This is a genomic window from [Actinomadura] parvosata subsp. kistnae, from assembly GCF_900323885.1.
In the GTDB taxonomy this organism is placed as follows: Bacteria; Actinomycetota; Actinomycetes; order Streptosporangiales; family Streptosporangiaceae; genus Nonomuraea; species Nonomuraea composti.
This window is the reverse complement of the sequence record NZ_OOHJ01000018.1, coordinates 2516694-2574364: the sequence shown is the minus strand read 5'-3', so window position 1 is coordinate 2574364 and position 57671 is coordinate 2516694. Positions and strand designations below refer to the sequence as shown.

Annotated in this window: 51 protein-coding genes (2 of these 51 cut by a window edge); 24 read left to right on the top strand and 27 right to left on the bottom strand. The window is 69.1% G+C overall.

Annotated features, from left to right (window positions below; translation table 11 throughout):
• From gyrA to dnaA, 7 genes are all read right to left on the bottom strand, one after another.
• Positions 1 to 2476, bottom strand: partial view of a DNA gyrase subunit A gene (gene gyrA, locus KIS93_RS31950; RefSeq protein ID WP_080044156.1) — the 5' portion only. It extends 23 nt beyond the left edge of the window; 2476 of the gene's 2499 nt are visible here — the first part of the coding sequence; its start codon is at positions 2474 to 2476; its stop codon lies beyond the left edge, outside the window.
• Between the two features lie 15 nt (positions 2477 to 2491).
• Complete coding sequence (gene gyrB, locus KIS93_RS31945; protein ID WP_418115098.1) at positions 2492 to 4414, bottom strand: DNA topoisomerase (ATP-hydrolyzing) subunit B; 1923 nt, start codon at positions 4412 to 4414, stop codon at positions 2492 to 2494.
• A 374-nt stretch (positions 4415 to 4788) separates the two neighbouring features.
• A complete protein-coding gene (locus tag KIS93_RS31940; protein WP_080044158.1) occupies positions 4789 to 5250 on the bottom strand; it encodes a DciA family protein in 462 nt (153 codons plus the stop codon).
• Between the two features lie 262 nt (positions 5251 to 5512).
• Positions 5513 to 6757, bottom strand: coding sequence for a DNA replication/repair protein RecF (gene recF / locus KIS93_RS31935; protein ID WP_080044159.1), 1245 nt, complete (start codon positions 6755 to 6757; stop codon positions 5513 to 5515).
• A 79-nt stretch (positions 6758 to 6836) separates the two neighbouring features.
• A complete protein-coding gene (gene gnd, locus KIS93_RS31930; RefSeq protein ID WP_080044160.1) occupies positions 6837 to 7781 on the bottom strand; it encodes a phosphogluconate dehydrogenase (NAD(+)-dependent, decarboxylating) in 945 nt (314 codons plus the stop codon).
• A 45-nt stretch (positions 7782 to 7826) separates the two neighbouring features.
• Positions 7827 to 8966: a DNA polymerase III subunit beta gene (gene dnaN / locus KIS93_RS31925; protein WP_080044161.1), complete on the bottom strand. Its 1140-nt coding sequence runs from the start codon at positions 8964 to 8966 to the stop codon at positions 7827 to 7829.
• A 542-nt stretch (positions 8967 to 9508) separates the two neighbouring features.
• Entirely contained in the window at positions 9509 to 11092 is a 1584-nt protein-coding gene (gene dnaA, locus KIS93_RS31920; RefSeq protein ID WP_080044162.1) for a chromosomal replication initiator protein DnaA, read from the bottom strand.
• A 444-nt stretch (positions 11093 to 11536) separates the two neighbouring features.
• On the opposite strand from dnaA, the gene rpmH reads away from it, so the two are divergent.
• The 8 genes from rpmH to KIS93_RS31880 all read left to right on the top strand — a co-directional run bounded on the left by rpmH (position 11537) and on the right by KIS93_RS31880 (position 18499).
• Positions 11537 to 11674 (top strand): 50S ribosomal protein L34, encoded by a 138-nt coding sequence (gene rpmH / locus KIS93_RS31915; protein WP_020547366.1) that lies wholly within the window; start codon positions 11537 to 11539, stop codon positions 11672 to 11674.
• 59 nt (positions 11675 to 11733) lie between these two features.
• Positions 11734 to 12096 (top strand): ribonuclease P protein component, encoded by a 363-nt coding sequence (gene rnpA, locus KIS93_RS31910; RefSeq protein ID WP_080044163.1) that lies wholly within the window; start codon positions 11734 to 11736, stop codon positions 12094 to 12096.
• Complete coding sequence (gene yidD / locus KIS93_RS31905) at positions 12093 to 12374, top strand: membrane protein insertion efficiency factor YidD (protein ID WP_080044164.1); 282 nt, start codon at positions 12093 to 12095, stop codon at positions 12372 to 12374. Before rnpA ends, yidD begins: the two co-directional genes overlap by 4 nt.
• Positions 12375 to 12378: 4 nt before the next feature.
• Positions 12379 to 13329, top strand: a complete 951-nt coding sequence (gene yidC / locus KIS93_RS31900) for a membrane protein insertase YidC (RefSeq protein WP_080044165.1) — start codon at positions 12379 to 12381, stop codon at positions 13327 to 13329.
• Between the two features lie 20 nt (positions 13330 to 13349).
• Complete coding sequence (locus tag KIS93_RS31895; RefSeq protein ID WP_080044166.1) at positions 13350 to 13838, top strand: Jag family protein; 489 nt, start codon at positions 13350 to 13352, stop codon at positions 13836 to 13838.
• A 382-nt stretch (positions 13839 to 14220) separates the two neighbouring features.
• Complete coding sequence (gene rsmG / locus KIS93_RS31890) at positions 14221 to 14895, top strand: 16S rRNA (guanine(527)-N(7))-methyltransferase RsmG (RefSeq protein WP_230465700.1); 675 nt, start codon at positions 14221 to 14223, stop codon at positions 14893 to 14895.
• Between the two features lie 206 nt (positions 14896 to 15101).
• A complete protein-coding gene (locus KIS93_RS31885; RefSeq protein ID WP_418113389.1) occupies positions 15102 to 15968 on the top strand; it encodes a ParA family protein in 867 nt (288 codons plus the stop codon).
• Positions 15969 to 17536: 1568 nt separating this feature from the next.
• The gene (locus KIS93_RS31880) at positions 17537 to 18499 is read left to right on the top strand and encodes a ParB/RepB/Spo0J family partition protein (protein ID WP_080044168.1); all 963 of its coding nucleotides are present in this window, start codon (positions 17537 to 17539) and stop codon (positions 18497 to 18499) included.
• 1126 nt (positions 18500 to 19625) lie between these two features.
• Here KIS93_RS31880 and KIS93_RS31875 read toward each other — a convergent pair.
• From KIS93_RS31875 to KIS93_RS31860, 4 genes are all read right to left on the bottom strand, one after another.
• Positions 19626 to 20672 (bottom strand): threonine aldolase family protein, encoded by a 1047-nt coding sequence (locus tag KIS93_RS31875; RefSeq protein ID WP_222107672.1) that lies wholly within the window; start codon positions 20670 to 20672, stop codon positions 19626 to 19628.
• 1518 nt (positions 20673 to 22190) lie between these two features.
• Complete coding sequence (locus KIS93_RS31870) at positions 22191 to 23147, bottom strand: D-alanine--D-alanine ligase family protein (protein WP_080044169.1); 957 nt, start codon at positions 23145 to 23147, stop codon at positions 22191 to 22193.
• Between the two features lies 1 nt (position 23148).
• Positions 23149 to 23301 carry a hypothetical protein gene (locus KIS93_RS31865; protein ID WP_155128849.1) on the bottom strand — a complete coding sequence of 51 codons (153 nt, stop codon included), beginning with the start codon at positions 23299 to 23301 and terminating at the stop codon, positions 23149 to 23151.
• Positions 23302 to 23463: 162 nt separating this feature from the next.
• Positions 23464 to 24810, bottom strand: coding sequence for an aminotransferase-like domain-containing protein (locus KIS93_RS31860; RefSeq protein ID WP_080044170.1), 1347 nt, complete (start codon positions 24808 to 24810; stop codon positions 23464 to 23466).
• Positions 24811 to 24965: 155 nt separating this feature from the next.
• Between KIS93_RS31860 and KIS93_RS31855 the strand changes: the two genes are divergently transcribed.
• Complete coding sequence (locus tag KIS93_RS31855; protein ID WP_080044171.1) at positions 24966 to 25583, top strand: GNAT family N-acetyltransferase; 618 nt, start codon at positions 24966 to 24968, stop codon at positions 25581 to 25583.
• 69 nt (positions 25584 to 25652) lie between these two features.
• Here KIS93_RS31855 and trxA read toward each other — a convergent pair whose 3' ends face one another.
• The 8 genes from trxA to KIS93_RS31815 form a co-directional block, all read right to left on the bottom strand.
• Positions 25653 to 25967 (bottom strand): thioredoxin, encoded by a 315-nt coding sequence (trxA, locus tag KIS93_RS31850; protein ID WP_080044172.1) that lies wholly within the window; start codon positions 25965 to 25967, stop codon positions 25653 to 25655.
• A gap of 10 nt (positions 25968 to 25977) precedes the next feature.
• Positions 25978 to 26910 carry a thioredoxin-disulfide reductase gene (trxB, locus tag KIS93_RS31845; protein ID WP_080044173.1) on the bottom strand — a complete coding sequence of 311 codons (933 nt, stop codon included), beginning with the start codon at positions 26908 to 26910 and terminating at the stop codon, positions 25978 to 25980.
• Between the two features lie 147 nt (positions 26911 to 27057).
• The gene (locus KIS93_RS31840) at positions 27058 to 28005 is read right to left on the bottom strand and encodes an anti-sigma factor family protein (protein WP_080044174.1); all 948 of its coding nucleotides are present in this window, start codon (positions 28003 to 28005) and stop codon (positions 27058 to 27060) included.
• Positions 27995 to 28630, bottom strand: coding sequence for an RNA polymerase sigma factor SigM (sigM, locus tag KIS93_RS31835; RefSeq protein WP_080044175.1), 636 nt, complete (start codon positions 28628 to 28630; stop codon positions 27995 to 27997). The genes KIS93_RS31840 and sigM overlap by 11 nt, the downstream gene beginning before the upstream one ends.
• Positions 28631 to 28645: 15 nt before the next feature.
• Positions 28646 to 30169: a protein kinase family protein gene (locus KIS93_RS31830; protein ID WP_080044176.1), complete on the bottom strand. Its 1524-nt coding sequence runs from the start codon at positions 30167 to 30169 to the stop codon at positions 28646 to 28648.
• A 166-nt stretch (positions 30170 to 30335) separates the two neighbouring features.
• Positions 30336 to 31940, bottom strand: coding sequence for a murein biosynthesis integral membrane protein MurJ (gene murJ, locus KIS93_RS31825; protein ID WP_230465701.1), 1605 nt, complete (start codon positions 31938 to 31940; stop codon positions 30336 to 30338).
• The gene (locus KIS93_RS31820; protein ID WP_080044178.1) at positions 31937 to 34051 is read right to left on the bottom strand and encodes a DUF6049 family protein; all 2115 of its coding nucleotides are present in this window, start codon (positions 34049 to 34051) and stop codon (positions 31937 to 31939) included. The genes murJ and KIS93_RS31820 overlap by 4 nt, the downstream gene beginning before the upstream one ends.
• Before the next feature lie 59 nt (positions 34052 to 34110).
• On the bottom strand, positions 34111 to 34626 hold the full coding sequence (locus KIS93_RS31815; protein WP_080044179.1) for an aminoacyl-tRNA deacylase: 516 nt from the start codon (positions 34624 to 34626) through the stop codon (positions 34111 to 34113).
• 151 nt (positions 34627 to 34777) lie between these two features.
• On the opposite strand from KIS93_RS31815, the gene KIS93_RS31810 reads away from it, so the two are divergent.
• Positions 34778 to 36178: a CCA tRNA nucleotidyltransferase gene (locus KIS93_RS31810; protein WP_080044180.1), complete on the top strand. Its 1401-nt coding sequence runs from the start codon at positions 34778 to 34780 to the stop codon at positions 36176 to 36178.
• On the opposite strand, the gene KIS93_RS31805 is transcribed toward KIS93_RS31810, so the two are convergent.
• A complete protein-coding gene (locus KIS93_RS31805; protein WP_080044181.1) occupies positions 36158 to 37444 on the bottom strand; it encodes an MFS transporter in 1287 nt (428 codons plus the stop codon). The genes KIS93_RS31810 and KIS93_RS31805 overlap by 21 nt on opposite strands.
• Positions 37445 to 37552: 108 nt before the next feature.
• Between KIS93_RS31805 and idi the strand changes: the two genes are divergently transcribed.
• Positions 37553 to 38692, top strand: a complete 1140-nt coding sequence (idi, locus tag KIS93_RS65850) for an isopentenyl-diphosphate Delta-isomerase (protein ID WP_246005386.1) — start codon at positions 37553 to 37555, stop codon at positions 38690 to 38692.
• Here the strand turns inward: idi and KIS93_RS31795 are convergent.
• Both KIS93_RS31795 and KIS93_RS31790 read right to left on the bottom strand, forming a co-directional pair.
• Positions 38667 to 39746 carry an inositol-3-phosphate synthase gene (locus tag KIS93_RS31795; protein ID WP_168010913.1) on the bottom strand — a complete coding sequence of 360 codons (1080 nt, stop codon included), beginning with the start codon at positions 39744 to 39746 and terminating at the stop codon, positions 38667 to 38669. The genes idi and KIS93_RS31795 overlap by 26 nt on opposite strands.
• 13 nt (positions 39747 to 39759) lie before the next feature.
• Positions 39760 to 40350 carry a PadR family transcriptional regulator gene (locus tag KIS93_RS31790; protein WP_080044183.1) on the bottom strand — a complete coding sequence of 197 codons (591 nt, stop codon included), beginning with the start codon at positions 40348 to 40350 and terminating at the stop codon, positions 39760 to 39762.
• Between the two features lie 79 nt (positions 40351 to 40429).
• Here KIS93_RS31790 and KIS93_RS31785 point away from each other — a divergent pair, with 79 nt between their 5' ends.
• From KIS93_RS31785 to KIS93_RS31770, 4 genes are all read left to right on the top strand, one after another.
• Entirely contained in the window at positions 40430 to 40870 is a 441-nt protein-coding gene (locus tag KIS93_RS31785) for a DUF5318 family protein (RefSeq protein ID WP_335673908.1), read from the top strand.
• Positions 40871 to 41101: 231 nt separating this feature from the next.
• Complete coding sequence (locus tag KIS93_RS31780; protein WP_080044185.1) at positions 41102 to 43687, top strand: transglycosylase domain-containing protein; 2586 nt, start codon at positions 41102 to 41104, stop codon at positions 43685 to 43687.
• Positions 43684 to 45006 carry a glycosyltransferase family 87 protein gene (locus tag KIS93_RS31775; protein ID WP_080044186.1) on the top strand — a complete coding sequence of 441 codons (1323 nt, stop codon included), beginning with the start codon at positions 43684 to 43686 and terminating at the stop codon, positions 45004 to 45006. The genes KIS93_RS31780 and KIS93_RS31775 overlap by 4 nt, the downstream gene beginning before the upstream one ends.
• Positions 45003 to 46067, top strand: a complete 1065-nt coding sequence (locus KIS93_RS31770; protein WP_080044187.1) for a mannosyltransferase family protein — start codon at positions 45003 to 45005, stop codon at positions 46065 to 46067. Before KIS93_RS31775 ends, KIS93_RS31770 begins: the two co-directional genes overlap by 4 nt.
• A 73-nt stretch (positions 46068 to 46140) precedes the next feature.
• Here the strand turns inward: KIS93_RS31770 and KIS93_RS31765 are convergent, their stop codons facing one another.
• Positions 46141 to 46884: a deoxyribonuclease IV gene (locus tag KIS93_RS31765; RefSeq protein ID WP_186404530.1), complete on the bottom strand. Its 744-nt coding sequence runs from the start codon at positions 46882 to 46884 to the stop codon at positions 46141 to 46143.
• A gap of 77 nt (positions 46885 to 46961) precedes the next feature.
• Between KIS93_RS31765 and KIS93_RS31760 the strand changes: the two genes are divergently transcribed.
• Positions 46962 to 47138, top strand: coding sequence for a hypothetical protein (locus tag KIS93_RS31760; protein ID WP_177240955.1), 177 nt, complete (start codon positions 46962 to 46964; stop codon positions 47136 to 47138).
• 57 nt (positions 47139 to 47195) lie between these two features.
• Here the strand turns inward: KIS93_RS31760 and KIS93_RS31755 are convergent, their stop codons facing one another.
• On the bottom strand, positions 47196 to 47513 hold the full coding sequence (locus KIS93_RS31755) for a hypothetical protein (RefSeq protein WP_230465703.1): 318 nt from the start codon (positions 47511 to 47513) through the stop codon (positions 47196 to 47198).
• A 193-nt stretch (positions 47514 to 47706) separates the two neighbouring features.
• Between KIS93_RS31755 and rpsF the strand changes: the two genes are divergently transcribed.
• From rpsF to KIS93_RS31720, 7 genes are all read left to right on the top strand, one after another.
• Positions 47707 to 47997 (top strand): 30S ribosomal protein S6, encoded by a 291-nt coding sequence (rpsF, locus tag KIS93_RS31750; RefSeq protein WP_080044189.1) that lies wholly within the window; start codon positions 47707 to 47709, stop codon positions 47995 to 47997.
• 78 nt (positions 47998 to 48075) lie between these two features.
• Positions 48076 to 48630 (top strand): single-stranded DNA-binding protein, encoded by a 555-nt coding sequence (locus KIS93_RS31745; protein ID WP_080044190.1) that lies wholly within the window; start codon positions 48076 to 48078, stop codon positions 48628 to 48630.
• A 64-nt stretch (positions 48631 to 48694) separates the two neighbouring features.
• Entirely contained in the window at positions 48695 to 48931 is a 237-nt protein-coding gene (rpsR, locus tag KIS93_RS31740) for a 30S ribosomal protein S18 (RefSeq protein ID WP_020543048.1), read from the top strand.
• A gap of 14 nt (positions 48932 to 48945) precedes the next feature.
• Positions 48946 to 49392, top strand: coding sequence for a 50S ribosomal protein L9 (rplI, locus tag KIS93_RS31735; RefSeq protein WP_080044191.1), 447 nt, complete (start codon positions 48946 to 48948; stop codon positions 49390 to 49392).
• A 252-nt stretch (positions 49393 to 49644) separates the two neighbouring features.
• Positions 49645 to 50502 carry an ABC transporter substrate-binding protein gene (locus KIS93_RS31730; RefSeq protein WP_080044192.1) on the top strand — a complete coding sequence of 286 codons (858 nt, stop codon included), beginning with the start codon at positions 49645 to 49647 and terminating at the stop codon, positions 50500 to 50502.
• Positions 50499 to 51338, top strand: a complete 840-nt coding sequence (locus tag KIS93_RS31725) for an amino acid ABC transporter permease (protein WP_080044193.1) — start codon at positions 50499 to 50501, stop codon at positions 51336 to 51338. The genes KIS93_RS31730 and KIS93_RS31725 overlap by 4 nt, the downstream gene beginning before the upstream one ends.
• Positions 51335 to 52078: an amino acid ABC transporter ATP-binding protein gene (locus KIS93_RS31720; RefSeq protein ID WP_080044194.1), complete on the top strand. Its 744-nt coding sequence runs from the start codon at positions 51335 to 51337 to the stop codon at positions 52076 to 52078. Before KIS93_RS31725 ends, KIS93_RS31720 begins: the two co-directional genes overlap by 4 nt.
• Here the strand turns inward: KIS93_RS31720 and KIS93_RS31715 are convergent.
• Together KIS93_RS31715 and KIS93_RS31710 are read right to left on the bottom strand one after the other, a co-directional pair.
• Positions 52075 to 53547 (bottom strand): APC family permease, encoded by a 1473-nt coding sequence (locus tag KIS93_RS31715; RefSeq protein ID WP_230465704.1) that lies wholly within the window; start codon positions 53545 to 53547, stop codon positions 52075 to 52077. The genes KIS93_RS31720 and KIS93_RS31715 overlap by 4 nt on opposite strands.
• Positions 53548 to 53614: 67 nt before the next feature.
• On the bottom strand, positions 53615 to 54916 hold the full coding sequence (locus KIS93_RS31710) for an MATE family efflux transporter (protein WP_080044195.1): 1302 nt from the start codon (positions 54914 to 54916) through the stop codon (positions 53615 to 53617).
• A gap of 283 nt (positions 54917 to 55199) precedes the next feature.
• Between KIS93_RS31710 and dnaB the strand changes: the two genes are divergently transcribed.
• Complete coding sequence (gene dnaB, locus KIS93_RS31705) at positions 55200 to 57527, top strand: replicative DNA helicase (RefSeq protein WP_080044196.1); 2328 nt, start codon at positions 55200 to 55202, stop codon at positions 57525 to 57527.
• 44 nt (positions 57528 to 57571) lie between these two features.
• Here dnaB and KIS93_RS31700 read toward each other — a convergent pair whose 3' ends face one another.
• Positions 57572 to 57671, bottom strand: the end of a protein-coding gene (locus tag KIS93_RS31700) for a GtrA family protein (RefSeq protein WP_230465705.1). The gene runs 413 nt beyond the window's last position; only the last 100 of its 513 coding nucleotides appear in the window; the start codon falls outside the window, past its right edge — the gene reads right to left on this strand; its stop codon occupies positions 57572 to 57574.

Sequence of the window (57671 nt, the reverse complement as noted above, 5' to 3'; positions counted from 1 at the left end):
CACTCTCCACCGAAGTCTCCATCGACTCGGCGTTGCGGGCGAGGGCCACGACGCTGTCGCCTTCAGCGAGATTCATCAATCGAACTCCCATGGTCTGGCGGCCGGACTGCTTGATCTCGCCGGCACTCGTCCGGATCACCCCGCCGGCGGACGTGATCGCGAAGACCTCGTCCTCTGGGTTGACCATGACGGCTCCGACCAGCTTGCCACGGGAAGATACGATCTTCGCAGTCAGCACGCCTCTACCGCCACGTCCTTGAACTGGATACTGCTCCACTGGCGTCCGTTTTGCGTACCCAGCCTTCGTGGCGATAAGCACATCTTGACCGTCTGCGATCCGGTTCATGGCGAGAAGTTCGTCACCTTCGAGGAACCTCATGCCGATGACACCGCTGGTCGCCCGCCCCATGGGACGGAGCGCCTCGTCGGAGGCGGTGAAGCGGATCGACTGCGCGCCCTTGGAGACGAGCAGCAGGTCGTCGGACTCGGAGACCAGCCGGGCTCCGATGACTTCGTCGTCCTCGCGCAGGTTGATCGCGATCAGACCACCGGACCTGGGGGAGTCGTACTCCGACAGGCGGGTCTTCTTCACGAGCCCGCTGCGCGTGGCAAGGACGAGATAGGGGGCGACGTTGTAGTCGCGTAGGTCGAGAACCTCCATGACTGTTTCGTCGGGCTGCATGGCAAGAAGGTTCGCGAGATGCATGCCCCGGGCGTCGCGGCCGGCGTCGGGCAGCTCGTACGCCTTGACGCGGTACACGCGGCCCTTGTTCGTGAAGAACAGCAGCCAGTGGTGCGTCGTGGTGACGAAGAAGTGGTCGACGATGTCGTCTTGACGCAGCTGAGCACCGCGCACGCCCTTGCCGCCGCGCTTCTGCGCCCGGTAGAGGTCGGTACGGGTGCGCTTGGCGTAGCCGCCCCGCGTGATCGTGACGACGATCTCGTCCTCGGCGATGAGGTCTTCGATCGACATGTCGCCGTCGTAGGCGATGATCTCGGTCTGCCGGTCGTCGCCGTAGCGGTGGACGATCTCGGCGAGCTCCTCGTTGATGATCTCGCGCTGGCGGCTCTCGCTGGCCAGGATCGCGTTGTACTCGGCGATCTGCGTCATCAGCGAGTCGTACTCGTCCTGGATGGACTGCCGCTCCAGGGCGGCCAGCTTGCGCAGCTGCATGTCGAGGATGGCCTGCGCCTGCACCTCGTCGATGTCCAGGAGCCCCATGAGGCCCTGCTGGGCGGCGGAGGCGGACTCGGAGGCCCGGATGAGGGCGATGACCTCGTCGAGGCGCTCAAGGGCCTTCAGCAGCGCGCGCAGGATGTGGGCGCGCTCCTCGGCCTTGCGCAGCAGGTAACGCGTCCGGCGGACGATGACCTCGATCTGGTGGGCCACGTAGTGCCGGATGAACTGGTCGAGCCGCAGCGTGCGCGGCACGCCGTCGACCAGCGCCAGCATGTTGGCGCCGAAGGTGTCCTGGAGCTGGGTGTGCTTGTACAGGTTGTTGAGGACGACCTTGGCGACCGCGTCGCGCTTGAGCACGATGACCAGGCGCTGCCCCACCCGCGAGGAGCTCTCGTCACGTACGTCGGCGATGCCGGTGAGCTTGCCCTCACGCACCAGCTCGGCGATCTTCAGCGCCAGGTTGTCGGGGTTGACCTGGTACGGCAGCTCGGTGACGACCAGCGCCTGCCGCCCCTTGTCCTCCTCGACCTCGACCACGGCCCGCATGGTGATCGAGCCGCGGCCGGTGCGGTAGGCGTCCTCGATGCCGCGGCGGCCCACGATGAGCGCCTTGGTGGGGAAATCGGGGCCCTTGACCAGCTTGATGGACGCTTCGAGCAGCTCCTCGTCGCTGGCCTCAGGGTTCTCCAGCGCCCACTTCACCGCCGAGGCGACCTCGCGCAGGTTGTGCGGCGGGATGTTGGTGGCCATGCCGACGGCGATGCCGCCCGAGCCGTTGACCAGCAGCTGCGGGAAGCGGGCCGGCAGGACGTCGGGCTCCTGCGACTTGCCGTCGTAGTTGGGGCGGAAGTCGACGGTCTCCTTGTCGATGTCCCGCAGCATCTCCATGGCGATGGGGGCGAGCTTGCACTCGGTGTAGCGCATCGCCGCCGCCGGGTCGTTGCCGGGCGAGCCGAAGTTGCCCTGGCCGTCGACCAGCGGGTATCGCAGCGACCACGGCTGCGCCAGGCGTACGAGCGCGTCGTAGATCGAGGTGTCGCCGTGGGGGTGGTAGGTGCCCATCACGTCACCGACGACGCGGGCGCACTTGAAGTAGCCGCGGTCGGGACGGTAGCCGCCGTCGTACATCGCGTAGAGCACGCGGCGGTGCACCGGCTTGAGGCCGTCGCGCACGTCCGGCAGCGCCCTGGACACGATGACGGACATCGCGTAGTCCATGTAACTGCGCTGCATCTCGGACTGGATGTCCACAGGCTCGATGCGGTCAGCCGGGGGAGTGGTGTTCACGTCCGTCACAGGTGTTGGTCCTTCTTAAACGTCGAGGAAGCGAACGTCGCGCGCGTTGCGGATGATGAAGTCGCGCCGCGCCTCCACGTCTTCCCCCATCAGCACGCTGAACAGGTCGTCGGCCTGGGCCGCGTCGTCGAGCGTGACCAGGCGCAGCAGCCGGGTCGCGGGGTTCATCGTGGTCTCCCAGAGCTGGCCGGCGTTCATCTCGCCCAGACCCTTGAAGCGCTGGACGTTGTCGCGCGGCCGCGGGTCGGGCTTGCCGTTGGCGATGCCCTCGGCGATCACCGCGTCGCGCTCGCTGTCGGAGTAGGCGTAGGAGGCGTCCTCGCCCTTCCGGTCCCACTTGATCTTGTACAGCGGCGGGCAGGACAGGTAGACGTGACCGGCCTCGATGAGCGGCCTCATGAACCTGAACAGCAGCGTCAGCAGCAGGGTGTTGATGTGCTGGCCGTCGACGTCGGCGTCGGCCATGAGGATGACCTTGTGGTAGCGCAGCTTGGCGATGTCGAACTCGTCGTGCACGCCGGTGCCCAGCGCCGTGATCAGCGCCTGGACCTCGTTGTTCTTCAGGACCTTGTCGATCCGCGCCTTCTCGACGTTGAGGATCTTGCCGCGGATGGGCAGGATCGCCTGGAAGCGCGAGTCACGGCCGCCCTTGGCGGAGCCGCCGGCCGAGTCGCCCTCGACGATGAACAGCTCGCACTTCTCCGGGTCGTTCCACTGGCAGTCGGCCAGCTTGCCCGGCAGCCCGCTGCCCGCCTCCAGCAGCGACTTGCGCCTGGTCAGGTCGCGCGCCTGGCGCGCGGCGATGCGGGCGCGCGAGGCCTGCAAGGACTTGTTGATGATGTCCTTGGCCTCGCCGGGGTTGCGCTCGAACCAGTCACGCAGGTGGTCGTTGCACGCCTTCTGGACGAACGACTTCGCCTCGGTGTTGCCGAGCTTCGTCTTCGTCTGGCCCTCGAACTGCGGGTCGGACAGCTTGACCGAGATGATCGCGGTCAGCCCCTCGCGGACGTCCTCGCCGCTGAGATTGTCGTCCTTGCCCTCCTTGAGGAACTTCTGCTCGCGCGCGTAGCGGTTGACGATGGACGTCAGCGCCGCGCGGAAGCCCTCCTCGTGGGTGCCGCCCTCCGCGGTGTTGATCACGTTGGCGAAGCTGTAGACCGACTCCGAGTAGGAGTTGTTCCACTGCATCGCGACCTCGACCGCGAGCCCGTCGCTCTCCTCCTCGAAGGCGATGATCGACGCGTGCGCCGGCTCCTTCTTCGCGTTGAGGTGCCGCACGAAGTCGGACAGACCGCCCTCGTAGTGGTAGGTGACGGTGTGCGGCTCGCCGTTGATGTGGTCGGGCCGCTCGTCGGTCAGCGTGATCGTCAGGCCCTTGTTGAGGAAGGCCATCTCCTGGAAGCGCCGCGAGAGCGTCTCGTAGTTCCACGTGGTGGTCTCGAAGACGTCGCCGTCGGGCCAGAACGTGATCGTGGTGCCGGTCTCGTCGGTCTCCTCGCCCTTGGCCAGCGGGGCCGTGGGCTTGGACATCTCGTAGCGCTGCCGCCAGTAGTGGCCGTTCTGCTTGACCTCCACCTCCATGGCGGTGGACAGCGCGTTGACGACGGCCGAGCCGACGCCGTGCAGGCCGCCGGAGACCGCGTACGACTGACTGTCGAACTTGCCGCCGGCGTGCAGGGTCGTCAGCACGACCTCGACGGCCGAGCGCTTCTCCACCGGGTGGATGCCGGTGGGGATGCCGCGCCCGTTGTCGACCACGCGCACGCCGTTGTCGGCGAGCAGCGTGACGTCGATGCGGTCGGCGAAACCCGCCAGGGCCTCGTCCACCGCGTTGTCGACGATCTCCTGGACGAGGTGGTGCAGGCCACGCTCGCCGGTGGAGCCGATATACATACCCGGGCGCTTGCGAACCGCCTCAAGCCCTTCGAGTACGGTGATTGAGCTAGCGTCGTAGGACAACTGCGAAATCCTCCTGCCGCGGACACGCGGCGGGGGAGGCCATCAACTTTCGAAGCTGCCCCTGCCGTGCCCGTCACCGTCGTGAGTGCCCCGATGCGCGGTCACCCAGGGGAGTCGGCTTGCTGCCGGGGTGACACGCAAGCGGACGTGTCCGGAATCCTTTTTCATTCTACCGCTTCCGGAGGGCCAAGGTGGCAATGAACGCGCCTGTGATGCCCCCTAGCTCGTTTGGCCCCCGGGCAAGCATCCCCCCTCCGGAAAGGGGGCTTATCGCGTCTGCGGCGGTCTGATCGCCCCGAGCGCCCTACCGGAGCTGCTCCGCACCGCTGCTCCGGACCGGCGCTCGACCGCGGTCATCCGTACGTGTCACGCGGGCCCCGCCTTCCGGTCACCCGCAATCCCCCCGATGGACGCGGCGCCGTCTGCGGGCCTCTGACCTTGACCTTTGTCACCGTGCCGTCGCCGAGCTCCTCGTTGAGCCTGCGTACGAGGGTGCGGGCGAGCAGCCGGACCTGCGTCGCCCACGCCGTCGAATCGGCCGCGATCAGCACCTCTCCGTCGTCGAACGACTCGGGCTTGGTGTGGGCGGCCAGGTCAGGGCCCACGATCTCGACCCAGCGGCCGAACACCGCGCCCACCTTCGCCGGCCGCTCCCAGCCGCGATCGGCCAGGAGATCGGCGATCGCGCGTCCGAAAAGCTGGGGGTCGCCGCTGTCCCGGCGCGGGCCGGCCGCCCTGCGCCTGGGCTCGCGGCGGGGGAGCTGGCCGCGCTTGGCGGCGTCGGCCTTGGCCTGGGCCAGCTTCTCCCGCGCCATGGCCACGCCTCTGGCCGTCGCGTTCTCACTACCGGCGGCGGCCGCCGCAGGCCCTCCACCGGACGCGCCCGCCGCGTGTGGACCGGTGCCTGGCGCGCCCGCTGTGCCCGGCGCGCCTGGCCCGGTCGTCCCCAGCTGTGGACGACCGGGCATCCCGGGCGCCGCTTCCGGTGCGCGGGCGGCGCGCGGTCGTCCACCGGACGCCCCAGCCTGTGGATAACCTGCGCCCCTCGGCGGGAGGCCGTCACCACGGCGCACGTCATCAGCGGACACGGGTCACACTCCCTTCTGCGACGTCGAACCTGCCCCCCACCAGCTCGTCCGGCACGTCGTCTGCGACGGCCGCCGTGATCAGCACCTGCTCGGCCGGCGCCACCATCTCCGCGAGCCGCCGCCGCCGCTGGCTGTCGAGCTCGGCGAACACGTCGTCGAGGATCAGCACAGGATCGCCCCCGTCGGCCCGCAGCAGGTCGTAGGCGGCCAGCCGCAGCGCCAGCGCGAACGACCAGGACTCGCCGTGGCTGGCGTAACCCCGGGCGGGCAGCTCGCCCAGCCCGAGGATCAGGTCGTCGCGGTGCGGCCCGACGAGCGTGACGCCGCGTTCGAGCTCCGACGGGCGGACCTCCAATAGCCGCTCCCGCAGACGCTCTTCAAGGGTTTTCCCCAAGTCTGTGGATAACGTCTGTGTATCGAAAGATCCCCGCTCACCGGGGGCTTCGCCCTCCGGACCCCCCTCGCCGGGATCCCCACCTGTGGACAACGTGCTGCGGTAGGCGAGCGTCGCCGGAGCGCTCGACGGGGCCAGCGCGGCATAGGACCCGGCGACCAGCGGGCGCAGCGCCTCGATCAGCTCCAGCCGCCCCCGCAACAGCTCCGCCCCGTGCCGGGCGAGATGCGCGTCCCACACCTCCAGAGTGCTCAGGACGTCGCCCGCGCCGGCCGCGGCGAACCCGGTGTCACTCTCGTGCCGCCGGGGGCTCCTGCTGCCTCTGCGGGCCTGCGCGGCCGTACGCAGCAGCGCCCCCCGCTGCTTCAGCACCCGGTCGTAGTCGGCGCGCACCCCGGCGAACCTGGGGGCCCTGGCCACCAGCAGGTCGTCGAGGAAGCGGCGGCGCTCGGCCGGATCGCCCTTGGACAGCGCCAGGTCTTCAGGGGCGAACAGCACCGTGCGCAGCAGGCCGACGGCGTCGCGGGCGCGGGAGACGGGGGAGCGGTTGATCCGGGCGCGGTTGGCCCGCCCCGGGTTGATCTCCAGCTCGATCAGCGCCCGCCGATCCTCCCGCTGGACGGCGCAGCGCACGATCGCCCGGGTGGCGCCCTGCCGCACCAGCGGTGCGTCGCCGGCCACCCGGTGGCTGGAGTGCGTCGCGACATAGCCGAGGGCCTCGACCAGGTTGGTCTTGCCCTGGCCGTTGGGCCCCACGAACGCCGTGACGCCCGGCTCCAGGCCGAGCTCCACGGACGCGTAGGACCGGAAGTCGGTCAGCGAGAGGTGGGCGACATGCACCCCACGAGGTTAGTGCGCCTCACGGGTCACCGGGGTCACCGGCATGCGGTCTGTGGAAAACCCGGTGCGGAGGATGACCTCAGCGCTCCGACTCGCGCGGCGGCGTCACGTCGGCGCCGGGGGAGTCGGCCCCCTTGCCGGTGCTGCCCTCCGCCGAGGTGATCGCGTGGCCGCCGAACTGGTTGCGCAGCGCCGCCACGACCTTCATCGCGGGGGAGTCGTCCTGCCGCGAGGCGAACCTGGCGTACAGGGCGGCGGTGATGACCGGCAGCGGCACCGCGTGGTCGACGGCCGCCTGCACCGTCCACCGGCCCTCGCCGGAGTCTTGTGCGTAACCGCGCAGCTGCTCCAGGTGCTCGTCGTCGTCGAGCGCCCGTACCAGCAGGTCGAGCAGCCAGGAACGGATCACGGTGCCGGTGCGCCAGCTGCTGAAGGAGCCCTTGACGTCCTTGACGACGTCGGACGCCTCAAGCAGCTCCCAGCCCTCCGCGAACGCCTGCATCATGCCGTACTCGATGCCGTTGTGGACCATCTTCGCGAAGTGCCCGGCGCCGACGTCGCCCGCGTGCACGAAGCCGTCCTCGCCCTCGGGCTTGAGCGTCTCGAAGATCGGCTTGAGCCGTTCGACGTGGGCCTTGTCGCCGCCGCACATGAGCGCGTAGCCGTTCTTCAGGCCCCACACGCCGCCGCTGACGCCGCAGTCGACGAAGCCGATGCCCTTCTGCGCCAGCTCGGCGGCGTGCTTCTGGTCGTCGACGTAGTGGGAGTTGCCGCCGTCGATGACGATGTCGCCCTCGCTGAGCAGCTCGCCCAGGTCGTCGATGGTGGTCTGCGTGGGCTTGCCCGCGGGCACCATGACCCAGACGGCGCGCGGCGCCTGCAGGCGTTCGGCCAGCTCCTTGAGGCTGGCGACGTCGCTGATGGCCGGGTCGCGGTCGTAGCCGACGACCTCATGACCGCCGCGGCGCAGCCGTTCGGCCATGTTGCCGCCCATCTTGCCCAGTCCGACCATGCCGATCTGCATGATGTCTACCCCCTTGTCAGACTTCCATCATCTCCGATGACAGTTTCAGCCTGACAGTCGGATGGGCATGATCAGGTAGCGGTAGTCCGTTACGGCTCCGTCCTCCACAGGCTTGCCACCGGTGAGGATAGCGGGCTTCGTGGACGTGGTCATCTGCAGCCTGGCCACATCGGAGTCGATCGCCCCGAGCCCTTCCAGCAGGAACTGGTGGTTGAAGGCGATGTTCATCTCCTCGCCCTCGTAGTCGACAGGCAGCGCCTCGACGGCCTGCGCCTCGTCGCCACTGCCGGCCTCCAGCACGACCTCGCCGCTCTTGAACGCCAGGCGTACCGGCGTGTTGCGCTCGGCGACCAGGGCCACGCGCTTGACCGCCTCGACGAACGGGCCTGTGGACAGGTCGGCGCGGGCGGAGAACTCCGTCGGCAGCAGCGAGCGGTACTTCGGGAACTCGGGGTCGAGCAGGCGCGTCGTCGTGCGGCGCCCCGCGCTGGAGAAGCCGATCATGCCTTCGCCGGTGCCGCCCGCGGAGCTGAGCGCGATCTCCACCTCGGCGCCGGTCGCGCCGAGCGCCTTGGCGGTGTCGGCGAGCGTCTTGCCGGGGATCATCGCGATGGCGGCGAAGTCGGGCTGCCCCGGCTGCCACTTCAGCTCGCGCACGGCCAGCCGGTAGCGGTCGGTGGCGGCGAGGGTCACGGTGTCGCCCTCGATCTCCATGCGCACGCCCGTGAGCATCGGCAGCGTGTCGTCGCGGCCAGCGGCGACGGCGACCTGGCTGACGGCGGAGGCGAACACGTCGCTGCCGACCCGCCCCGCGGCCGGCGGCATGGCGGGCAGGGTCGGGTAGTCCTCCACAGGCATGGTCAGCAGGGTGAAGCGGGCGCTGCCGCACGTGACGACCGCCTTGGCGCCCTCCACCACGAAGTCCACAGGCTGTGCGGGAAGCGCGCGCGTGATCTCGGCGAGCAGCTTGCCGGAGACCAGGACGACTCCCGGCTCACCCGTGTGCAGCTCCAGGGTGACCTCGGCGGAGACCTCGTAGTCGAAGCCGGAGAGCTTGAGCTGCTGCTCCTCGGTGACCTCCAGGCGCATGCCGGCGAGCACGGGCACGGACGGGCGCGCCGGGAGGCTGCGTGCCGTCCATGCCACCGCCTCAGCGAGGACGTCTCGCTCGATTCGGAACATCACGGTGATCAGCCTCCTGGGTTCGTCGTTGATTCAAGGATCTCAAGGATCCGCCCTCCCGCGCTCGCGCTCCGGGAGAACCCCTCTATGGGTCTTTGAGTTTCTAGTTAGAGATAGAGGAAGTCATCACACTAGGGGCTGTGGAAACTGTGGACAACCAGAGTTTTGGCTGGTCAGCGGCCAGATTTTCTTCCACTTGTCCTGTGTACGAAGCCTGGGGAGAACTTCGCCGCCTGGGGATGAACTTTCTTCACCCACAGGCCGTCCCCAGATCATGGTCCCGTCATCCACGGGAAGTGCCGGGTTATCCACGAGGTTTCCACAGGTTATCCACCGGGTAGAAGGGGCCCTTTTGGAGCCCCAGATCCGTTGTTCACAGTCCGTCCACACGTTGTCCACTGGTAGTCCCCAAGTTGCCCACAGGATGTCCCCAGGGTTGTCCCCAGCCCTTGTGGACCGATTTTTCCCAGCATTGTCGGGCGAACGGCCGGTGAATTTTTGTGTTTCCGCTGGTCCACAGTGTTTTCCACAGGCTGTGCACAAACTCAAGATCCACGCTGTGTCTGCTTGATCCGCATTGTTAGCTCGTTGACCTGGTTGTACATCGACCTGCGCTCCGCGATGAGCGAGCGGATCTTGCGCTCCGCGTGCATGACGGTGGTGTGGTCGCGGCCGCCGAACTGCTGGCCGATCTTCGGCAGCGACAGCTCGGTCAGCTCGCGCGCGAGGTACATGGCGATCTGCCGGGCGTTGACGAGCGCCCGGCTGCGGGAGGTGCCGCACAGGTCGTCGATGCTGATGCCGAAGTACTGAGCGGTCTCGCTCATGATCGCCGCGATCGTGATCTCGGTGTCGGACTCCGAGGTGATCAGGTCCTTCAGCACCACCTCGGCGAGCTGCAGGTCCACGCCCTGCCGGTTGAGGCTGGCGAACGCGGTGACCCTGATGAGCGCACCCTCGAGCTCACGGATGTTCGTGGAGATGCGGCTGGCGATGTACTCGAGCACCTCGGGCGGCGCGGCCAGGCCCTCCTGGATGGCCTTCTTCCTGAGGATGGCGATCCGGGTCTCCAGCTCGGGCGGCTGGACGTCGGTGATCAGGCCCCACTCGAACCGGTTGCGCAGCCGATCCTCCAGCGTGATGAGCTGCTTGGGCGCCCGGTCGCTGGAGATGACGATCTGCTTGTTGGCGTTGTGCAGGGTGTTGAAGGTGTGGAAGAACTCCTCCTGCGTCTGCTCCTTGCCCTCCAGGAACTGGATGTCGTCCACGAGCAGGATGTCGATCGCCCGGTAGCGGCCACGGAAGCCGTCGGCCTTGTGGTCGCGGATGCTGTTGATGAAGTCGTTGGTGAACTCCTCGGAGCTCACGTATCTGACCCGCGCCCCGTCGTACAGGCTCTGGGCGTAATGCCCGATCGCGTGCAGCAGGTGCGTCTTCCCCAGCCCGGAGTCTCCATAGATGAAGAGCGGGTTGTACGCCTTCGCGGGGGATTCGGCCACCGCCACGGCCGCCGCATGGGCGAACCGGTTGCTGGCGCCGATAACGAATGTCTCAAATGTGTACTTCTGATTAAGCCTGGCCGGTTCGCTGGGCTTGTTGCTCTTCGCCTCCCACCGGTTCGCCGCCGGCTCGGGCGACTTTTCCACAGGCGGTGTGTACGGCTGGGCCTGTTCAAAAGAGAAGCCCTGCTGTGGATATTCGGTGGATATCTGGGACTGCTCCGGCTGTGGAGAGTAGAACTGCGGAGGCTCCGAAGCCTGGTTGTGCTGCGGTTGCACGGGCTGTGCATAACGCAGCTGACTCTCCACACCCTGGGGATAACTTTGAGTCACAGGCTGTTGATGAGACTCGCCGGCGGGCTGCTCGGGCGCCGCCGTGTCGATCATCACGGCCACCCGCATGGTCCGGCCGAGCTCCTGGGAGAGCGCATGAGTCACCAGCGGGCGCAGCTTGTTGCTCTCGATGAGGTCCTTGAGGAAGTCGTTGGGGACACCGAGCACGATCGTGTCGTTGGCCAGGGCGATCGGGCGCACCATCGACAGCCAGGTGCGCTGCTGGATGGGCACGTTCTCGTTGAGGAAGTTGCCCAGGGCTCTCGCCCATACCGTGCCGAGGTCGACACCGTTCATGGTGCGGCTCCCCCTCCTTCCTCTCGCGGCCCCCCGCGATCGTTATCCACATGGCACAGTCGCCCGTACACTTCGGCGGCGCCTTCATCCACATGTGGAGACAGGGCCTCGCGCCCTCTTCCTCCACAGGCCGTCCACAAGCTGTCCACAGGGCTTGAGCGGCCCCGAGAGGCCCGACAGTAGCTTTGTGCACAGGTGTGTTCAAGCGTTGTCCACAGCCTAGTGGCACCGGAGTGCACAACTTGTGGACGTGGGACCGGCGGTGGAAAAGTGGCCTGTGGATTGGTGGACAACCGGTCCGGTTTGACCTGGACGGTGCTTGCCCCGTAACGTACGACGGTCGGCTTGTCACGCGACGGCTATTTCGCGTGCCCTCGTAATCTGGCAGGCCATCCATGTGTGTTAGGCGCCCTCGCGGCGCATCATCAAGCCTGGAGCCCACCCGTGAGCAAGCGTACTTTCCAGCCGAACAACCGTCGTCGCGCTAAGACCCACGGCTTCCGGCTGCGGATGCGCACCCGGGCCGGTCGCGCCATCCTCGCTTCCCGCCGCCGCAAGGGCCGCGAGAAGCTGTCGGCCTGATCGTCCTGCGCGATTTCAGCCCGCCGGCGATGTTCGCCGGCGGGCGTTAGACGTATACGGTGCTGTCCCGTCAATCCCGCATGCGACGCGGGGAGGAGTTCGAGGCGGCGGTCAGGCGTGGCAAACGCGCCGGTCGTCCGACTCTTGTGGTGCATTTCACCATTTCTGGGGAAGAGCCACCTCTCGTGGGTTTCGTGGTGAGCAAGGCCGTCGGGAGTGCCGTGACCCGAAACAAGGTCAAACGACGGCTCCGACACCTGATGCGAGACCGTCTCGAACGGCTGCCGCGAGGTAGCCTGCTTGTGGTACGCGCCAACCCACCGGCCGCGTCCGCGCGATTCGAGCACTTGGCCGCCGAGCTCGATCTCGCGCTGGATCGTTTGCTCAGGCGGCGAGAGTCCTCGACGGGTGGACACAGATGACGGAGCAGCCGCAAGGGGTGGTGCCGGGCCTCGCCGCCCGGGTGCTCATCGTTCCCATTCGGTTCTACCGGGCGTTCATCAGCCCGCTGCTCGGTCCACGCTGCCGGTTCTATCCGTCGTGCAGTGCCTATGGACTCGAAGCGATTGCCGTGCACGGGGCATTGCGCGGCACATGGCTGACTGTCCGGCGTATCGGGCGGTGCCACCCATTCCATCCCGGAGGTATAGACCCGGTGCCCCCACGCCCGGTCCGGTCTCACGAAACGCAAGGGAGATAGCTCGGTGGAGCTGTCCTGGCTGAGCTGGCTGTATCAAGCCGTAGCCCAAGTCATCATCTGGATCCATACTGCATACAGCACGGTCCTCAACCCGGACAGCGGGCTGACCTGGGCGTTGACGATCATCACGCTCACCGTCTTCATGCGGATCCTGATCTTCCCGCTCTTCCTCAAGCAGATGCGCTCGTCGCGGAAGATGCAGGAGCTCGCCCCCAAGGTTCAAGAGCTGCGCAAGCGTTACAAGAACGACAAGCAGCGCATGAACCAGGAGGTCATGGCGCTCTACCAGGGTGCGGGCGCCAACCCGCTCGGCGGCTGCCTTCCCGTCGTCGCCCAGTTCCCCATCTTCATCTCCATGTTCACGGTGCTGCAGAACATGGCGAACGGGCACCCCAAGTACGGCATGACGCAGGAACTGGTCGACAGCGCCAGGGCCGCGCACATCTTCGGCGCGCCGCTGCCCGCCAACTTCTGGATGTCGGAGAGCGACCTCCAGGCCTTCGGCGCGGGGAACGTCCAGACCAAGATCGTCCTCGGCATCTTCGTCGCGATCAGCTCGCTGACCACGTTCCTCACCGTCCGGCAGAGCGTCACCCGCTCCATGGCGCAGATGCCCGACAACCCCATGGCGCAGCAGCAGAAGATCCTGATGTACATCTCGCCGCTGTTCGCCTTCTTCAGCCTGAACTTCCCGCTCGGCCTCATCATGTACTGGGTGACCACCAACCTGTGGACCCTCGGTCAGCAGCACTGGTTCTACAGCCGGCACCCCATGCCGCAGTACGACGCCAAGGGCAACGTGATCCCGGTCCAGCCGAAGCCCGGTCTGTTCGCCAAACTGCGCAAGACCACTCCGGAAGAACAGGCCCCTCCGCCCGCTCCGGAGCCTAAGATCATTAGGCAGCAGCCGAGCAGGCAGTCACGCAGCAAGCGCACCGGCAGCAAGAAGTCTTGAACACGAAGGAGAGGCCGGCCATGACCGAGGCCGAGCAGGAGAAGGCTCCTGATCTCAGCGCGCTGGAGCAGGAAGGTGAGATCGCTGCCGACTACGTCGAGGGCCTTCTCGACATCGCCGACATCGACGGCGACATCGACATGGACGTCGAAGGCGACCGCGCCCTGGTCTCCGTCGTCGGCCTGAAGAGCACCGAGCTGGTGGGGCCCGGGGGAGAGGTCCTCGAGGCGCTGCAGGAGCTGACCCGGCTGGCCGTCCACCGTCAGACCGGCGAGCGCTCCCGGCTGATGCTCGACGTGGCCGGCTACCGCGAGCGGCGCCGGGCAGAGCTGACCAAGCTCGGCACCGAGATCGCCAACCAGGTCAAGGAACGCGGCGAGTCCAAGGCGCTGCAGCCGATGACCCCGTTCGAGCGCAAGATCGTCCACGACGCGGTGGCCGCCGCCGGGCTCCGGAGCGAGTCCGAGGGGGAGGAGCCGCAGCGGTACGTGGTGGTCCTGCCCGCCTGAGGCGCTTGCCCACCTCCGTCCGATCCGGCCGTCTGCCCGCTGTCACGCGTGGCAGGCGGCCGTTTCCTTTTGTCGGTGAGTACGGGCGGCGCGCTCGTACGCTCGTCGCCGCCGGGGGCATGGGGGGTGCCGACGGCGCGCTCACCGGCCACCTTCACCCCGGCCCGCTAGTCTGCCTTTGTGATCTCACCCCGTAGCCTTGGGGGAGCGACAAGACCGACACCGTCCCAAACCGGGCGCCACGCCCAGCGGCGCCGGGCCGCGGCCCTGACCGCAGCCGCACCCACCGGCACGCCACCGATCTCCACACCGAACTTCATACCGACCGAACACCCACCACCCGAGCAAGGGCCGCCAGGTCTCAGAAAGGGCCACCGAACCAGTGAGCGACGATGAGCTTCCGGAGCCGCCGCAGATCGCGCGGGACGTCTTCACCGGGGAAGCTTGGGAGCGCGCCAACGCGTTCGCCGGGCTGCTGGCGGGCCCCGGCGTCGTCCGCGGGCTCCTCGGCCCGCGGGAGGTGTCCCGGATCTGGGATCGTCACCTGCTCAACTGCGCGGTGGTGGCCGAAGTCGTCCCGCCGGACGTGAGACTGGTGGACATCGGCTCGGGGGCCGGGCTGCCCGGCCTGGTCCTGGCCATCGTGCGGCCGGACATCACGGTTACGCTGTTGGAGCCGCTGCTGCGCCGTACCGTGTTCCTGGAGGAATGCGTCGCGGCGCTCAAGCTGGACAACGTCGAGGTGTTGCGCGGCCGGGCGGAGGAGCTGGCCGGCAAGCGCGAGTTCGACGTCGCCAGCGCCCGCGCGGTGGCGCCGCTCGACCGCCTCCTGAAGTGGGCGATGCCGCTGCTCCGCGAGGGCGGGGAGCTGATCGCCATGAAGGGGGAGCGGGCCGCCGACGAGCTCGCCGAGGCGGAGTCCCAATTGCGGGCCAGCGGAGCCCGAACGGCCGAGCTTGTGACCGTCGGGCACGGTAAGGTCGAGCCGCCTGCAACATTGGTTCGGGTGGTAGCGGGTCGCGCGCCGGAGCGAGCAAGGCCGCGACGAAGGAGGTGACGGTTGTGCCAGTCGCGTCAAGCGGTTTGGGCTGGCCCGGCAGCCGTCGGTCCGAGAGTCCCCACGGGGTTGGCTGGCCTGAAATGGGCGTGTCGCGACAGCAAACTCCCGGCACCGGCACACCACTGGTTGAAAGGATGGCCAACGTGACCCAGACCCCCCTGAACCCCGGTGATTCGCCCCTGGTACGAGAGGCCCTCAGCTCAGTGGTTTCACGTGAAACATCTGCGACCCAGACGGCCGCCCAGCCCGGCGACCCCTCGGGCGAGAGCAACGGCGACTGGCCGCGTCCGTCCAAGACCAGAGTGATCGCGGTTGCCAACCAGAAGGGCGGCGTCGGCAAGACGACCACCTCGGTCAACATTGCCGCCGCGCTGTCCATGCACGGCCAGCGTGTCCTCGTGGTGGACCTCGACCCGCAGGGCAACGCCTCCACCGCCCTGGCCACGGAGCACCGCGGCGACGTGCCGGACGTGTACCAGGTGCTCGTGGACGACCTGCCGATGGCCGACATCGTCAAGCAGGTGCCCGACATGCCGAACCTCTACTGCGCGCCGGCCACCATCGACCTGGCCGGCGCCGAGATCGAGCTGGTCTCCCTCGTCGCCCGCGAAGCCCGCCTCCGCCGCGCCCTGGCGGCCTACGACGCGATCGAGCTCGACTACATCGTGATCGACTGCCCGCCGTCCCTCGGCCTGCTGACGGTGAACGCGCTCGTGGCGGCGGACGAGGTCATGATCCCGATTCAGTGCGAGTACTACGCCCTGGAGGGCCTCGGCCAGCTCCTCAGAAACGTCGACCTCATCAAGGCCCACCTGAACCCGACGCTGCGCCTGTCCACCATCGTCCTGACGATGTACGACGGCCGCACGCGCCTCGCCTCCCAGGTGGCCGACGAGGTCCGCGCCCACTTCGGCGAAACCGTCCTGAACACGGTGATCCCCCGCAGCGTCCGCCTGTCGGAGGCGCCCAGCTACGGGCAGTCGGTGATGACGTACGACCCGGGGTCGAGCGGGGCCATGGCCTACATGGACGCCGCCCGCGAAATCGCCCACCGCGCCACCGTCGCCTGATCGTCGGTGCGCCACAGGCGCAATCGGCTTCGCACGCGGCTGTCTCCGCACGCATCACGGGCGGAACGCGAGTGGGCTCGTCCGCGCGCCCTCGTGCGACGGGATCGCCGCGTGGACGGCCCTACCGCGACACAAACGCCCTCTCTTGCCCACCAACGCATCCGACCGCACCCACAAGCCCTTCCGGCCCACCTTCCGCTGCGGCTCCAGGACGCCGGACTCTGAGCGCGGCGCGGAGGGAGGCGGCATGCAAGGCGGCGCGGCGTGTGAGGCAGCGCTGGACGGCGGCGCTTCGGACGGCGGCGCTTTGGACGGCGGCGCTTCGGACGGCGGCGCTTTGGACGGCGGCGCTTCGGACGGCAGTGCGCAGCGATTGTGCCTCGGGAGGCTGCACGCGCAAGGCGACTGCGCCAAGGGCCGAAGAGTGTCGCGTGGCTGCGCGCGGCGTGGGTTGCTCGCCGAGCGATCGTGTGCCGGGCCGTGGCGTGCCGTGCGGCGAGGTGCCGGGGATTGTGCGGCAGTCTGCGCGTCACTCACGCCCGCGCTCATGCAGCAACCGACGCCCGCTGTCCGCCAGAGCCTGCGCCCGCTTGCGGTCCGCACCAGCCCGGTCCATGTCCGCCTGGGGTCCGCCCCGGCCTGCGGTTCGAGCCGTCTGGCCCTCTGTCCGCCTCTTGTCCGCGCCCGCGTCGACGCCTCCTGTCCGTGCCCGCCTGCAGTCTTCGCCCGCTTGTGGTCCGTGCTCGTCTGTGGTCGGCGCTGGCCTGGCCCTGTGCCCGCCTGTCCGACGCTTGCTGTCCGCGCTTCTCCGCTATCCGTGTCTGCCCTACGGCCTGCGCCTGTCCGGGGCCCACTCGCCTGCCATCCGCTTGCACTCTGCGCCCCGCCTGGCTCCCACGCTCGGCTCCTGCGTGTGCTCGCTGCCCCCCCGCAGGCGTGGTTGTCGGGTTTACACCCACCTACGGTCTGCATCGTCCTCGCACACTGCCCCCGCCCCCGCACCGTCCACCCGCCGCCCTCCCTGCACCGTCCACGCGCCACCCCCTCCCGCACTGCCCCCACTCCTGCACCGTCCACGCGCCACCCCCTCCCGCGCCGGTCCTCCCGCGCCGGTCCTCTCGCGCCGCCTTTTGCACCAGGCCTCTTCGCTGGCCCCTGAGCCGGCCCTCTGCATGCGCTTGCTGTGCCGATCATGCGGATCATGCGGGTCCGTGCCTCGGCCATACCCACCTCTCGGCCGGTCCGCCGCTTGGCCGCGCTGGCATCAGCGCCATCGGGACGCCCGCCCCAGTCCCCGATACTCGTACCATCGTGACGCCCGCGCCAGCTCGGCACCCGCACCGTCCCGGCACCCCGCCGTGGCTCGGCCTGCCGTTCTGCGTCCTGTGTGCGGCGGGGCTAGGAGGCGGCGCGGGGCATCTTGGAGCTCAGTCACGAGTTGGGCAGGTTTGTGACCGTGTCGGTGTAAATCCAACGCGGTGGTGTGTGGCGAGCGGGCACCCGGCGGGGCGGGCGACGGTAACCTCTCCTGGAGTGACCGGAATCGACCGGGTGGATGAGGAGACGCAGTGAGTCAGCAGCGGCGGGGATTGGGCAAGGGGCTCGGGGCGCTCATCCCGACCGGTCCCATCGTTGACGGTACGGGGTCGGCGCCGGCCCCGTCGAACGGGTCAACGGGGGAGACGGGGCCCAAGCCGATCGCCGGGGCGTACTTCAAGGAAGTCGCTCTGTCCGCGATCGTCCCCAACCCGCGTCAGCCACGTGACATCTTCGACGAGGAGCGTCTCGAAGAGCTTGCGGCCTCCATCCGGGAGGTCGGCCTTTTGCAGCCGATCGTGGTCCGGTCGGTCGGTGGTGGTCAGTACGAGCTGATCATGGGGGAGCGGCGTTGGCGAGCTTGCCAGCAGGTCGGCCTCGACCCGGTGCCGGCGATCGTGCGCAACACCCAGGACACCGACCTCCTGCGTGATGCCCTCATCGAGAACCTGCAACGTGAGCAGCTGAACGCGTTGGAAGAGGCGGCGGCGTACCAGCAGCTCCTCGACGACTTCCAGGCGACTCACGATCAGCTCGCGAAGAAGGTCGGCCGCTCCCGCTCTCACATCACCAACACCCTGCGTCTCCTCAACCTCCCGCCCGAAGTGCAGCGCACGGTGGCGGCTGGAGTCATCAGCGCCGGTCACGCTCGCGCCCTCCTCGGCCTCGAAAGCGCCGAGGAGCAGATGCAGCTCGCCAAGCGCATCGTGGCAGAGCTCCTCTCGGTCCGCGCGGTGGAGGAGATCGTGGCGATGGGGAGCGCTAAGGCCGCGAAGAAGGCGCCGCGGGAGCGCCAGCCGGCCAAGCCGACCGCGCCCGGCCTCACCCACCTCGCCGACCGCCTGTCGGATCACTTCGAGACCAAGGTGAAGGTGGATCTGGGACGCAGGAAGGGGCGCATCGTCGTGGAGTTCGCCACGATTGACGACCTGGAGCGGATCATCGGGACCATGGCGCCTGAGGCCGTTCGCGCGATGCGAGAGTCTGAGGACTGAAGCAGTCTGTAGGGGAGAGGCGCGCCGGAGAAGGTCAAGGTCTGCGGTACTCGAGGGTCGTGTGGCCGCTGGCTCGCCTTGTTTCACGTGAAACACGTCGGCATCAGCTCTCGTGGCGTCTTCGGCTCCTGTTTCACGTGAAACATGGGCGGGCGGCAACTGACGGCTTCAGGTCGCGCGGGGATGGCGGATGGTCGAGGTGGCGGCGCATTGCGCTGGGATCCTGGGGCTGGCGATCACGCGGCCTCCAGTCGGACGGCCCAGCCACAAGGCGAGGGCGATGTTTCACGTGAAACGCACCGTGCGACAGACGCCCGGAGGTGGCGCGGACGGTCGGAGGCGCACTGCGAGCGCAAGGCAAGGGGCACACTTTCGTAATGGCGGTTGGCGATCTGTGTGTGCCGGGGTGCGTGGCGAGTGCCACGGGTGCGTGGCCAGTTGGGCGGAAGAGAGGTCCCCGCGCGAAGGCGACGGCGCCGTGCGGATTGGCGTGGCGGAATTGGTGGAAGAGCGGCGGCGGGGGCGTTGGGGCGGTGGCTGTCGGGCGGTGCAAGGGGGCGCACTGTCTGCACCGCAGGAGGGAGCTGTTCGCGCCACCCGGAGAGGGCTGGCCGCGCGATATGCGGGCGGCGTCTCCGGGAGACGTGAACGGGACGCTGTCTACGTGGGGTGAGGACCACGTCTGCGGGGCCCGTGGGCGGCGCCGTCTGCGCTGGGGCGAGAGGGCAACCGTCTGCGCTGGGGCGAGAGGGCAACCGTCTGCGCGCCGGGGCGAGGGGGCATCGTCTGCGCCGGGCGAGGGGGTGTCTGGGCGATGCAAGGGGACACTGCCTGTGCGGTGCGAGGACGGTGCCTCCGGGGTCGGTGTGGGGACGGTGTCTCCGCGGACGGTCCAGGGTCGGTGGACCCGCGGACGGTCCGAGGGTCGGTGTCCCCGGGGGGCGGAGGGTGACCCGTCCGCGCGGCGGGTGGCGCGCGGGTGGGGTACGAGGAGGTCGCCTTAGGGGGTGAGCCGGCAGCGACGCGTATCTCGCTCCTGGGGATCTGGGATCTGGGGACGCTTGGCGCTCCTGGCGCTGGGGCCGGGGAGCGCGGGCGTGTTTCACGTGAAACAGGGGCGGGCGAGTTACATGGCGGCGGCTTTGTGGATGTCTTCGAGGAAGTCGTCCACCTGCTCTGGGGTGGTGTCGAAGGCGGTCATCCAGCGGACGGTGCCGGCGGGCTCGTCCCAGTAGTGGAAGAGGTAGCGCTGGCGGAGGGTTTCGGCGGCGACGTGTGGGAGGGTGGCGAACACGGCGTTGGAGTGGACCGGGTATGCCAGGGAGATGCCGGGGATGTCTGCCAGGCCGTTCGCTAGGCGCGTGGCCATCGCGTTGGCGTGGGCGGCGTTGCGGCGCCACAGGTCGTCCGTCAGCAGGGCTGTGAGTTGGGCCGAGATGAAGCGCATCTTCGAGGCGAGCTGAAGGGACTGGCGGCGGAGGAACGGGACGGCGTTCGCCAGCGACGGGTCGAGGACGACGACCGCCTCGGCGGCCAGTGCGCCGTTCTTCGTACCGCCGAAGCTGAACACGTCCACGCCGGCGTCCGTCGTGATGGCCCTCAGGTCGCATTCGAGGTACGCGGCCGCGTTGGCGAGCCGGGCGCCGTCCACGTGGAGGCGCAGCCCCGACTTGTGAGCCGTCTCGGCCAAGGCGGCGATCTCGGCGGGGGAGTAGGTGGTGCCCAGCTCCGTCGTCTGGGAGATCGAGACGACGGCGGGCTGGGGCTCGTGCGGGTTGCCGATTCCACCCAGGCGTGACTTGATGTCGGACGGGCGGAGCTTGCCGTCCTCGGTCGGAACCGTCATGAGCTTCACGCCGAGCAGGCGCTCCGAGGCTCCTGCTTCGTGGGTGGCGATGTGGGCGCTGTCGGCACAGATGATGGCGTCGTAGCGGCCCAGCATGAGGGCCAGGCCGACCATGTTGGCGCCCGCCCCGTTGAGCACCGCGAAGCCCTCGGCGGCCGGGCCGAACGTCTCCTTGATCTTCTCCTCGAACGCCGACGTCCAGGAGTCGTCGCCGTAGGCGGGCGCGTCGCCGTGGTTGGCGGCCGCCATGGCTTCCAGGATGGTCGGGTGCACGCCGGCGTGGTTGTCGCTGGCGAAGCTCTTGGGGTACATCGATTCGATCAGCACACCGTAAGGCTACTTATCGGGGGCATGGGGTCTGGCTCGTGGTGGTGTGGTGTGGTGTGGGGGGTGGTCGTGGTGGCGAGAGCGCGGCTTGAGGCGAGGTTCCTGCCTGCTTCCAGGGGCGGCAGGAGGACAGGCGGGAGTGGGTGGCCGGCGCTGTGGCATCGGTGGGGGCACGGTAGGTCGGTTCGCCGGCTGGGGGCTGAGCAGTGGCGCGGGTGTCTGAGTGTGCGGCGGCTCGGTGCGGGTGTGGCGGCGGCTCGGCGCGGGTGGGCGGCGGAGTGGGCGCGGGTGCTCAACGGGCTGGGCGCGGTGCGGGCAAGGGAGGAAGAGAGCGGAGAGGGCGCCCGATCGGGATGAGTGGTGGCGGATGCACGCGATGGGACGGACGGGGTTGAGGTACGGGGATGGGTGGACGGAGCTGAGAGGTACGAGGATGGGATGGGGTATGCGAGGTGTGGTGCGTGGCGATGAGTACACGCGATGGGGTGTGCGCGGTGTGGTACGTGGCGGTGTGGTGCTAAGGGTGGATGGCGTGGTGGCGGATTGCGTGAGGGTGCGGTGCGCAGGGGAGCAGCGCGCGGTGGGCGGCCTTTTGATGCCGGCGTTCTTGGCGAGCGTGCGGTAGGTGTGTGTGAGGTGCTGAGCTTGCTCGGGGGGAGGGCTGGCAGGGTGAGGAGGCGAAGCACTGCGGTGCGATGTGCCGTGGGGCGTGACGTGCCGTGGGGTGTGGCGCGCTGCGGGCAGCAAGGTGCTGCAGGGGTGATGCGCTCTGCTGGCCGAGACGCGCTTAGGAACGGTGCTGCGGGGCGAGGTGCGTTGCGGGGCAAGGCGCTCTGTGAGCGTTGACGGGCTGGGAAGGCGAGGTGCCGTGAGGTGAGGCGTCCTGAGGGACGAGGCGCTCTGTGAGCGTGACGGGCTAGGAAGGCGAGGCGCTGCGGGTGAGGCGTGCTGCGGGGTGAGGCGTCCTGTGAGCGTGACGGGCTAGGAAGGCGAGGTGCTGCGGGGTGCGGCGTTCTGCAGGGCGAGTCGCCCTGTGAGTGTGCGGCGCCAGGAGGGTGAGGTGCTGCGAGAGCGAGGCGTTCTGTTGACGGGACAAGTCGGCCTTGCGGGCCTGAGGCGCCGTGGGTGTGATGCGCTGCGGTGGCAAAGCGCGCGGGTGCGGTCCGCTTCGGGTGAGGCGATGCGAATGTGACGTGTTGAGGGCATGCCGTTCTCAGGTGTCACATGCTGAGGACATGCCGTGCTCACTCACCCGTCACGTGCTGAGCGGCATGCCGTGCTCCACCCGTCACGTGCTGCGCCGCATGCCGTGCTCCACCCGTCACGTGCTGAGCGCAGCGTCGTGCTGGGAACACGTCGCCATGCGCATGCGCCGCCCGTTGAGCATGGGCCGCTGTCGTTGTGCGCGTTGTTCTGTGCCGGCATGTGCGGGGCACCCCGGAGGGCGGGCGGCTGCGGTGGTGGCGTGGGGAATGGGGGCGCAGGTGCGTGCTGTGTTCTGCGCCCCGGTCGGGTGCGTCAGGAGGAGGAGCGGGAGGCGGCGTTCTGAAGGAGGGTGCGGCAGAGCTCGCCGAGGTCCTGGCCGGCGGCTTCCGCGGCCATCGGGAGCAAAGACGTTTCCGTCATGCCGGGGGCCACGTTGACCTCCAGGAAGTGGGGGACGCCGTCGGCGTCGACGATCAGGTCGGTGCGGGAGATGTCGCGCAGGCCCAGGGCCGTGTGGGCGGTTACGGCGGTTTCGGCGCAGGCGGCGGCTGCGGCGGCCGAGAGGCGGGCCGGGGCGAAGAACTCGGTGTGGCCGGCGGTGTAGCGGGCCGCGTAGTCGTAGACGCCTTCGTCGGGGACGATCTCCACAGCGGGCAGGGCGACGGGGCCGGCGCCGAGGTCGACGACGGAGACGGCCACCTCGACGCCTTCGACGTACCGCTCGATGAGCGCCGTGTCGCCGTACGCGAAGCAGCCGACCATCGCGGCGGGCAGCTCTTCGGCGGTGGGGACGAACGAGGCGCCGAGGGCGGAGCCGCCGCGGGCGGGCTTGACGAAGAGGGGCAGGCCGAGGTGCTCCACGATGCGGCCGAGCACGACGGTGGCGCCGAGGTCGTGGAAGGTCTCCTTGGGGAGCGTGACCGAGGCGGGGGTGCGCAGGCCGACGGAGCGGACGACGGCCTTGGCGGTGGGCTTGTCGAAGGCGACCCGGCAGGCGTCGGGGTCGGCGCCGACGTACGGGACGTTGAGCAGCTCCAGGACGGAACGGATGGCGCCGTCCTCGCCCGCACCGCCGTGGAGGGTCACGAAGACGGCGTCCGGCGGGTCGGCGAGGACGTAGGGGACGAGGGAGGCGTCGGTGTCGCGGGTCTCGACGTCGATGCCGGTCGCGCGCAACACCTCGCTGACTCTGCGACCCGAGCGCAGAGACACCTCCCGCTCGTAGGAGAGGCCTCCGGCCAGCACGAGCACATGGCCCAGATCGCTCATCTCATCCCTCCGCTGAAGCCGTGAAGCCGTTGATGCCGCTGATGCCGCCATCGATGTTGATGCCGCTACCGACGCTACCGACGTTGACGTCGCTACCGACGCTGCCGCTACCACTGCCGACGCTGCCGACGTCGCTGATGGCACGGCTGTCCAACCGTACCGGCGGCTGGGGCTAATGGTGTACGGGAGGTGCTTTCTCCGGCGATCCCCTCCCACATCCCGCCATACACAGCGGCAGCATCCCGCCATACACAGCGGCAGGCCGGCGTTCGCAGCGGGTGCGGCGCCGGCCTGCCGGTGGTGTGGCGTGTGGCGGTCAGGCCAGGTCGGGGCCGGGTGTGTCGACGCCCTGGTGGTCGCGGGCGGAGGCGGTGCCGAAGGTGTCTCTGAGCTGGATCTCCTGCTCGATCACCCCGGCGAGCCGCCGCACGCCCTCGCGGATGCGGTCGGGCTCCGGATAGCAGTACGAGAGCCGCATGTGCCGCGCCCCGCTGCCGTCGGAGAAGAACCCGGTGCCGGGCACGAACGCGACCCGCTCGGCCACGGCCCGCGGCAGGATCGCCTTGGAGTCGAGTCCTTCGGGCAGGGTGGCCCAGACGAAGAAGCCGCCCCCAGGCCGGGTCCAGGTGACCTCGGGCGGCATCAGCGATTCGAGCGCGTCGAGCAGCGCGTCGCGGCGCTCGCGGTAGAGCTCCCTGAACGATTTGATCTGTTCGTGCCACGGCTGCGTGGCGAGGTACTGGCCTACGGCGAGCTGCGTGAAGGAGGAGTGGGACAGGACGGCCGACTCCATGGCGAGGACGAGCTTGTCGCGGATGGCGTGCGGCGCGAGCGCCCAGCCGACGCGGAAGCCGGGGGCGAGCGTCTTGGAGAACGAGCCGAGGTAGACGACGCCGTCGGGGTTGTCGGCGCGCAGGGCGCGCATGGGCTCGCCGTCGAAGCCGAGCAGCCCGTACGGGTTGTCCTCGATGATGAGGATCCCGGCCCGCTGGCAGATGTCGAGCACCTGCTGGCGGCGGGCGATGTTGAGCGTGACGCCGCCGGGGTTGTGGAAGGTCGGGATCGTGTAGAGGAACTTGATGGGCGCCCCGGCGGTTTCCAGGGCGTAGATGGTCTGGGCGAGCGATTCGGGCACGATGCCCTGATCGTCCATCGCGATGTGGACCACTTTGGCCTGATATGCGGCGAACGTTCCGAGCGCTCCCACGTACGAGGGCCCTTCGGCCAGCACGACGTCACCGGGATCGATGAAGATCCGGGTGATCAGGTCGAGGGCCTGCTGCGAACCGACGGTGACGACCACGTCGTTCGCCCCGGCGTGAATCCCCTCCAGCCGCATGACCTCGCAGATCTGCTCGCGCAGATGCGGGTCGCCCTGGCCGGAGCCGTACTGCAGCGCGACGGGGCCGCGCCGCGTGACGAGGTCGGAGACCAGCTCGCCGACCATGTCGAGGGGAAGAGCCGTGACGTACGGCATGCCGCCCGCGAGCGAGACCACCTCGGGCCTCGACGCGACGGCGAAAAGAGCTCGGATCTCGGAGGCGACCATCCCGGTAGCTCGCGCGGCGTACCGATCGACGTAGGCGTCGATGCGCGACCCTTGGGTCGCGGGTGTCTGACCGTGATCCTGCTCTTCTGTCACGGCCCACCTCCTAGGTGTCATATCGGGCTGAAATACCAGATTACGCCAGACGGACATGTCGCCCGTCGCCGGGCTCGACCGTCGTGGTGTCCGGTGGCGACATCTTCACTGGGCTACGATGCCACCTGTAGACGCGGTTTTCGCGCGCTTTTCCGGGTCAACGATAGGGGCCGTAGTTGTCGCGCCGGCTGGTCAACATAACCCTGGACAATCTTGATGATCTCCCGCGCCGCTGCCGGACGTGCGTGTTCTGGGAGCTCGACCCCATGAGCGGGGAGCGAGCACTGGACTCCGGCGATCCAAGGCTGGAGAAGGAGGCCTGGATCTCCGGCACGCTGCTGGAGTGGGGGAGCTGCGGGAAGATCGCCTACGTCGACGGCGTGCCCGCGGGTTTCGTGCTCTACAGCCCGCCGCTCTACAGCCCGCGTTCGGTCGCCTTTCCCACCTCGCCGGTGAGCGCCGACGCGGTGTTGCTGATGACGGCGCACATCATTCCCGAGTTCTCGGGTGGCGGGCTGGGCCGGATGCTGATCCAGGGGGTGGCCAAGGATCTGACGCGGCGCGGCGTGAAGGCCATTGAAGCTTTCGGGGATCTGAAGTGGGAAGAGCCTAGTTGCGTCGTTCCAGCGGAATACTTGCTTTCTGTGGGGTTTAAGACAGTTCGTCCCCATTTGAGGTTCCCGCGGTTGCGCCTGGAGCTGAAGAGCGCCGTGTCGTGGCGTGAGGACGTCGAGGTGGCCCTCGAACGCCTCCTCGGCTCCATGAGCCCGGAACGGGCCCTACGTCCCGTCTGAAGCCTCCTCAGCGCCACCAGAGCCCATGAGAAAGCCCCCGCGCCAGGCGGGGGCTTTCTCATGGGCGTCCTAGATGATGCCCTCGAGCTCGCGCAGCAGCATGGCCTTCGGCTTGGCGCCGATGATCTGCTTCACGACCTCTCCACCCTTGTAGACGTTCATCGTCGGGATCTGGAGCACACCGTACTGGCGGGGCACCTCAGGGTTCTCGTCGATGTTCAGCTTCACGATCTCCAGCTTGTCGCCGTGCTCGTTGGCGATCTCCTGGAGGATGGGCGCGACCTGGCGGCAGGGGCCGCACCACTCCGCCCAGAAATCGACCAGCACGGGCTTGTCGCTCTTGAGGACCTCGGATGCGAAAGTGGCGTCGGTGACAGCCTTCACGGTGCGCTCCTTACTTCTCGTTGTTGGCCAGCCAGCGCTCGGAGTCGAGCGAGGCCGCACAGCCGGTGCCCGCCGCGGTGATCGCCTGGCGGTAGGTGTGGTCGACGACGTCGCCGGCGGCGAACACGCCCTCGATGTTGGTCGCCGTGGACGGCGAGGCCACCTTGATGTAGCCGTCTTCGTCGAGGTCGATCTGGCCCTTGACCAGCTCGGTGCGCGGGTCGTGACCGATCGCCAGGAACAGCGCGTCGGTCGCCAGCTCGCACTCCTCGCCCGTCTTGACGTTACGCAGCTTCACCGCCTCGACCTTGGTCTCACCGAGGACGTCCACGACCTCGGAGTCCCAGACGAAGCGGATCTTGTCGTTGGCGAACGCGCGCTCCTGCATGATCTTGCTGGCGCGCAGCTCGTCGCGGCGGTGCACCACGGTCACCATGCGGCCGAACCGGGTCAGGAACGTGGCCTCCTCCATCGCGGTGTCGCCGCCGCCGACGACCACGATGTCCTTGTTGCGGAAGAAGAAGCCGTCACAGGTCGCACACCAGGACACACCGTGGCCGGAAAGCCGCTTCTCGTTCGCCAGCCCCAGCTCGCGGTAACCGGAACCCATCGCCAGGATGACCGACTTGGCGTAGTAGGTGTCGGTGTGGGTCTTGATGACCTTGGGGTTGGCGTTGAGGTCGACCTCGACGACGTCGTCCGCCACCAGCTCGGCGCCGAAACGCTCGGCCTGCTTGCGCAGGTTGTCCATGAGGTCGGGGCCCATGATGCCGTCGGGGAACCCGGGGAAGTTCTCCACGTCGGTGGTGTTCATGAGCGCGCCGCCCGCGGTCACGGAGCCCTCGAAGACGAGCGGCTTCAGCTCGGCGCGCGCGGAGTAGACGGCCGCCGTGTAACCGGCAGGGCCGGAACCAATGATGATCACGTTACGGACGTCGCTCAACGTTCCCACGCCTTCCTGGTCTGTTGTGTGCACCGGCGTCAACAGATCCTAGAGCGCCCTGATTCCCTGCCCTACCCGGCAACGCTGGGAGAAACGAAAGAGCCCGCCGAAGCGGGCTCTGACGCGGGTTTACGTACGTGCGGCCGGTTACCAGCGGCCCAGTGCGGGCTTACGCAGGTTCTTGCAGTTGAACGGGTCGACGACGTCGATACGGACCTTCTTGGCGGCCCGCTGCTTCCAGGACGCCATGATGAGCGCCTCCTGGCCGTTGTACTGCCCCTGGTCCACCGCGAACACCTTCAGGTGGGCCCGCTTGGAGACCGCGCTGACGCACTTGGCCACCTTGCCCGCGTCATTGGAGTCGCCCGGGATGGCGGGAGCGGGAGCCATGAAGCTCTCCAGCGACATGCGCAGCTCTGGATCGCTGTAGTTGTGGTCGCTGTTGGTCACATAGACGTCCCTGGCCCGCTGAGCGTTCCTGGTGGGCTCGGAGGACGGCTGGGCGGACTGCACCGGTGGCAGGGCGACCGGTGGCGGCGCGACGCTCGTGCCGCTGTCACCACCCCCACTGGCCAGCAACCCGGTGGAGGCCACCGCCGTACCGACCACGACGGCCGCCGCCGCGGCCGCGACCGCGGGCATCGCCCAGCGCCGCCGCCGCATGCTGCGGGTCCTCGCGGGGACGATGGTGCCGTCGTCGGAGACGACGCCCAGGCGGACCGGCTCTGGCCTCTCCTCAGGCTCTGAGGAGGCCACGGCGCCCAGACGTACGGGCTCCTGGGCCGCTCGCTCCCACGGGGCGTCCCGCATGAGCTCATCCCAGTCCGGTGCTTCCGCGAGGCCGACACCTCCGCCTCGCCTGGACTCCGCCTCGGCGGCCAAGGCCTTGTCGATGCGCAGTGCGACACCCATCGGCATAGCCGGTGTGGGCGTCGCGGCCAGCACCTCGCGAACCGCCGCCAGGTCGGCCAGAAGCTCCCCACAGGGGTCGCAGACCGCGAGATGCTCGCGGACCTGGCGCGCCGTGCCGGCGTCCAGGAGACCCTCTGCCAGCTCGGCGAGGGTTTCCAGATCGTAGTGCGTATCACCCGTCACGAAGTTCTGCTCCCTTCGCGGATGAGACGCGATTGAGGTCCGAACGGTTCCGCAGATGCGAAAGAATTGGGGCAAGTTTCGCGCGCCCCCGTGCGCATCGGCTCTTCACGGTGCCGCTCGGCACCTGGAGCACCTGAGCTGCGTCTTCGACTGAATAGCCCATCATGTCCACCAGTACGAGCGCCGCCCGCTGGTCGGCGGGCAGCAGTTTCAGAGCAGCCGAAACCTCCATCGAGACCTCGCGTTCGAGGGTCTGGTCGGGCAGGGGAGTCTCGCGCTCCGCGGCCTCGATCAGCTCGTCGTCGGCGACAGGTCTGACGGACTTGCGGCGCATCCGGTCGAGGCAGGCGTTGACCACGATCCGGTGCAGCCAGGTGGTGACGGCCGCCTCGCCACGGAACGTGGCGGCCTTGCGGTATGCGGAGACGAAGGCGTCCTGCACGGCGTCGGCGGCCTCGTCGGGGTCACCGAGCGTACGCAGTGCGACCGCCCACATGCGGTCGCGGTGCCTTTTGACGATTTCACTGAAGGCGTGTGGATCCCCGTTGATATGCGCGGTCAGCAGCTCGGCGTCTGTGATCGCCGGCCGCTCCGCTGCTGAGGGTGTCTCGGGTGGGGAGTTCACAAGAGAGATTCCTGATTATGCCGATCCGGGAGAGTGCACCACTACCTCATAGATGGTGCCATGAAAAGTGCCTGCATCCGTCGGAACACGCGTAAACCAGATCAAAACGTACTGACCGCTGGTCGCCTTCTCCGGGGTGAGAGTGGTTTTACCTGCGGCGTTCTTCTCGGTCGCGACCGTCTTCAGCGAGCCGAGCTCGGGGGAGTCGCCCACCTTCAGCTCGACCGTGGCGCCCGGCGCCTCCGACAGCGTCGCCACCACGTCGCTGATCTGCATGGGCTTGCCCATGTCGAGCAGCAGGCCCACGCCGTCCTTGAGCCGGCCCAGGTCGGCGCTGGTGTAGGTCTCGGTCTTCCACAGCGTGCCGGGCTTGCCGTCGATGGCCAGCTTGGCGATGTCGGTCTTCTCGTCGCCGTCGCCGAGCGGGTCGAAGCCCTTGGCGTTCTTCGGCTTGACCGCCTCGGCGTTGATGGTGGCCGACTTGGTCGAGGTGGGGGTGTTGGTGGCCGTCTGCGGCTGGGTGGGGCTGCCCAGGCTGCGGCCGATCGTCCAGGCGCCGACGCCGACGGCGGCGATGACGAGCAGCACCACCAGCGTCATCAGCACGCGGTTGAGCGTGCTGCCACCGCCGCCCTGGGGACGCCGCTGCATCGGGGGCGGCGGCAGCGGCGGGACGGGGGCGGACTTCGGCCGGTGGGCGAGCTCCAGACCCTCCGTGTGGGACGCCGACGCGACCGCGGGCGTGGAGGGGTAGGAGATCGGGATCGGCATCGGCCTGGCCACGTCGGCCAGCGACTCGGCGACCTCGGCGGGGCTGGCCAGCGCCCCCTGCCCCTTGCGCGACTCGGGCAGGCAGGCCCGCACGGTGATCGTGTCGAGGTAGCCGGGCACGCCGGCGGTGACCTGGCGGGGCGTGCAGAAGTGGCCGTCGATCATGGGGGCGGCGGGCAGGCCGCCCTCCTCCTCGTCGCCCGGCCAGTGGCCGGTCAGGCCCGCGTACAGCAGCCGGCCGAGCCCCTCGGCGTCGTCGAGCGCCGGCTGGTCGGTCGTGAGCCCCCACATGGCCGCGTCGACGGCCACGCCGAGCACCTTGACCGTGTTGCCGTTCGTCCACATGAGGTGGGAGGGGCGCAGGCACAGGTGGTAGAGCTGCGCCTCGTGGGCGTGCGCGAGCGCCTCGGCCGCCTCGGCGACCAGGCCCGCCGCCCGCTCGGGCTCCAGCGGGCCGTTGGCCAGCAGGTCGGTCAGCGTCTCGCCGGTGACCCACTCGCTGACGACGTAGGCGCTCTTGTCGTCTTCGGCGGCGTCGAAGACCTGGGTCAGGCGCGGGTCGGTCAGCCGGCTCGCCGCGCGGGCGGCCGTGACGACCTCGTGGACCCGCGGGAAGTCGGGTGCGAACGTGTGCACCGCCACGGGGCGGGCAAGGATCTCGTCGATCGCCTTCCACAAGGTGGCGCCGTCGGACTCGCTGACGCGGTCCTCCAGCCGGAAGCGCTCGGCGAGACGGGTGCCGGGTTCGACGGCCGACGTGCTGCTCACTGGCTCACTCCGCTTGGCCGATCGGGCGTCTTCATGGTTCGACTCACCTGCGTGGTCGTGTCCCACGAAGGCACGTTATGCCGGGTGGATCCGCCCACGCCCCTCCTGCTTCCATTCGCGCGTGTCGGGCTCCATGGTAGTGCCGAGTAGATTCCGATCGCGTTCTTTACCGACCTACCCGTCTCGCGACCATCCCAACGATCGAGTTGACCTCCGGGATGCGCATTCTGTGGGCCACGCCGAGATAGAGCACCATACCCAGCCCGCCGCCGATGGCGAGCACTATGACCGAATTGAGGAAGCCGAGCCCGCCGAAAATCCCGGTGACCACCCACACGGCCGCCAGCGCCAGCACGGCGGTGGGCAGCGCGGCCAGGTACATCCTGGTCAGCGACATGCCGACGGCCCAGCCGCCCAGGCCGCCCACCCGCCGGCCGGCCAGCCACCAGGCCAGCACCGCGCCCAGCCCGTACGCGATCGCGTACGCCAGCGCCAGCCCCATCACCACGTACGCGGGCGGCAGCACCAGGTACAGCAGCACCATGAACACCGCGTTGACCGCCGTCGTGCCCGCCCCGATGAACACCGGCGTCCGGGTGTCGCCGAAGCTGTAGAACACCCGCAGCAGGAGCTGGAAGATCGCGAACGGCACCAGCGCCAGCCCGTACACCTGCAGCACGTTGCCGATGTAGACGGCGTCGGCGACGCTGTTGGCGCCGTGGCCGTAGATGGGCACGGTGATCGCCGGCCCGAGCACCATGAGCAGCAGCGACACCGGCACCATCAGCGAGCAGACCAGCCGCACGCTCGACCCGAACTCGGCGCGCACCTCGTCGAAGCGCCCCTCGGCGACGGACCGGCTCATGCGCGGCAGCATCGCGGTGATCACGGAGACGCCGATGACGCCGTACGGAAGCTGGAAAAGCTGGAACGCCAGCGTGTACGGGCTGATGCCGTGCCCGGGGACCAGGTCGCCCGCCCGGCTGGACAGGTTGGTGGTCAGCACGAAGCCGAGCTGGGTGACGACGACGTAGCCGATCGTCCAGACGCCGGCCTTGGCCATCTCGCCGAGCCGCGCGTTGCGCAGGTCGAAGCGCGGCACGAAGGAGAACCCGGCCCGCCGCAGCGCCACGATCAGCACCGCCGCCTGCGCGACGATGCCGGCCGTGGTGCCGACGCCGAGCAGCGCCAGGTCGAACGTGGTGACGCGGTCGAGGTCGCTGCCCGAGCCGACCACGGCGTAGAGCAGGAACACGCAGATGACGACCACGTTGTTGAGGACCGGGGCCCACATGGGGGCGCCGTAGCGGTCGCGGGTGTTGAGGATGGCCCCGGCCACCGCGCCGACGCCGAAGAAGGCGAGCTGCGGCAGGATGAAGCGGGCCAGCATGACCGCGACCTCGAACTTCCAGCTGCCCGCGTCCCAGTCGGTGTAGAGGTCGATCAGCAGCGGCGCCGCCAGCACGGAGAGCGCCGCTACCACGACGAGCGTGACCGTGGCGAGGCTCAGCAAGCGCTGCTCGTAGGCCCGGCCGCCGTCCTCGTCGTGCTGCTGGGCCCGCACGACCATCGGCACGACGACGCTGCTCAGCACGCCCAGGAGTAGAAGGTCGAGGATGCTGTACGGGATCGCGTACGCGGCGTTGTAGGCGTCACCCAGTGCCGCGGTGCCGATCGCGTACGCGAGCACCATCGTCCGCACGAACCCCGTGACCCTGGACACCATGGTGCCCGCCGCCATGATGGCGCTGGCCCGAAGCATGCGGCTCATACGGTCTCACTCTCCCGGTTCTTGGCGCTGCGCGCGAGCTTGCGCTGGGACCTGCGGCGCAGCAGGCGCGTCACCACGGCGGCGAGCATGACGGTCAGGGCCGCGCCGACGATCACCAGGGCGATGCCCGTGTAACCGGTGGTGTGGATCGTCAGCCGCTGCGGCTTGCCGTAGGGCTGCCCGTCGGCGGTCTTGAGCTGCACCGTCACGGTGGCGTCACCACTGGTGTCGGGGGCGGCGGTCATCTGGACCTGGACGGTGCCGCTCTGCCCGCCGTAGATCAGCAGCGGCTCGTCCTGCGCGAAGTTCACCGTGAGCAGCTCGGGGTTGTCGGACTTGACCTCGATGTAGAGCTCGATGGGGTCGCTCAGCTCGTTCTTCACGCTGATCGGCACCACGCCGTTGCTGCCCGCGAGCGTGCGGCTGGCGCCGGTGATGTTGATCTCGGCGAGGCGGTCGTCCACGGCCTTCTCGACCGCGTTGGTCACCGAGCGGCCCGCCCGCGTGCTGTTGCGCCAGGCGGAGGAGGTCAGCCGCAGCACCGCCGCGTCGAAGCGGGACTGCGTCTTCTGCTGCATGATCAGCGAGGTGAGCTGCGACTTCGCCCAGGTGTCCTTGACCGGGTCGAGGTACTTGCGGCTCAGCTCCTCCTTGCGGTCCTGCTCGGTGTAGGTCAGGCCGGCGCGCGGGACGGACGCCTTGCCCGGCTTGATCGTCTCCAGCTTGACCGACTGCAGCCACGGCAGCTTGCCCGCGGTCTTGATCAGGGCGGTGACGAGCGTCGGGCTGGGGTTCCAGCGCCGGGAGGGGGCGACGACCAGCGACCTCGGGAGCGTCTGGCCGGGCTCGGCGGCGATCATCGCGGTCTCGGCGATGAAGCGCTGCGTGCTGAGCAGCGCGGAGGTGCCCCCACCCTGCTCGAACAGGCTGCTCAGCTCGGCGTCGGCGACCAGCGCCGTCACGGGGCCGTTGACCGAGTCGAGGGTCGCGGCCGCGTCGGGCGTGGTGGTGAGGGCCTGCTGCGGCGGCAGGTTGGTGGAGTTGAGCAGGACGGTGTCGACGTCGCTGACCGACAGCAGGTCGAGCGCGTCGGGGTCGAGCACGCCGTCGGCCGGCCAGTTGATGTTCGTCTTCACGTTGGGGTTGAGGAGTGTCTTGGCCGTCTGGCCGCCCAGCTCGATGGCCCGCCCGGTCTGCGTGTCGAGGCCCTGGTGGGCCAGCGCCGCCACGTCGGGGTCGGCGTACGGGGTCGCGACCACGGGGGAGGCGGCCAGCGCGCTGCGCATCGTCGTCAGCCACTGGCCGGCCTCGGCGCTGGCGGGCTTCTTCTCCTCCTTGCCGTCCTTGGTGCGGACGCTGTAGCCCTTGCTCATCGTGTTGACGTCGTCGAGCAGCGCCGGGTCGAACACCCAGGTGACGGTGGCCGGCGCCGACTGCGCGATGCGCGCCAGGTCCGCCAGGCGGCCCCGGCCGGTCAGCGACTGGCTCAGCTTGTCGTCCACGAACGCGCCGTCGTCGGTGGAGCGGTGCGGCTGGTCGATGACCGGCAGCGCGATGGCGATCTTGTTGCGCGGCAGCTTCTGCGGGGTCGCCGGGGCGTAGGTCAGGAACGTGCGCTGCGCGGCCTGCGGCACCGAGTACTGGGCGACGTCCACGGCGATCGGGTAGACGCCGAACTCGCGCAGCCCGAGCTGCACGGGCGTCGCGGTGATCGTCCACTGCGCCGTGCCGCCCGCGGCGAGCGGCGGCAGGTTCATGAACGAGTTGCGGGTCGAGACGCTCTCCGGCAGCGTCGTGGTGCTCTGGTCGTTCTGGTAGGCCGTCATGGCCGCCCGGTCGATGAACTTCCGGTTGCTGTAACGCAGACGGACCTGGAGCCCCGTCACGTCGGCACCCGAGTCGTTGCGCACCGTGCCGGTGATCTTGATCTCATCGGTCAGGTTTCTCGGGGCCTCGGGGGTGATCGACGAGATCGACACCGCGTAGCCCTGCCGCTGCGCCGTCACCACGGCACTCGGCTGTTTCGCGGCAGCAGAGCCCGGCGTCACCGCCACCAGGGGGGCGAGCAACGCGGCGGACAGCGCGGCGAGCAGCGTGGCCTTACGGATCACGCGGATGCCCGGGCTGGACTACGACGACGCACGCCCGCAATGGTACGGGCTCAGTGCCGTCACGCGACCGCCACGCGCGCTCCTCTCGCGCGCGAACCGCGTAGGTCCACCATCTTGCCTGGGAGAACGGCCAGCAGGTCGAGCGAGCGCATCGACAGGGCCGTATGGCGCTCGCCCGTGGCGGTGAAGAACGGCTCGGTGTCGGCCGGCAGCCGGTCGTCGATGAACATCGGCAGCGACTCGGGCAGCAGCAGCGGGCACACCAGCCCGCAGGCGTAGTCCGTGGTGGCGTTGATCACGTGCGCCGGCGCGGGGCGTACCTGGCGCGCGCGGAGCAATCCGCCGAGGGCTCCGGGACGCGGCGGCGAGGAGACGGGGGAGGTGACCCCGACGACGACCTCGCGGCCGACCCAGGTGGTGACTTCGAGCACTGTGACCATCAGGCACCGCTCAGGGGCGGCGGAGACCGCCTCCGGCAGCTCTTCCGCGCATGTCATGGGACGCGGAAGGCGTACGATCTCATGATGGACCTGGTGTGCGAGGAGCCAGCGGTGGATCGCGAGGGCGTCCTTCATATAGTCCTCCTTGCCTCAGTCCATGGCCCCCGACGGTCGTCCCTTGACCGACGGTAACCCGGACCTGGTGTGGCTCGGGGGATATGTTCCGGAAGCAGAAGGCCGACTCAGTTTGTCCGACTCAACCTTGACCGAAAGCCAGCAGCGGGCCATGAACGACCTGTTCCGCAAGATCGCTCCCGTGGCCGACGAGCTCGGCCGCCTGTTCGCCGACCAGGGCCATGAGCTGGCCCTCGTCGGCGGTCCCGTACGCGACCTCCTGCTCGGCCGCATCGGCAACGACCTCGACCTGACCACCGACGCGCGCCCCGAGCGGGTGCTGGAGATCGTCAGGGGCTGGGCCGACTCCGTATGGACGATCGGCATCGACTTCGGCACGGTGGGCCTGCGCAAGGGGAGCTGGCTGATCGAGATCACCACCTACCGCAGCGAGTCCTACGACCCCAAGTCCCGCAAGCCCGAGGTCATGTACGGCGAGACGCTCGACGCCGACCTGGAGCGGCGCGACTTCGCGGTCAACGCGATGGCGGTACGCCTGCCCGGCCACGAGTTCGTCGACCCGTACGGCGGCCTCGGCGACCTGCGGGCCCGCCTGCTGCGCACGCCCGGCACCCCCGAGCAGTCCTTCGGCGACGACCCGCTGCGCATGCTGCGGGCCGCCAGGTTCGCCTCGCAGCTCGGGTTCACGGTCGACCCGCGGGCCGTGACCGCGATGACGGAGATGGCCGAGCGCATCGAGATCGTCTCGGCCGAGCGTATCCGCGACGAGCTCGACAAGCTCATCTGCGGCGCCAACCCGCGCGAGGGCCTGCGCCTGCTCGTCGAGACCGGCCTGGCCGCCCACGTGCTGCCCGAGCTGCCCAAGCTGCGCCTGGAGATCGACGAGCACCACCGCCACAAGGACGTCTACGAGCACTCGCTCACCGTCCTCGACCAGGCCATCGCGCAGGAGGAGGACGGCAAGCCCGACCGGATCCTGCGCTGGGCGGCGATCATGCACGACGTCGGCAAGCCCAAGACGCGCCGCCACGAGGCCGGCGGCCGGGTCTCCTTCCACCACCACGAGGTGGTCGGGGCGCAGCTCACGAAGAAGCGCATGACCGAGCTGAAGTTCCCCAAGGACGTCGTCTCCGACGTCTCCCGGCTGGTGGAGCTGCACCTGCGCTTCCACGGCTACGGCACGGGGGAGTGGACCGACAGCGCCGTGCGCCGCTACGTGCGCGACGCCGGCCACTTGCTGACCCGGCTGCACAAGCTGACCAGGGCCGACTGCACCACGCGCAACAAGCGCAAGGCGGCGGCGCTGTCCCGCACCTACGACCACCTTGAGGAGCGCATCGCCAGGCTCGCCGAGGAGGAGGAGCTGGCCAAGATCCGGCCCGAGCTCGACGGCAACGAGATCCAGCAGGTGCTGGGCGTCGGGCCGGGGCCGGTGGTCGGGCGGGCCTACAAGTTCCTGCTCGACCTCAGGCTCGACAAGGGCGTGCTGGGCAAGGAGGCCGCCACCGCGGCGCTGCTGGAGTGGGCGCGGTCAAACGACCTCGGTGCGTGACCGGGCGGTGATCATCCGGTAGGCGAGCGCCGCCACGGGGTAGCCGAGCGAGATGATCACCACCGCCACGTACGACTTGCCGTCGGGCGGCAGGATGGCCGCGGAAAGGGCCGCGGCGAGCACGTACATGCCGTTGAACAGCATGTCGTAGATCGAGAACGCGCGGCCCCGGTAAATGTCCTCCACGTCGCGCTGGACGGTCGTGTCGGCGCAGATCTTCACGCTCTGCCCGGCCAGCCCCAGCACGAACCCCGCCACCGGCAGCCCCCACTCCTGGAACGGCAGCACCAGCGCCGCCGTCAGCACCCCGGCCGCGACCAGCGCGATCTGCACCCAGCGCTCGATCCCGAACCGCTCGGTCGTGTACGGGGTGATGACCACCGCCAGCGCCGTGCCGATGCCGGCGGCGACCACGACCAGGCCGATGCCGCGCAGCGCCGCGTCGGCGTCGCCGTCGGTGAAGTAGTAGCGGTAGAGGATGATGCCGAGCGCGGTGCACATGCCGAACAGGAACCGGTGCGTGGCCATCGCGCCCATCGTCGCCGCCGCCACCCGGTGCCCCACCAGGTGCCTGGCGCCGTCGGCCAGCCCCGTGACGACGTTGCGCAGCGCCTGGCGCGCCTGCGGCCGGTTCGGGTCGGGCCACGGGCCGAGCAGCTGACGGTCCATCGTCCGCGCCACCAGCGCGCTCAACGCGAACACCACGCCCGACGTGACCAGCAGCAGCGCCACCCCCGGATCCGAGCCGCCGAAGATCTCCCGCAGCAGGAACCCCAGCCCCGCGCCCACGAACGTGGCCACCGTGCCCGACGTCGGCACCACCGCGTTCGCCGCGATCAGCCGCTCCGGCGGCACCACGTGCGGCAGCGACGCGCCCAGTGCCGCCAGGAAGAACCGGTTGACGCCCAGCACCGCCAGCGCCGCCCCGTAGAACCACGCGTCCGGCACGTCCGCGGCCACCAGACCCGCCGCGAGCAGCAGCAGCACACCCCTGATGAACGGCGCCACCACCAGGATCTGCCGCCGCGACCATCGGTCGATGAAGACGCCCACGAAAGGCCCGAGCACGCTGTACGGCAACAGCAGCACGGCCAACCCGGCGGCCACTTCGAGCGCGGTGGTCTGGCTCTCGGGGCTGAAGAAGGCGAACCCGGTCACCCCGAACTGGAAGATCCCATCGGAGAACTGGGAGACCAGCCGGGTGCTGAACAACCTTCTGAAGTCCCGGCCCCGCAGGACCACGCGGAGATCGGCGACAAAAGACACGCCGCCAGCCTAGCCCCGCTCCTCCTCGTTTAGGATGCGACAAACGGTTGGCACCGCAGGTGCGCACGGGGTTCCGGGCAGGACACGCCATCTCGTACGCTTCATAGCGTGACGACTGAGGAACACGTTGTGCTGGTCGACCCGGCCGGGCGCGCGCTCGGCACCGCGCCCAAGACGTCGGTGCACGGCCGCGAAACCCCCCTCCACCTGGCCTTCTCCAGCTACGTCTTCGACCACGAAGGCCGCGTGCTGCTCACCAAGAGGGCCGACCACAAGATCACCTGGCCGAGCGTCTGGACCAACAGCTGCTGCGGCCACCCCCTGCCCGGCGAGCCCGTCGACCGCGCCGTGGTGCGGCGGCTCTCCTACGAGCTGGGGCTCACCGCCGAAAGCGCCGACCTCATGCTGCCCGCCTTCTCCTACCGGGCCGAAATGGCCAACGGCATCGTCGAGCACGAACTCTGCCCCGTCTACCGCGTCACCGTCGACGCGCCCGCCACCCCCAACCCGGACGAGGTGGCCGAGACGTGCTGGATGCCGTGGAAGGAGTTCGCCGAAGGCGCCCAGAACGGGCTGCTGGCGATCTCGCCGTGGTGCAGGGAGCAGGTGCCGCTTCTGGCCGAGCTCGGCTCCGACCCCCTCACCTGGCAACCCGCCTCCCCCTCCGACCTCCCCCAGCCGCCCGCCCCTGACCCCCACCCTCCCGCCCCCGCGCCCCGCGCTCGGCGCCTCGCGTCCGCCGCCCACGTCGGCGCGGTGGACCTCGCGCCCTGCGCCTCGTGTCCGGCCCGCCGCGCTCCCCGTCCCGCACGTTCCGCTTCGCGCGGGCACCGCTCGCAGCACCACGGGCGTGGCTCGGCGCGCGGCGGGGATGCGGCGCCTATGCAGGCGGTGGGCCTGAAGCGCCGCCGTGCTGCGCCTCGCGCTCAGCACACCGCAGGCCGCCGTGCGGTGCGCCCCGCCCCTGGGCGTCTTGCGTGCGCCGCTTCGCGTCCGCCGCTCGTGCCGGTGCTGAGCCTTGCGTCTCACGCTGTGCGCGTCGTGATGGGCGTGCTGCGCGCTCGCGCTGACGCTGCGTTTCGCGCTCCGCACGTTGCGATGGGCGTGCCGTGCTGCGCGCCTGGCCCTGGGCGGCTTGCGTGCGGCGGGGCGGGACGCGAAGGCGCCGCGCCCCCGAGCAGAGGGGGCGCGGCGCCAACGGAGGATCAGCGGGTCGGGTGGGTCAGCGTTCGACCTCGCCGCGGATGAACTTCTCGACGTACTCGCGAGCCTCGTCGTCCGAGAACTGCTTCGGCGGCGACTTCATGAAGTACGAGGAGGCGGACAGGATGGGCCCGCCGATGCCCCGGTCGAGGGCGATCTTGGCGGCGCGTACGGCGTCGATGATGATGCCCGCCGAGTTCGGCGAGTCCCACACCTCGAGCTTGTACTCCAGGTTCAGCGGCGTGTCGCCGAAGGACCGCCCTTCCAGCCGCACGTACGCCCACTTGCGGTCGTCGAGCCACGGCACGTGGTCGGACGGCCCGATGTGCACGTCGGCCTTGCCCATCTCGTGGGGGATCTGGGAGGTGACGGACTGCGTCTTGGAGATCTTCTTGGACTGGAGCCGCTTGCGCTCCAGCATGTTCATGAAGTCCATGTTGCCGCCGAAGTTGAGCTGGTACGTGCGCAGCAGCTCGACCCCGCGGTCTTCGAACAGCTTGGCCATGACGCGGTGCGTGATGGTGGCGCCGACCTGCGACTTGATGTCGTCGCCGACGATCGGCACGCCGGCCTCGGTGAACTTCTCGGCCCATTCGGGGTCGGAGGCGATGAAGACCGGCAGCGCGTTGACGAACGCCACCTTGGCGTCGATGGCGCACTGCGCGTAGAAGCGGTCGGCCTCCTCCGACCCGACGGGCAGGTACGACACGAGGACGTCGACCTGGTTGTCACGCAGCACCTGGACGACATCGACGGGCGCCTCGTCGGACTCCTCGATGATCTCGCGGTAGAACTCGCCAAGGCCGTCGAAGGTGTGGCCACGCTGCACCGTCACGCCGGTGGGCGGGACGTCGCAGATCTTGATCGTGTTGTTCTCGCTGGCGACGATCGCCTCGGACAGGTCGCGGCCGACCTTCTTGGCGTCCACGTCGAAGGCGGCGACGAACTCGACGTCGCCGACGTGGTAGTCGCCGAACTTCACGTGCATCAGGCCCGGGACCCGTGTGTCCGGATCTGCGTCCTTGTAGTAGTGAACGCCCTGGACCAGCGACGACGCGCAGTTGCCGACACCGACAATGGCCACGCGAACCGAACCCATCGCACTCGCTCCCTTACTCATCAGTTGACGTGGTATCTCTTTCGGGCCTCTCCTCTGTTGAGGCCCGACGCTCCGTTGCGATCAGCTCGTTCAGCCAGCGCACCTCGCGTTCGACGGACTCGAGCCCGTGGCGTTGCAGCTCGAGGGTGTAGCTGTCGAGGCGCTCCCTGGTGCGCGCCAGTGCGGTACGCACCGCGTCGAGGCGCTCCTCGAGCCGGCTACGGCGGCCTTCGAGTATGCGCAGCCGCACTTCGGCCTCCGTGTGGCGGAAGAAGGCGAAGTGCACGCCGAAGCTCTCGTCCTCCCATGCGGAGGGACCGGCCTGCGTGAGCATGTCCTGAAGGCGTTCCTTGCCCTCGGCGGTCAGCTTGTAGACGATCTTCGACCTGCCGCCGACGATCGCGCTCGGAGCGGGCTGCTCCTCGGCGATGAGGCCCTGAGCCAGAAGTGATCGCAGACAGGGGTACAGCGACCCGTAGGAGAACGCACGGAACATCCCCAGCAGGGCGTTGAGCCGTTTGCGCAGCTCGTAGCCGTGTAGCGGCGTCTCGTGCAGCGACCCGAGCACGGCCAGTTCCAAGACCCTGCCCTGTCCGCTGGCCACTGGAACCGCCCCCTCTCGCGTCGATGTATCGAGCCGATACATCCCCAAGATACGTCGGGGCGCTATATGGCCGCAATCTATGAATCTGCCAAGGCGTTGGGATGAACCCGTAAAACGCCGTAGTCTGGCGCTCATGTGGTCACAGAGAAGGGTGGTGGATTACGGCCTCGCGAAGCGGGCGGTGGTCCGCTCCCTGCGCTCGGGGCGTGCTTCGCGCCGTGACGTCTGTGACGCACAGCCCTACCTCCTTCGTGCGGCGCGCCACTTCGGCGAGCCGACCGAACGCCCCTGCCCGGTGTGCGAAAAGGAGAACGTCACCAACGTGACCTATGTGTACGGCGATGCTCTCGGAAGGCATGCCGGTCAGGCAAAGGTCACATCAGATCTCATCGCCATGGCTCATGATTACGATGAGTTCCGGGTGTACGTTGTCGAGGTCTGCCAAGGTTGTTCCTGGAATCACCTGACGGTTTCGTACGTCCTCGGGAACGGACCGCCTGATCTCGCCGGACAAGCGTGAAAACCGAGGGCGGCGAGGAGCCCACGCCCGACCGCCGTTTATGTTCCGACGACGTTGTGAGGACGTGTGAGTAGCAGCATGAATGAGGGGACGGCCCGCCCTGGGAGGCGCCGTCGATCCAACTCATCCCGTTCTGTGCCCCAGAGTTCTCCACCCCAAACCGGTGAGCCGGACTGGAGTGCGGCCCAGCCGCCCCGTCGTCCTGAAGCGGCGTACGAGCAGACGGGCGCGATGGCCGCGCAGCCGTACGACGAGCCGCCCCCGCAGCGACGCGCGGATCCGCGCGGGGCCGGGCAGGCGGAGACGCGCATCGTGGGCCGGCCCGACCCGCGCGCCGGCTATGCGGACCCGCGTGCCGCGCATGCCGATCCTGGTGCCGGGCCCGCCGAGCAGCCGCCGCCGCGCTCCCGCGGTCGTCAGGAGACGCGCGCCCTCGGCAACCAGGAGACGATGGTCAGCGACGCGCCGCGCCGTTCGCGCCGGCGCAGTTCCGGCGGCTCGGGCGAGCCGCCGGAGCCTCCTGGCCCGCCGACGAAGAAGGGCGGCGGCCGGGGCGGCTGGCGCAGGTTCGTCCCGAGCTGGAAGATCGTCGTGGCGGGCGTCGTGGTGCTCGCGGCCGGCCTGTTCGGCATGATCATGGTCGCGTACGCCAACACGCCGGTCCCCACGTCGGCGCAGAGCGAGGCGACGGCCCAGCAGAGCACCATCTACTACCGCGACGGCAAGACCGAGATCGCGCGGCTCGGCTTCAAGCGCGAGATCGTCCCGTTCACCAAGATGGACGAGGACGTCAGGAACGCCGCGGTGGCCATCGAGAACAAGACGTTCTGGGAGGACTCCGGCATCTCCATCTCGGGCATGGCCCGCTCGGTGTGGATGACCGCGACGGGGCAGCAGCTCCAGGGCGCCTCGACGATCACCCAGCAGATGGCCCGCGGCTACTACGACGGCCTCAGCCAGGAAGTCTCCATCCAGCGCAAGGTCAAGGAGATCTTCGTCGCGGTCAAGCTCGACGAGACCATGTCGAAGGAGAAGATCCTCGAGACCTACCTCAACACCATCAACTTCGGCCGCGCGTACGGCGTCGAGGCCGCCGCGAAGGCGTACTTCCCCGGCAAGAACATCACCGCCGCGAAGCTGACCCCGGAGCAGGGCGCCTACCTCGCCGCCCGCATCCAGCAGCCGAACTGGGACCACAACTCGCCGGCGCTCCAGGCCCGCTTCAAGCAGGTCATCAACAACATGGCCGAGCTGTGGCCGGACAAGTACGGCAGCCTCCCGCAGACCGCCAAGTTCCCGAAGACGCGCGCCTCCGCCGGCAACGACGGCCTGGGCGGGCTCAACGGCTACATGGTCCACGAGGTGCTCAAGGAGCTGGAGGGCCGCGGCCTGACCGCCGACGAGATCAAGAGCGGCGGCTACCACATCGTCTCGACCTTCGACAGGAAGCTCATGAGGGCCGCCCAGACGGCCGTGAAGAGCACGATGCAGGCGTACAACCTGGGCACCGAGTTCCACGGCGGCCTGGCCGCGGTGAACCCGAAGAACGGGCGGGTGCTGGCCTTCTACGGCGGTGACGACTACCTCACCGACCCGTGGAACGAGCCGTTCCAGTCGACCAAGCAGGCCGCGTCCGCGTTCAAGCCGTACGTGCTGGCCGCCTGGCTGCAGGCGGGCAAGTCGCTCAAGAGCTACGTGCCGGGCAACCAGACGGTGCCGAAGGAGCTGCCGGGCCAGCAGAAGGGCGGCATCAGGAACAGCCACAACGTCGGCGCGGCCGTCGACGTCGTCAAGGCCACCGCGGCGTCGGTCAACACCGCGTACGTGTCGATGGCGTACGCGCTGCCGGGCCGCCTCGACGACGTCAAGAACCTCGTCGAGGCGGCCGGCTTCGACGAGAAGCGCATGCAGGACGACGTCAAGGAGCACCAGTACCAGTTCGCCATCGGCAGCGCGCTGGTGACGCCGGTGGAGCAGGCCGCGGGCTACTCGATCTTCGCCAACGGCGGCAAGTACACCAAGTACCACGTCGTCCAGGAGGTCAGGCAGAACGGCAAGGTCGCCTACCCGGAGCAGGACGTCGCGAAGAGGGTCATCGACGAGGGCGTCGCCGCCGACGCCACGGTCGCCATGCAGGCGGTGCTCCAGCCGGGCGGCACCGCGGCGGGCAAGGGCCTGGGCAACCGGCCGGCCGCCGGCAAGACCGGCACGAACAACGACGAGAAGGAAGCCTGGTTCGTCGGTTACACGCCGCAGATCTCGACCGCGGTCGGGTTCTACCGCGAGCAGTGCGTGACCAAGACGGGCAAGATCGTCCCGCCGCAGCACTCCAACTGCCCGATCTTCCGCAAGGGCAGCAAGAAGTACAACAACAACAACCCGTACACGAGGGTCAACGAGGTCTCGCTCGGTTTCGAGGGCGCCGGGCCGCCCACGATCGCCTGGCAGAAGTTCATGCAGATGGCCCACGAGAACCTGCCGGTCGAGCAGTTCCCCGACCGGGCCGAGGTGGGCGTGCCGGAGAACATCGTGCCGAGCCCGACCCCCACGCCGACGCCCACGCCCGAGGGCGACGACAACCCGTTCGGCTCCGACAATCCGTTCGACGACGGCAGCGGCAACGACGACTGCCTCATCGGCTGCGACGGCAACGACGCCACCGTCCCCGACGACGACGTGAGCACGGGCGACGACAACACCGGCGACGACTTCTCCGAGACCAACCCCAACGACGTGGGCCTGGCGGGCCAGGGCTCCGTGCCCGAGCCGAGAGCCAGCGGCGAGCGACCGAAGTCGACCAGACCAGAGGACCGGTGACGAGCACCGAGGCACGCGCCCCCTGGGTGGCGCGTGCCGTGCCGTACCTGCCCCTGGGGCTGATCGCGGCCCTGGGGGCGACCCTCGCGTACGTGGTGCGGCTGCCGTGCCGCACCGGCGGGTGGAACGACCAGGTCTCCACCTACACGAACTTCTGCTACACCGACATCTACCCTCTGTACTTCGACCGGGCGCTGGCCACCGAGAACCCGTACTTCGCGCACGTGCCGTTCGACAAGCAGGTCGAGTACCCGGTGGTGCTGGGCGAGGTCATGCAGGTGTTCAGCTGGATCGCCCGCGCGCTGGAGCCCGACCACGTGTCGCAGGCGGTGCGCTTCTACGACCTGACGGTGGTCCTGCTCGGCGTCTGCCTCGTGGTGGGCGTGCTGCTGATGGCCGCGGTGGCCGGCCCGACGCGGCGCTGGGACCCGCTCTGGTACGCCATCTCGCCGGCCGTGGTGCTGGCCGCCTACATCAACTGGGACCTGGTGGCCGGCGCGCTGTCCATGGGCATGCTGCTGGCGTGGAAGCGGCAGCGCCAGGTGGCGGCCGGGGTGCTGCTGGGGCTGGCGATCGCGACGAAGTTCTACCCGCTGATGTTCCTGGGCGCGTTGTTCCTGCTGACGTGGCGGACGGCGCGGTGGCGGCCGTTCCTCGTCACGCTGGGCGCGGCGGTGGGCGCGTGGCTCGTGGTCAACGTGCCGTTCATGGTCTTCGCGTGGGAGGGGTGGCGCAGGTTCTACGTCTTCTCCCAGGAACGCGGGGTCGACTGGGGCTCGCCGTGGCTGTTCTTCCAGAACAAGGGCTGGCCCGTGCTGGGCGAGGCCGACGTCAGCAAGCTCGGCATGGTGTCGCTGGCGATCCTGTGCCTGGGCATCGCCGTGCTGACGCTGGCCGCGCCGCGCCGGCCCCGGCTGGCGCAGATCTGCTTCCTGGCGTTGGCCGCGTTCATGATGACGAACAAGGTGTGGTCGCCGCAGTTCGTGTTGTGGCTGGTGCCGTTCGCGGTGCTGGCCAGGCCGAACTGGAAGCCGCTGGTGCTGTGGCAGCTCGCGGAGGTGTGGTACTTCGTCGCGATCTGGCTCTACCTGCTCGCGCAGCCGCCGCTCAGCCGGGACGACCTGGGCATCGGCGACGACACGTACTTCACCGCCGTGTGGGGCCGGATCATCACGATCGGGATCATGATGGCGTTCGTCGTGCGTGACGTGCTGCGGCCCGACAAGGACGTGGTGCGGCAGGCCGACATCGACGACCAGGCGGGCGGCGTGTTCGACGACGCCCCCGACAGGTTCACCCTCCAGTCCGCCCTGAGATGATCACTCGCTCGGCCGGCCGGGACGCGCTGCTGCTGTGGTTCGGCTCGCGTGCCGGGCTGCTCGTCGCCACGGTGCTCGGCGTCGGGATGGGTGCGTACGCCGACAAGTGGCGCAAGTGGGACGCCACGCTGTTCATCACGATCGCCCAGTACGGCTACGACGGCGAGCCGGGCAAGCCGCCGGACGACGGGCTGCCCGCGTTCTTCCCCGGGCTGCCGGCGGTGCTGCGGCTGGTGCACCTCGTGGTGCCCGACTGGGCCGCGGCCGGGCTGCTCGTCTCGCTGGCCGCCGGCGCGGTCGCGATGCTGGCGCTGGCCCGGCTGGCCGAGGTCGAGGGCGCCTCCGGGTGGATGGCCGTGCTGGGGCTGCTGCTCTTCCCGATGGCGGTGTTCCTGGCGGCGGGCTACAGCGAGTCGCTCTTCCTGGCCTTCGCGATCCCGGCGTGGCTGGCCGCCCGGCAGGGCAACTGGTTGTCGGCGGGGCTGCTGGCGGCGGGGGCGTCGTGCGTGCGGATCACGGGGTTGTTCCTCGCGGTCGCGCTCATCGTGGAGTTCGTGCTCCGGAAGGAGTCGTGGCGGCAGGCCGGGTGGCTGGCGGTGCCGTTCGTGCCGCTGGTCGCGTACTCGTACTACCAGCACGGCAGGACCGGCGACTGGCTGGCGTGGAAGCACGCGCAGGAGGCCGGATGGGGGCGCGACTTCGCCTGGCCGTGGCAGGCGTGGGCGACGACGTGGCGCTCGGCCATGGGGTCGGGTGACTTCGCGGTGGCCTTCCGCATGGAGATCGTCGGGGCCGTGCTGGTCGTGGCCGGGCTGGTGTGGCTGCTCGTGCTGCGCCGGTGGAGCGAGGCCGTCTACACGGGGACGCAGGCGGCGGCGCTGATGACGTCGGCGTACTACCTGTCGATCCCGCGCTCGCTGATGCTGTGGTTCCCGCTGTGGGTGCTGGTCGCGAGGGCCGCGACCAGGCGGACGTGGGTGTTCGTGCTGTACGGGCTGATCTCGGGCCCGTTGATGCTGGTCAACACCGCGAGATTCCTGGACGGGGCCTGGGCCGGCTGAGCAGGCCGACCACCCTTACCCACTTTCTCGTCTTGGTAATCCAGGGAAGTTATCCACAGGCTGTGTGTAATTCCTAGAGGTTCTTCCTCAGGAAGGCGATGTCGTCCGCCTGGCCCTCGCCCGGCGTCTCCACCACGATCGGCGCGCCCGCCGCCCGGCAGACCGCCAGGATCAGCTCGGGGTCGATCTTCCCCTGGCCCAGGTTGGCGTGCCGGTCGGCGCCCGAGTCGAAGTCGTCGCGCGAGTCGTTGCAGTGCACCAGGTCGATGCGGCCGGTGATGGCCTTGACCCGCTCGACCACGTCGACCAGCTCCTCGCCGCCGGCGTGCGCGTGGCAGGTGTCGAGGCAGAAGCCCACGTCGAACCCGTCGAGCGCCTCCCACAGGCGGGCGATGCGCTCCAGCTTGCGCGCCATCGCGTTGCCGCCGCCCGCGGTGTTCTCGATCAGCACGGGGATGGGGCACTCCATGCGCTCGAACACCTTGCGCCAGTTGTCGAACCCCTTCTGGGGGTCGTCGCTCTTGTTGACGTGGCCGCCGTGCACGATCAGCCCCTTGGCACCGAGGCTCGCGGCCGCCTTCAGGTGCTGCTCCAGCAGCTTGCGGCTGGGGATCCTGATGCGGTTGTTGGTCGTCGCCACGTTGATCAGGTAGGGGGCGTGGATGTAGACGTCCACCCCTTCGACCGGCTTGGCCGGCAGTACGGGCTTGTCGTAGCCCTGCGGGTCGCCGAGGAAGAACTGCACCACCTCGGCACCGACCTCCGCGGCGCGGGCGGCGGGGTCGTCCTGATCGACATGAGCTCCGATTAGCACCATGTCACCGAGCTTATCCGTTTGGCATCAGCAGCTCAGGGCAGTCGCGGGAGCACCCCCTACTCCTGAGGAGAACACATATGAGCCGCTGGCGCTTACGGGCGCTGATCGTTCTCGTCTACGTCATCGTGGGCATCTACGTCGCCTGGGTGTACGACTACATCACTCCGGGGCTGCTCCGGGATGTCGCGGAGGCCCTGCTCGCGGTGTTCCTCTGGTTCCTGGTCCTGCTCGGCATCGACCTGCACATCGGGTAGAGCCACACATATGAAACGGCCCCGGCGAACCGGGGCCGTTGCTCATGCACGGGGTGCTCACGAGTGGGGGAGGAAACCGCCGTGGGCGATGCCCAGCGCGGCGCCCACGAACGAGCCCACGAGGCCGATGATGTTGAGTGAGCGCTGCGGCGTCGTGGCGGAGACGTACTGCGAGTAGAGGCCGACGCCGAAGCCCAGCGTGCCGACCCACGACCCGATCATGTGCGCCGAGGTCCAGAACGTCGAGACGAAGGCGACCACACCGCAGACGAGCGTGACGATGGCCAGGATGTTCTCCACCGGATGCGGACGACCGTCCGGATTGAGCGTGAGCCTGAACCGCTCCCTTTCGGAGGGCTGAAGCACATGTGGCACAGCCACCACCCCCTTGGTTTCCTACAGGCCTTCCCACCTATCCACGGCTGGTAACCTGGGGCACGCTGCGTTGTGATGGGTGCCCCATCACCCCCGGGGTGCCGAAAGGGGCAGCCCGGGTCAAGACGTCAGCGTCCTCCTGTCACGGCAGAGTGTCGTGACCGCAAGAGTCCAGAGGAGGTAGGAGTCCCGCATGCGTCGTTACGAAGTAATGGTCATTCTGGACCCTTCGCTCGATGAGCGCACCGTCGCGCCGTCCCTCGACCAGTTCCTCAGCGTGGTCCGCAACGATGGCGGCACGGTGGAGAAGGTCGACGTCTGGGGCCGTCGCCGTCTCGCCTACGACATCGACAAGAAGTCCGAAGGCATCTACGCCGTCATCGACCTGTCCGCGGAGCCCGCGACGGTCAAGGAGCTCGACCGGCAGATGAACCTCAACGAGGGCATCCTGCGCACCAAGGTCCTGCGTCCGGACGTGCACTAACCTCCGGCTTTTGTCGGAGCAGCCCCGTACTCTGAGCCGTAACCCAAGCGAAGGCGTGCAGGAAGGCGAGCGCTAGCCATGGCAGCAGGCGACACCGTAATCACCATCGTCGGCAACCTCGTCGACGACCCGGAGCTGCGCTTCACCCCGACGGGGCAAGCGGTGGCTCGATTCCGCATCGCGTCCACTCCGCGGTTCATGGATCGTCAGACCAACGAGTGGAAAGACGGCGAGAGCCTCTTCCTGACCTGCAACGTCTGGAGGCAGGCGGCGGAGAACGCCGCCGAGAGCCTCCAGCGCGGCATGCGGGTCATCGTGCAGGGGCGGCTCAAGCAGCGGTCCTACGAGACCAAGGAAGGCGAGAAGCGCACGGTCTACGAGGTCGAGGTCGACGAGGTCGGCCCGTCCCTGCGTAACGCCACCGCCAAGGTCAACCGCACCTCCCGTCAGGGTGGCGGCGGTGGCGGCGGTTTCGGTGGCGGCCCGGCCGACGACCCGTGGGCCTCCGCCACGCCCGCCCCGCCTCAGGGCGGCGGCTTCCAGGGCGGTGGCGGCGGCGGTTACGGCGCCGGCCAGCAGGGCGGCGGCGGCTTCGGCGGCGGCAGCGACTTCAGCGACGAGCCGCCTTTCTAAACCCAGTCCGAAAAGCCCGAGTCCATTCCCGCCCTGAAGGCGGGGCTCTGAAAGGAGCACCACGATGGCAAAGCCGGCACTGCGCAAGCCCAAGAAGAAGGTTTGCCTGTTCTGCCACGACAAGATCTCCTACGTCGACTACAAGGACACGGCGCTGCTGCGGAAGTTCATCTCCGACCGCGGCAAGATCCGTGCGCGCCGGGTGACGGGCAACTGCACCCAGCACCAGCGTGACGTGGCGACCGCGATCAAGAACGCCCGTGAGGTGGCCCTGCTGCCTTACACGAGCACCGCGCGCTAAGGAGGCCTGTCGATATGAAGCTCATCCTCACCAACGAGGTCTCCGGCCTCGGCACCCCGGGTGACGTCGTCGAGGTCAAGGACGGCTACGGCCGTAACTACCTCATCCCGCGCGGCTACGCCATGCGCTGGACGCGGGGCGCCGAGAAGCAGATCGAGACCATCCGCAAGGCTCGCGACGCTCGCGAGATCCGCGACCTCGGCACCGCCAAGGAGGTCGCCGGCCAGCTCGGCGCGCTGCGTGTCCGGCTGACCACGCGCGCGGGCGAGTCCGGCCGGCTGTTCGGCTCGATCACGACGGGCGACATCGCCGAGGCCGTCAAGGCCGCCGGCGGCCCGATCCTCGACCGCCGCCGCATCGAGATCGTCAACCCGATCAAGAGCGTCGGCTCCCACCGGGTGACCGTCCGCCTCCACCCGGAGGTGGCCGCCGGCATCGACGTGGAAGTCGTCGCGGGCTGATCTCACAGACGAAGGGCCTCCCTTTTCGGGGGGCCTTTCGTTTTTTACGGCAGGCCGTGGCTTTCCACCCGCCGTACTCCGGCTGATGACCCTCCAGGAAACGCCCGCTGAACCCGTCACCGGCGGGCCGCCGCCACGCGAGCCCGAAGTGGGCCGTATGCCGTGGTGAGGGGCACCCTCGCACCGGAATCCCGGTACGGGCCGCGTAGAATGCCGTCGTTCTTCTGCACCTTTCCCCCTGGAGGCTCGGCCATGGCCACTCGCCCCTTGATGCTGCTCGCTCTGGCCGTGGCGGTTGTCGGTTGTGCGCCTGTGGACAACACGGCCGCCATCTCGGCGGCTCCTACGACGTCCACCGCCTGCACCAAGGACCAGCTGAAGCTGCTCAACCCGGGCAAGCTGACCATCGGCACCGACAAGCCGGCTTTCGAGCCGTGGTTCAAGAACGACGACCCGAGCAACGGGCAGGGGTTCGAGAGCGCGGTGGCGTTCGCCGTGGCGGGTGAGCTGGGGTTCGACCGTAGCGAGGTGCAGTGGAGCACCGTGAAGTTCGACGCGGCGTTCGCGCCGGGTGACAAGCAGTTCGACTTCGACATCAACCAGGTCTCGATCACGCCCGAGCGGGCGGAGGCGGTCGACTTCAGCAAGGGCTACTACACGGTCAAGCAGGCCGTCGTCGTCTCCGAGAAGGGCAAGTTCGCGGGGGCCAAGAGCCTGGCGGAGCTGAAGGACGCCAAGATCGGCGTGCAGGTCGGCACGACCTCCTTCAACGCGGTCCGGGACGTCATCAAGCCCGCCGACGACCCCGACGTCTTCAACGACCAGATCGACGTCGTGACCGCGCTGAAGAACGACCAGGTGGACGCGGTGGTCGTGGACCTGCCGACGGCGTTCTACGTGACGGCCGTCCAGGTGGAGAACTCCAAGATCGTGGGCCAGTTCAGCTCGACGGGCGGCACCCCTGAGGAGTTCGGCATGGTGATGGAGAAGGGCAGCGCGCTCAAGCCGTGCGTGGACAAGGCCGTGGACGCGCTGAAGTCGAAGGGCGAGCTGGCCAAGATCGAGCAGCAGTGGCTCGGCTCCGCGGCCGGCGCCCCCGAGCTGCGATGAGCGAATGGGTCAAGTCGGAGCGGCAGGTCGAGCGGGAGCGGGTCCGCAGGTCGCGTGCCCGCCGCTCGGCCTCGATCGCGACGGCCTCGACGATCGTCTTCATCGTGCTGGTGGTCTGGGGGATCACCAACTCGCCGGGCTGGCCCCGGGTGCGGGAGACGTTCTTCGACGGTGAGCAGTTCGTCGCGGCGCTGCCGGACGTGCTCGAAGGGTTCCTGCTCAACATCAGGATCTTCGTGATCTCCGAGGTGCTGATCCTCGTCATCGGCCTCCTGGTCGCGCTGGCCAGGGGGATCAGGAGCCCGGCGTTCTTCCCCATCAGGGCGCTGGCCACGCTCTACACCGACGTCTTCCGCGGGGTGCCGACGATCCTGGTGATCTACCTGATCGGGTTCGGGCTGCCGGCGCTGAAGTTGCAGGGGATCCCCTCCGACAAGGCGACGCTGGGCATCATCGCGCTGACGCTCTCGTACGGCGCTTATGTGGCCGAGGTGTTCCGCGCGGGCATCGAGTCGGTGCATCCGAGCCAGGTGGCGGCGGCCCGCTCGCTCGGGCTGAGCCACGCCAAGACCATGCGGTTCGTGGTGGTGCCGCAGGCCACTCGCAGGGTCGTGCCGCCACTGCTCAACGACTTCGTCTCGCTGCAGAAGGACACGGCGCTGGTGGCGACGATCGGGCCGCTGGAGGCGCTCAGGCAGGCGCAGATGCACACGTTCAACACCTTCGACTACACGCCTTACCTGGCCGCCGCGCTGATCTTCATCCTGCTCACCATCCCGATGGCCAGGCTCACCGACCACCTGGCGGCCCGCACGCGCAGGAGGCGAGGAGCATGAGCGTCCTGACCATCGACGGAGTCTGGAAGAACTTCCACGGTCACAGCGTCCTGCGCGGCATCGACCTGGAGGTGGAGCCGCACGAGGTGGTGAGCCTCATCGGCGCCTCCGGCTCGGGCAAGTCCACGCTGCTGCGCTGCGTCAACCTGCTGGAGACGGTGGACGACGGCGCCATCTACCTCGACGGCGAGGAGATCACCGACCCGCGGGCGAACGTCGACCAGGTGCGCCGGCGGCTCGGCATCGTCTTCCAGTCGTTCAACCTGTTCCCGCACATGACGGTGCTGGACAACATCACGCTGGCCCCCCGCCAGGTGCACGGGGTGGCCAGGGCGCAGGCGGAGGAGCAGGCTCACGGGCTGCTGTCCAGGTTCGGCCTGGCGAACAAGGCGAAGGCGTACCCCGACCAGCTCTCCGGCGGCCAGCAGCAGCGGGTGGCGATCATCCGGGCGCTGGCCACGCAGCCCAGGCTGATGCTGCTCGACGAGGTGACCTCGGCGCTCGACCCGCAGCTCGTGGTGGAGGTGCTGCAGATCATCAGGGAGCTCAAGGAGTCGGGCATGACGATGATCCTGACGACTCACGAGATGGGCTTCTGCCGCGACATCTCCGACCAGGTGTGCTTCCTCGACGGCGGCGTGCTGGTGGAGAAGGGCCCGCCCGAGCAGATCTTCACCGCGCCGGAGCAGCCGCGCACGCAGGAGTTCTTGCGCAGCGTGCTGGAGTCGGGGCGGTTCTAGCGCCGGTGGCGTCCCTGGGGCGGCCGGGCGGGGGTGTTCGGGCGGGCCAGGAGGCTGTGGCGGCGGCCGTACACGAGGTAGACCAGGAGGCCGAAGGCCATCCACAGGGCGAACCAGGCCCAGGTCAGCACCCGCAGGTTCACCATCAGCCAGAGCGTGGCCACCAGCGACAGGGCGGGCAGCAGCGGCGACAGCGGCACGCGGAAGCCCCGTTCGAGGTGCGGCATGCGCCGGCGCATCACGATCACCCCGGCCGCCACGAACGCGAACGCGAACAGCGTCCCGATGACCACGAGCTGCTGCATCGTCAGCACCGGCACGAACTCGGCCAGCACGATCGCCACCAGCCCGATCACCAGCGTCACCCGCGTGGGCGTGTGGTAGCGGCGGCTCACCGTGGCCAGGCGGCGCGGGATGAGCCCGTCGCGGGCCATCGAGAACAGCACCCGCGTCTGCCCGACGATCAGCACCAGGATGACCGTGGTCAGCCCCAGCACCGCGCCCACGTCGATGACGTGCACCATCCAGTCCACGCCGACCGCGCGGAACGCGCCGGCCAGCGGCGTCTGCGGGGAGATCTTCGTGTACGGCACCATGCCCACCATCACCAGCGCCACCGCGAGGTAGATGACGGTGGCGAGCACCAGGCTGCGGATCATGCCCTTCGGCACGGCCTTGGGGGCGTTCACGGTCTCCTCGGCGGAGGTGGCCACGATGTCGAAGCCGATGTAGGCGAACGCGATGGCCGAGGCCGCCGCGAAGATGCCGAACCAGCCGAACGCGTGCCCCTCCCCGATCAAGGTCTCCAGCACCGTCGCCGGGGCCGTGGCCAGCGTCTTCGGCGGGACGAAGAAGTCGCCGAAGTTGGCCACGTCGATGTGCGTCACGCCGACCACGATGACCGCGCCGATGGCCAGCAGCTTGGCCGACACCATGACCCACAGGGCGCGCAGCCCGACCCGCGCGCCGAGCGCCACGACGCCCGTGAGCAGCACCAGGATGACGAGCACGAGGACGTCCTGGACGAGATTCCCGGCGGGCACCCGCACGCCGAAGTGCTCGATCGCCCCGACCGTGATCGCGGCCCATGCCCTGGCCACCACCGCGGCGGCGAACTGCAGCTCCAGGATGAGCGCCCAGCCGATGATCCACGCCCAGACCTCGCCGAAGATGACGTACGTGAAGGTGTAGGCGCTGCCTGAGGTCGGCATCGTGGACGACAGCTCGGCGTAGCACAGGCAGGCGAGCAGGCACGCGATGCCCGCGATCATGAACGAGAGGATCACGCCGGGGCCCGCGGTGGTGGCCGCCTGCTCCCCGGCGATGCTGAAGATGCCCGCGCCGATCATCACTCCGAGCCCGAGCACGACCAGGTCGGCCGGCCGGTAGACCTCGGCCAGGCTGTGGCGGGCACCGGTACGCAGGCCGGTCGCCTCCGAAGGCGGCAGTCTTCGCAGAATTGTGGACAAGGAACACCCCGCTCAGGGAACTCGCCCACAATGTCTCACCTATTGGACAACAACAAGCACGATTGCATCACGTGCCGGTCACCAGCCAGGCCGTCCCGTTCGCCCGCCGGACCAGCGTGACGAGCCGGGCCACCATCCACACCCCCAGCGCGCACCACAGGGCGACCACGCCCATACCGGAGGCGACCAGGGCGGCGGGCAGGTAGGCGAGCGTCGTCCACACGCCGGCCCAGGCCAGGTACCGCTGGTCGCCGGCGCCGATGAGCACGCCGTCCAGCACGAACACCACCCCGCAGATCGGCTGGAACAGCGCCACCGGCCACAGCAGGTCGAGCAGCAGCGCGGCCACGTGCGGGTCGGCGTCGAAGAGCCCCGGCAGGAGCGGCCTGGCCGCCAGCACGAGCAGGCCGAGCACGATGCCGGACCAGATGCCCCACCGCACCATCCGCTGGGTGGCGGCGCGGGTGGCCTCGACGTCGCCGGCGCCGAGCGAGCGCCCGGTGATGGCCTGGCCGGCGATGGCGATGGCGTCGAGGGCGAGCGCGAGCAGCGTCCACACCTGCGTGGCCAGCGCGTACGCGGCCAGCTCCGCCTCGCCCATCCTGGTGGCGATGACGGTGGCGGCCAGCAGCACGACGCGCATGCACACCGTACGGACGAAAAGCGCGAACCCCGCCGTGCCCGCCTGCTTGACCCCCGCCACGGACGGCGTCAGCGGCGTCCCCAGCCGCATCGCCCCGCGCGCCACCACCACGAGGTAGACGGCGGCGCCGAGGGTCTGCGCCAGCACCGTCCCCCACGCGGACCCGGCGATGCCCCAGCCGAGCCCCAGCACGAACCACGCGTTCAGCACGCCGTTCAGCGCGAACGACCCCACGGCCACCACGAGGGGCGTCACCGTGTCCTGGAGGCCGCGCAGGACGCCGGTGCCGGCCAGCACGACCAGCATGCCGGGCGCGCCGATCAGGCTGATCCGCAGGTACGTCACGGCCTGCGCCGCCTGCGTCCCCACCGCCCCGAACAGCTCCACGATCGCCGGCGCCAGCGGCCAGCACACGACGATCACCGCCACGCCGAGGGCCAGCGCCAGCCAGATGCCGTCCACACCGCTGCGCATGGCCCGCCAGTGGTCGCCCGCCCCGCTCTGGCGCGCCACGGACGCCGTGGTGCCGTAGGCGAGGAAGACGCACAGGTTCACCAGCGTCGTCAGGACGGTCCCCGCCACACCCAGGGCGCCGACCGCCGTGGTGCCGAGGCCGTGGCCCACGATGGCGTAGTCGGCCAGCAGGAAGAGCGGCTCGGCCACCAGCGCGCCGAAGGCGGGCACGGCGAGGCGCAGAATCTCCCGATCTCTGGATGTAATGGGCATTGGTCCATTATGGACCTTACGCCGCGTGTCGGGCCAACTTTCTTTCCTCCACAGCCGGTGGACATTGTTCATCCAGGTCAGGGTGGGTTTGGTGGTTATCCCCAGAAGTTATCCCCAGGCTTCGTCCACAGGCCGTTCACACCTTAGGGGCCTTCATCCACAGGTCGGCCACAGGGTTGTCCACAGGCCACGTTGCCGACGGGCCGCGACTCCGGGAAACTGTCACACCGGTCGACTACAAGTGGGGGTGGTGCGACCGCCTGCAAGTCGTTGAGGGGGCGCGGTGAGCATTGACGAAGAGGTCGGCGCAGGCCCAGGGTTCGAGCGCACGCCTCCCAACAACATCGAGGCGGAGCAGTCCGTCCTCGGCGGCATGCTGCTGTCGAAAGACGCCATCGCCGACGTCGTCGAGATCCTGCGCTCCGACGACTTCTACCGGCCCGCCCACCAGATGGTCTACGACGTCATCACCGACCTCTACGGCCGGGGCGAGCCCGCCGACGCGGTCACCGTCTTCGACGAGCTGCAAAAGCGCGGCGAGATGGCCAGGGTGGGCGGCGCCGCCTACCTGCACACCCTGACGGCCGTCGTCCCCACGGCGGCCAACGCCGGCTACTACGCCAAGATCGTCCGTGAGCAGGCGATCCTGCGCCGCCTCATCGAGGCCGGCACCCGCATCGTCTCCTTCGGCTACGGCGGCCAGAACGAAGAGGTCGACGACCTCGTCGACCGCGCCCAGGCCGAGATCTACCAGGTCACCGAGCGCCGCACGTCCGAAGACTACGCGCCGCTGGCCGACATCATGCCGGGCGCCCTCGACGAGCTCGAGGCCATCGGCAGCCGGGGCGGCCAGATGGTCGGCGTCCCCACCGGCTTCGCCGACCTCGACCAGCTCACCAACGGCCTGCACCCCGGCCAGATGATCGTCGTGGCCGCCCGTCCCGCCATCGGCAAGGCCCTGGCGCTCGACACGCCGCTGCCCACGCCCACCGGCTGGACGACGATGGGCGAGGTCAAGGTCGGCGATCAGCTCATCGGCGCCGACGGGAGGCCGACCAGGGTCGTGGCCGCGACCGAGGTCATGCACGGGAGGCCGTGCTACGAGGTGGAGTTCAGTGACGGCACCGTGATCGTCGCCGACGCCCAGCACCAGTGGCGCACGACGCGGCAGCCGGCCGAGCTGCTCAGCCACGCCGCGCACGCGGTGGGTGTCGCCGCGGCCTCGCACACCGCGCGCGCCGCCGCCGTGACCGTTGACGATCGGGACGTGTTCACCACGGAGGAGATCGCGGCCACGCTGCGCTCCGCCGACGGCCCCACCCACGCGGTCGAGGTGGCGGCGCCCTTCCAGCTCCCGGAGCGGGACCTGCCGCTGCCGCCCTACGCCCTCGGCGCGTGGCTCGGCGACAGCGACGGCTCCGGCGACGGCGACGGCGACGGCACGACGGCGGAGCCGCTGCCCGCCGTCCTGCGCGAGCTGGGCGTCCTGCACGACAAGCACATCCCCGCCGCCTACCTGAGGGCGTCCGAACGCCAGCGGCGCGACCTGCTGGCCGGCCTGCTCGACATCGACGGCCACATCGACGCCGAGGGCCGGATCCAGCTCGCCGTCACCAGCCACCGGCTGGCGCACGACGTGCTGGAGCTCATCCTGAGCCTGGGCTACCAGGCCACCCTGCGCACCGAGCAGGTCAAGGGCCACGCCGACGGCCCCTCCACCTGCCACCTGATCAGCTTCACCACACCAGACCAGGTCTTCCGGCTCCCGCGCAAGGCGTCCAGGCAGCCCGGCACCGTGCCCCCGGCCACTCGCGTCCGCCACATCGTCGACGTGCGGCCGATCGTGTCCCGCCCCGTGCGCTGCGTGCAGGTCGACAACGACGACCACCTCTACCTCGCGGGCCGGTCCTGCGTCCCGACCCACAACAGCACGCTGGGGCTCGACTTCGCCCGCTCCGCCGCGATCAAGCACGGCATGACGACGGTCATCTTCTCCCTGGAGATGTCCCGCAACGAGATCACCATGCGACTGCTGTCCGCCGAGGCCCGCGTGGCGCTGCACCACATGCGCTCCGGCATGATGGGCGACGACGACTGGACACGCCTGGCCCGCCGGATGAGCGAGGTGGCGGAGGCGCCGCTGTTCATCGACGACTCGCCCAACATGTCGATGATGGAGATCCGGGCCAAGTGCCGGCGGCTCAAGCAGCGCAACGACCTGCGATTCGTGGTCATCGACTACCTCCAGCTGATGAGCTCGCCGAAGAAGACCGAGAGCCGCCAGAACGAGGTCTCCGAGATCTCGCGTGCCATCAAGCTGCTGGCCAAGGAGCTGGAGGTGCCGGTCATCGCGATCTCGCAGCTCAACCGTGGCCCCGAGCAGCGCACCGACAAGCGCCCGCAGGTCAGCGACCTGCGTGAGTCGGGCTCCATCGAGCAGGACGCCGACATGGTCATCCTCCTGCACCGGGAGGACGCGTACGAGCCGGAGTCACCCAGGGCGGGCGAGGCCGACCTGATCGTGGCCAAGCACCGTAACGGCCCCACCGCCACCGTGACGGTGGCCTTCCAGGGCCACTACAGCCGGTTCGTGGACATGGCCCAGCACTAGCGGCTGTCAGGCCGCCTCATGAGGCATGGCGCGGCACCAGGGCGTCAGGCCGCCTCGTCCGTGGAGTCACGGGAGGACACCAGCCGGAGGCGGCGGGAGGGGGTCTTCTCGTCGGGGAAGACCCACTTCCTGAACGCCCAGAAG

What these genes read in the sequence shown, in the direction of transcription:
- KIS93_RS31940 (WP_080044158.1), bottom strand. Translation starts at nt 5,250, where the DNA reads ATGGCGCGGGAGAAGCTGGCCCAGGCCAAGGCCGACGCCGCCAAGCGC.
- gnd (WP_080044160.1), bottom strand. Translation starts at nt 7,781, where the DNA reads ATGCAGATCGGCATGGTCGGACTGGGCAAGATGGGCGGCAACATGGCC.
- dnaA (WP_080044162.1), bottom strand. Translation starts at nt 11,092, where the DNA reads ATGAACGGTGTCGACCTCGGCACGGTATGGGCGAGAGCCCTGGGCAAC.
- yidD (WP_080044164.1), top strand. Translation starts at nt 12,093, where the DNA reads ATGACGGAGCAGCCGCAAGGGGTGGTGCCGGGCCTCGCCGCCCGGGTG.
- KIS93_RS31895 (WP_080044166.1), top strand. Translation starts at nt 13,350, where the DNA reads ATGACCGAGGCCGAGCAGGAGAAGGCTCCTGATCTCAGCGCGCTGGAG.
- KIS93_RS31870 (WP_080044169.1), bottom strand. Translation starts at nt 23,147, where the DNA reads ATGAGCGATCTGGGCCATGTGCTCGTGCTGGCCGGAGGCCTCTCCTAC.
- KIS93_RS31860 (WP_080044170.1), bottom strand. Translation starts at nt 24,810, where the DNA reads ATGACACCTAGGAGGTGGGCCGTGACAGAAGAGCAGGATCACGGTCAG.
- murJ (WP_230465701.1), bottom strand. Translation starts at nt 31,940, where the DNA reads ATGAGCCGCATGCTTCGGGCCAGCGCCATCATGGCGGCGGGCACCATG.
- KIS93_RS31815 (WP_080044179.1), bottom strand. Translation starts at nt 34,626, where the DNA reads ATGAAGGACGCCCTCGCGATCCACCGCTGGCTCCTCGCACACCAGGTC.
- KIS93_RS31810 (WP_080044180.1), top strand. Translation starts at nt 34,778, where the DNA reads ATGAACGACCTGTTCCGCAAGATCGCTCCCGTGGCCGACGAGCTCGGC.
- KIS93_RS31795 (WP_168010913.1), bottom strand. Translation starts at nt 39,746, where the DNA reads ATGGGTTCGGTTCGCGTGGCCATTGTCGGTGTCGGCAACTGCGCGTCG.
- KIS93_RS31785 (WP_335673908.1), top strand. Translation starts at nt 40,430, where the DNA reads ATGAATCTGCCAAGGCGTTGGGATGAACCCGTAAAACGCCGTAGTCTG.
- KIS93_RS31780 (WP_080044185.1), top strand. Translation starts at nt 41,102, where the DNA reads ATGGCCGCGCAGCCGTACGACGAGCCGCCCCCGCAGCGACGCGCGGAT.
- KIS93_RS31770 (WP_080044187.1), top strand. Translation starts at nt 45,003, where the DNA reads ATGATCACTCGCTCGGCCGGCCGGGACGCGCTGCTGCTGTGGTTCGGC.
- KIS93_RS31765 (WP_186404530.1), bottom strand. Translation starts at nt 46,884, where the DNA reads ATGGTGCTAATCGGAGCTCATGTCGATCAGGACGACCCCGCCGCCCGC.
- KIS93_RS31760 (WP_177240955.1), top strand. Translation starts at nt 46,962, where the DNA reads ATGAGCCGCTGGCGCTTACGGGCGCTGATCGTTCTCGTCTACGTCATC.
- rpsF (WP_080044189.1), top strand. Translation starts at nt 47,707, where the DNA reads ATGCGTCGTTACGAAGTAATGGTCATTCTGGACCCTTCGCTCGATGAG.
- KIS93_RS31745 (WP_080044190.1), top strand. Translation starts at nt 48,076, where the DNA reads ATGGCAGCAGGCGACACCGTAATCACCATCGTCGGCAACCTCGTCGAC.
- rpsR (WP_020543048.1), top strand. Translation starts at nt 48,695, where the DNA reads ATGGCAAAGCCGGCACTGCGCAAGCCCAAGAAGAAGGTTTGCCTGTTC.
- rplI (WP_080044191.1), top strand. Translation starts at nt 48,946, where the DNA reads ATGAAGCTCATCCTCACCAACGAGGTCTCCGGCCTCGGCACCCCGGGT.
- KIS93_RS31730 (WP_080044192.1), top strand. Translation starts at nt 49,645, where the DNA reads ATGGCCACTCGCCCCTTGATGCTGCTCGCTCTGGCCGTGGCGGTTGTC.
- KIS93_RS31725 (WP_080044193.1), top strand. Translation starts at nt 50,499, where the DNA reads ATGAGCGAATGGGTCAAGTCGGAGCGGCAGGTCGAGCGGGAGCGGGTC.
- KIS93_RS31720 (WP_080044194.1), top strand. Translation starts at nt 51,335, where the DNA reads ATGAGCGTCCTGACCATCGACGGAGTCTGGAAGAACTTCCACGGTCAC.
- KIS93_RS31710 (WP_080044195.1), bottom strand. Translation starts at nt 54,916, where the DNA reads ATGCCCATTACATCCAGAGATCGGGAGATTCTGCGCCTCGCCGTGCCC.